Raw genomic sequence first — 57,671 nt, forward strand, 5'->3', positions numbered from 1 at the left:
GGCGCCCGTCGGTTCGTCGGCGAGCAGCACCTCGGGCTCCTTCACGAGCGCGCGGGCGATCGCGACGCGCTGCTGCTGACCGCCCGACAGTTCGCCCGGCAGGTGACCCGCCCGGTCGGCGAGGCCGACCGAGGCGAGCGCCGCCGCCGCGCGCTGCGAACGCTCGGCGCCCGGCACGCCGAGCGGTTCGAGCGCCGTCTCGACGTTCTCCTGCGCGGTGAGCGTCGGGATGAGGTTGAAGTTCTGGAAGACGAAGCCGATCTCCTTCGCACGGATCCTCGCGAGCTTCGCGTCGGGCATCTTCGAGATCTCGTCGTCCCCGATGGAGAGCGTGCCCGAGGTGGGCCGGTCGAGCCCGCCGAGCATCTGCAGCAGCGTCGACTTGCCGCCGCCCGTCGGCCCCTGGATCGCGACGTGCTCGCCGGCGCGGATCGTGAGGTCGACGTTCTTCAGGGCGTGCACCGTGCGGTTGCCCTGCCGGTAGGTCTTCGTGAGTTTCGTGAGCGTGTACATGTGGTCCTCGTTCGTTCGCGGTTCGGATGCTTCGGTGCCGGTGCTGCTCAGCCGACGCTGCGCAGCGCCTCGGCGGGGCGGAGGCGCGCCGCACGCCAGCCGCCGATCGCACCGGCGAGGAGGCCGCCGAGCACGGCGATGCCGACGGCGATCGCGATCACCGAGACGGTGACGGGGGCGTTGAGGGCGACCTCGGTGGTGGCGGCCGCGGTCTGACCCATGGGGCCGAACGCGCGCCCGCCGGCCGCGGCGCCGGTCGCGCCGCTCGCGTCGCCGCCCGCCGCGCCGCCGGGGCCGCCGGCCATCTCGAACCCGCCGCCCGAGGCGCTGCCCGAGAGCGTCGGCGCGATGAGGTTGATGACGAAGATGCCGATGAGGCCGATCGCGATGCCCGCGGCGCCGCCGATGAGGCCCTGCACGAGCGACTCGCCGGCGACCTGCCCGACGACGCGTCGGTTCGACCAGCCGATCGCCTTCAGCGTGCCGAACTCGCGGGTGCGTCGGGTGACGCCCGAGATCGTGAAGAGGATCGCGATGAGGAACGCCGCGACGAGCACCGCGAGGGAGAGCCACAGGCCGAGGTTCGACACGAGGCTCGACGCCGTCGCGAGCGAACCCGAGACGCTCGAGGCGAGGTCCTCCTGGGTCGAAACGGTCGCGTCGGGCAGGGCGGCTTCGAGGTCGGCCTGGATCTGCGCGATGTCGGTCGACGACGCGGCCTGCACGTACACGTTCGAGAGCATGCCCTCCTCGCCCGAGAGGGCCTGGGCGACGTCGAGGGGGATGTAGACGTTCGCCGCGCTCGCCGAGTCGGCGGCGTTCGAGGTGACGGTGCCGACGATCTCGAACACGGTGCCGCCGATGTCGAGCGTGCCGCCGACGGCGAGTTCGGCGCTCGTGGCGTAGTCGGCGTCGAGCACGGCGACGTTCCGACCGGTGTCGTCCTCGTCGAGCGCGCGGCCGTCGGCGAGCGACACGGCCGAGAGCGGGCCGATCGCGTCGGCGGCGGGGTCGAGGCCGAGCACGCTGAACGAGTCGACATCGAAGGCGCTGCCCCCCGCGCCGTCCGGCCCGCCCTGCGGGGGAGCGGCCTGGGCGTCGGTGCCGGTACCCGCGTCGGTGCCGGGCGCGGTGGCCCCGTCGCCCCGCATCTGGCTGAAGTCGGGCATCTCGCCGTTGAAGGTCGTGTTCGTGAGCGAGAGGGTGCCCGAGGCGGCGGCCACGTTCTCGACGCCGAGGACGGTGTCGAGGGTCGACTCGTCGAAGGTGCTCGAGCCGAATCCGGCCGAGAGCCGCGACTGGCTGATCTCGGTGGTGCCGTCGGCCGTGGTGCCGGCGTCCGCCCCGAACTCGAAGCGGGGTCCGCCGCCCTCGCCCTCGCCGGGTGGAGCGGGCGACTGGGCGACGGTGATGTCGGTGCCGACGCCGTACACCGATTCGAGCACGGAGGCCTGCGCGGCCTTCACGCCCGAGGCGACGGAGTTGACGATGATGACGAGGGCGATCGCGAGCGCCATGCCGATGGCGATGATCGCCGTCTGCCTGCGGCGGCCGGCGAGTTCGCGCCGGAGGTACGTGAAGAACATGGGAGTCCTCGGGGTCGAAGGAGTCGGGTGGGCGGCGCCCTGCGGCGTCGACCGCGACGTTAGGCACGCGGGCTGTGGCCGGCCCATGGCGGGGCTATGACGCGGCTATGCCCGGTGCGGCGGAGGCGCGTGGCATCCGCACATGAAAGCCATAGGAAACCCATAGCGCGGTGCGGATACTGGAATCATGACCACGACTCCCGCCGCAGCGCCGAACCGTGCCCCCGCGATCGCCAAGGGCGACGGCTCGATGGTGCGGGTGCTCGTCGTCGATGACGAGCACTCGCTCACGGAACTGCTGAAGATGGCCCTGAAGTACGAGGGCTGGGACGTCCGCACGGCCGCCGACGGCATGTCGGCCGTGAAGATCGCCCGCGAGTTCCGCCCCGACGCGATCGTGCTCGACATCATGCTCCCCGACTTCGACGGACTCGAGGTGCTGCAGCGCGTGCGCGCCGAAGGCACCGAGACGCCCGTGCTCTTCCTCACCGCGAAGGACTCGCTCGACGACCGCATCGCGGGGCTCACTGCCGGCGGCGACGACTACGTCACGAAGCCGTTCAGCCTCGAGGAGGTCGTGGCGCGGCTCCGCGGGCTCATCCGCCGGTCGACGCTCACCCTCGCGCAGTCGAAGGACCCGGTGCTCGCCGTCGGCGACCTCACCCTCGACGAGGACAGCTACGAGGTCGCCCGCGGCGGCGAGCTCATCGAGCTGACCGCGACCGAGTTCGAGTTGCTGCGCTTCCTCATGCGCAACCCCCGCAGGGTGCTCTCGAAGGCGCAGATCCTCGACCGGGTGTGGTCGTACGACTTCGGCGGCAAGGAGTCGGTCGTCGAGCTCTACATCTCGTACCTCCGCAAGAAGATCGATGCCGGTCGCGAGCCGATGATCCACACGGTGCGCGGCGCCGGCTACATGATCAAGGCCGCCGGATGACGAAGCCGGGCGACCCGGGGCACGCCGCCGCGTCGCGCGAGGCGCGCACGGCGACGGGCGCGGTCGCGACGGGTTCGCTCGCGACGACCGGGCACGATGCGGGCGGTGCGGATGCCACGCGCCGCGGCCGCCCGTGGACCCTCCGCCGCCGGCTCCTCGTCATCGTCGCGTCGCTGCTCGTCGCCGTGAGCGCCGTCGTCGGTGTGGTGAGCGTCGCGGTGTTCCACAGCTCCTCGGTCGCGCGACTCGACGCGAACCTCGATTCGACGATCTCGCGCGCGAACCTCGCGATCTCGGGCCAGCCGCCCGGGTTCCCCGGCGACCCCTCTGCGGCGCCCTCGCTCGTGCTCAACATCCCCGGCCAGGAGGCGGGCACCCTCGCCGCCCTGGTCCCCGCCGACGGCGAGACACGGGCCGGCTACATCACCGAGGGCGGCCGGGTGCTCGACCTGCCCGCCGAGCTCGCCGACGTGCTCGCCCACGTGCCGACCGACGGCGAACCCCACTCGATCCGGGTCGGCGAGCTCGGCGACTACCGCGCGCTCGCCCTCGAGCAGACCGAGTGGAACGGCGTGCGGATCGTGCTGGCGCTGCCGCTCGCCGAAGTGAACGCCGACAGCTCGCAACTCGCGCTGACCATCACGATCGTCGCGCTCGCGGGTCTCGTCATCGCCCTCGGGCTCGGCACGATCATCGTCGCCCGCGCTCTCAGCCCGCTCGAACGCGTGACCGAGACCGCGCAGCGCGTCTCCGAGCTGCCGCTCGACCGGGGCGACGTCGCGCTCGCCGAACGGGTCGACGTCGCCGACGACGGCACCGAGGTCGGCCGGCTCGGCTCGGCGTTCAACCGCATGCTCGGGCACGTGGCATCCGCCCTCACCGCCCGCGAGGAGAGCGAGCAGAAGGTGCGCCGCTTCGTGGCCGACGCCTCGCACGAACTGCGCACCCCGCTCGCCTCGATCCGCGGCTACGCCGAGCTCACGCGCCTGCACGGCGGGCAGCTGCCCGACGACGTCGTGCACGCACTCGGCCGCATCGAGTCCGAGTCGGTGCGCATGACCGAGCTCGTGGAGGACCTGCTGCTCCTCGCCCGCCTCGACGAGGGGCGCGAACTCGTGCACTCCCGCGTCGATCTGCGCACGATCGTGGTCGACGCGGTCGGCGACGCGCAGGCCGCCGGCCCCGACCACGAGTGGTCGGTCGACGCGCCCGACGGCGCCGTCGAGGTGCTCGGCGACGACGCCAGGCTGCGCCAGGTGCTCACGAACCTGCTCGGGAACGCGCGCGTGCACACGCCCGCCGGCACCGAGGTCACCGCGAAGCTGCGGGTGCGCGGCGACCGGGCACGGCTCGAGGTCGTCGACGACGGCCCCGGCATCGACGAGACCGTGCGCGCGACGATGTTCGAACGATTCGCACGCGGGGATGCCTCGCGCTCGCGCCGCGCCGGATCGACCGGTCTCGGCCTCGCCATCGTGCGCGCCGTCGTCGAGGCCCACCACGGCACGGTCGAGGTCGAGAGCCGCCCCGGCCGCACGGTCTTCACCGTCGAGCTGCCGCTCGCCGCGGCCGCAGCGCCCGCACCGGCGCCGACGTCGGCCGCCGCGGGCGCCGAGTAGGCAGCGGCGCGGGCGCCTGCCCGCGGTTCGACACCGGTTCGCCCGCCCGCGGTTCGACACCGGTTCGCCCGCCCACGCCTCACACTTCTCAGGATGAGCGGGTCGATGCCCTCGAATGGGGCGCCATCGGGGCGCTCGTCCTGAATACGGCGGTGCAGGTTCGGCGCCTCGGGCACGCGCTCGGAGAGTGGGCGACTCCGCGGGCGTCTGGCGTGTCGCGCTCGCGCGCCCGTAGCGTGTGGAGCAGTCACGGGGCGGTGGCTCCGCGTCGACGCGCGGGTGGTGGCCTCCGCCTCGGCTGGAGCGAAGGAGCATCCGCATGATCAGAGCGGTACCTACCACCGCAGGACGGCGACGCGAACGACGCGTCGCCGTCGCTTTCGCCGCCGCACTCGCCTGCGCGGGCGTCGCCGTCGCGGGCCCGGCGTACGCGAGCCCCGACCCCGCCGAGCCGGTCTTCGTCGACGGTCTCTCGCAGGCCGTCTTCACGAAGAACTCGGCCGAGTGGGTCAACGAGGAGGCGTGGGTCGAGAGCGAGGTCGACTCCGACCGCGACGGAATGCCCGATCTCGTGCACATCGACGTGAGCCGGGTGCCCGAGACCGAGACGACGGGCCTCCAGGTGCCGGTGCTCATGGAGCTGAGCCCCTACTACGCCGGTGGTTCGCAGGTCACGAACTGGTCGGTCGACCACGAGATCGGCGACCCGCCGAGCGAGAAGGAGCCGTGGCCCGCCTACGTGCCGGGCAACCGCACGAGCCCGACGATCTCGCGTTCGCTCGAGAACACGTGGGTGCCGCGGGGCTACGCGGTCGTGCACGCCGAGGGCTTCGGCAGCGGCTGGTCGGAGGGCTGCCCGACCTCGGGCGGTGCGAACGAGTCGCTCGCGGGCAAGGCCGTCGTCGACTGGCTCAACGGCCGGGCGACCGCGTACACGAGCCCCGAGCGCACCACCGAGGTCACCGCCGACTGGACGACCGGGCGCGTCGGCATGATCGGCACCTCGTACAACGGCACCCTGCCGATCGGGGTCGCCTCGACGGGGGTCGAGGGCCTCGAGGCGATCGTGCCGGTGTCGGCGATCTCGAACTGGTACGACTACTACCGGGCGAACGGCGCCGTGCGCGCGCCGGGCGGCTACCAGGGCGAAGACCTCGACGTCCTCGCCGACTACGTCTACACCCGGTTCGACCAGGAGATCTGCCAGCCGATCATCGACGAGCTGCGGGCGAACCAGGACCGCGTCACCGGTGACGAGAGCGCCTTCTGGGCGGAGCGCGACTACCTCGCGAACGCCGACCGCATCGAGGCCGCGACGCTCGTCGCACACGGCCTCAACGACTGGAACGTCATGACGAAGAACGCCGCCGACCTCTACGAGGCGCTCAAGGCGAACGACGTGCCGCACCAGATCTACCTGCACCAGGGCGGCCACGGCGGCAACCCGAACGACACCCTGCTGAACCGTTGGTTCACGCGCTACCTCTACGACGTCGAGAACGGGGTCGAGGCGCTGCCGAAGGCGTACGTCGTGCGCGAGGACCGCACCCTCACCGAGTACGCCGAGTGGCCCGACCCCGCGATGTCGGAGGTCAAGCTGAAGCTCGGCGGCGCAGGCCAGGCCGACGGGGTGGGCACGCTCGCGGTCTCGCGCTCGGGCATCAAGGCGAACGAAGACCTGGTGGATGACGCGAGCCTCCTCGCCGCGGACCTCGCCGCCGCGGCGTCGTCGCCGAACCGGCTCGCCTACCGCACCGAGGTGCTCGGCGAATCGATGCGCCTCTCGGGCACGCCGTCGGTGTCGCTGCGCCTCTCGGTCGACCGGCCGAAGGCGAACCTCACGGCACTCCTCGTCGAGTACCCGACGACCGGGGCGCCGAAGATCATCACCCGCGGGTGGATGGACGTCGAGAACCGGAACTCCGCTGCGGTGACCGACCCGATCACGCCCGGCCGCGCGTACGACTTCGCGTTCGAGCTCGAGCCCAAGGACTACGTGTTCGCTGCGGGCTCGCAGATCGGCCTCGTGGTGCTCTCGAGCGACCACGAGTACACGGTGCGACCGGCGCCCGGCACGACGCTGACGCTCGACCCGTCGAAGTCGACGGTGCACCTGCCGCTCGTCGGCGGCATGGGGGCGCTGCAGCAGTCGCTGCACGCCGGCTGACCCCGGCGACCACTCCGCTGGTCGAGGAGCGCCGGCGCGCAGCGACGACGCGTCTCGAGACCCGTCGCCAGGTCTCGAGACGCGTCCGACTGCGTCGGGCGTTCCTCGACCACCGGTGGGCGCTGCTCGACCGCCGCTCGGCGGGCTACGCCTCCGCGAGCCCGCCGAGCATCTCGGCGAAGAGTTCGAGCTCGCCGACCGAGCGTTCGCGGAGCACCGCGTGCAGGCGCGACTGGTTGCGCGCCCGCACCGCGGTGATGCGTTCGACGGCGAGGGGCGTCGGCAGGATCACGCGCACCCGCCCGTCGCGCTCGTCGGGGCGGCTCTCGACGAGCCCGACCTCCTCGAGCATGCGGATCTGCCGGCTCACGACGCTCTTGTCCATGTCGAAGAGCTCGGTGAGGACGTGCGCGTTCGTCGAGCCGAGCCGCACCACTGTCGCGAGCAGCTTGTACCCGGCAGGGTTCAGCTCGGGGTGGATCTGCTGCGCCGCCTCCTTCCACACCGTGCGGGCGCGGCCGAACACGAAGGAGAGCTGCTCCTCCACGTGGGCGATCGCCTCGTCGACAGTGGGTTCGACGGCGGGGGCGGTGGGCTCGGTCACGACGCTCATGCTACTTGCGGGCTCCTGAGGCCTCGGCCCCTGCCTCGAGGTCGGATGCCTCGTCGCGGCGGCCGCTCGTGGCATCCGACCCGTCGACGAGCTGGATCGAGGAGGTGACCGGCGCAGCGATCTCGGCCTCGGCGAGGTCGATCGCGACCTGCTCGGCCTCTTCGGCCAGGCTCTGCGCGGCGTTCTTCGTCGACAGCGGCTTGTTCGGCAGGAACGCGATCGCGATCAGGCTGACGACCGCGAGCGGCACGGCGATCCAGAAGACGTCGGCGATGCCCTGGCCGTACGAGCCCTCGACGATGACGCGGATCGTGTCGGGCAGCTCGGAGACCTTCGGCAGGCTGCCGCTCGCGAGCGACTGCAGCGCCTCGCCCTCCTCGGGCGAGGTGGGGGTGAACTTCGAGAGCCCGTCGGTGATGTGCGCCGTCACCTGGGTGGCGAGCACCGAGCCCATGATCGTCACGCCGATGGTGCCGGCGATCGAGCGGAAGAAGTTCACGTTCGAGCTCGCCGCACCGAGCTGCGAGGCGGGGGTGTCGTTCTGCACGATGAGGGTGAGGTTCTGCATGACCATGCCGAGACCGGCGCCGAGCACGAACATGTAGACCGACACGAGGGTGAAGTCGGTGTCGTAGTGGAGCGTCGTCATGAGGCTCACGCCGGCGAGCGCCAGCGCGGAGCCGAGGAGCATCCACCCCTTCCACTTGCCGAAGCGGCTAACGAGCGCGCCGACGCCGATCGAGGCGCCCATCTGGCCGACGATCATCGGGATCGTCATGAGGCCCGACTCGGTCGGGGTCGCGCCGCGCGCGAGCTGGAAGTACTGCGCGAGGAACACGCTCGTCGCGAACATCGCCACGCCGATCGAGATCGAGGCGATGACCGAGAGGGTGAAGGTGCGGTTCGTGAAGAGGCTCATCGGCACGATCGGCTCCTCGACGAGGAACTCGGTGACGATGAAGCCGATGATCGCGGCGGCCGAGACGCCGATGATCGCGAAGCTCTCGAGCGAGTTCCACTCGAACTGGTTGCCGCCCATCGACACCCAGATGAGGAGGAGCGAGACGCCGACGGTGAGGAGGATCGCGCCGAGGTAGTCGATCTTCACGCGCTCGCGGTTCGGCTTCGGGAGGTGGAGCGTCCGCTGGATGAGGATGATCGCGAGGACGGCGAAGGGCACGCCGATGAAGAAGTTCGCGCGCCAGCCGAAGGCGTCGGTGATGACGCCGCCGAGCAGCGGCCCGCCGATCGTGGCGAGCGCCATGATGCCGCCGACGACGCCCATGTACTTACCGCGCTCGCGCGGCGAGATGATGAGGGCGACGGCGATCATCACGAGCGACATGAGGCCGCCGGCGCCGAGGCCCTGCACGACGCGCACGGCGATGAGCATGCCGGTCGACTGCGAGAAGCCGGCGACGACGGTGCCGACGACGAAGAGGCCGAGCGCGATCTGCAGCAGCATCTTGCGGTCGAGGAGGTCGGCGAGCTTGCCCCAGATCGGGGTGGAGACCGCGGTCGCGAGGAGGCTCGCGGTGATGACCCAGGTGTAGGCGGACTGGTCGCCGCCGAGGTCGGCGATGATGACGGGCATCGAGGTCGACACGACCGTGCCCGAGAGCACGGCGACGAACATGCCCATGATGAGGCCCGAGAGGGCGGTGAAGACCTGGCGAGGCGTACGTGTCGTCTCGAGGTCGTTCGGAAGCGTGGAGGTCACAGAGGTTCCTTGCATAAGTAGTTGATCGACGTCAACTATAGAGAAAGTCGTTGCATTCGTCAACTGTCGACGTCTGTCAACTATTCCCTCGATGCGCGCCGGAGTTCGGACGCGGCGCGGATTTGGCGGAGCGCGTGGCATCCGTTACTCTTGACGGAGCCGAAGACCGCTGGTTGTCGTGCGCGCCTCGTGAAAGCGAAGCGAATGCGACCGAAGTCTTGCGAAAGCAAGGGCCCGCGCAGGTGTGACGAAGACTTTCCGGGTGATCCGGGCCGAGCTCCGCGCAACTGCGCCGGAGCTTTTTTCTTTCTCCCCATTGCTTCCAGCGCTCCAGGCCGTGCATCGCCTCCGCGATGCACGTTGAATTCACAAGGAGTGGCCATGGCGAACAAGGAAGCCTCGGTTGCCGAACTCACGAACCTGTTCGAGAGCTCCGCTGCCGTTCTGCTGACCGAATACCGCGGCCTGACGGTTGCCCAGCTCAAGCAGCTGCGCAACAGCATCCGTCAGGACGCGAGCTACGCCGTGGTGAAGAACACGCTGACCAAGATCGCCGCGAACAACGCGGGGATCACGACGCTGGACGCCGACCTCAACGGTCCGTCCGCCGTCGCCTTCGTGCATGGTGACTTCGTCGCCACCGCCAAGGCCGTGCGTGACTTCGCCAAGGCGAACCCGAATCTTGTGATCAAGGGCGGCGTCTTCGAGGGCAAGACCCTCGACGCCGACGAGGTCAACAAGTACGCCTCGCTCGAGAGCCGTGAGGTTCTGCTTGCGAAGGCAGCGGGCATGATGAAGGCGACGATGGGCAAGGCTGCCGCCACCATCGACGCGCTTCGCGAAAAGCTGGAGACCGCCGAGGCCGCGTAAGCGCCCGACGGACTCGTTCTACAAACCCCACCTATTAGGAGAAACATCATGGCGAAGCTCACCACCGAAGAGCTGCTCGAGCAGTTCGCTGGTCTCACGCTTGTCGAGCTCAGCGAGTTCGTGAAGGCGTTCGAGGAGAAGTTCGAAGTCACCGCGGCCGCCCCGGTCGCCGTTGCCGGCGCTGCCGGTGGCGCGGGTGCCGAAGAGGTCGAGGAGAAGGACTCCTTCGACGTCATCCTCGAGGCTGCCGGCGACAAGAAGATCCAGGTCATCAAGGTCGTCCGCGAGCTCACCTCGCTCGGCCTCGGCGAGGCCAAGGCCGTCGTCGACGGTGCTCCCAAGGCCGTCCTCGAGGGCGCCAACAAGGAGACCGCGGACAAGGCGAAGGAGGCCCTCGAGGCCGCCGGCGCCACCGTCACCCTCAAGTAATCCCGTGCGCCGGTTCCCGGCGCTCGCGGCTTGAGGTGACCTGCGTCACCAAGCACACGGATGCCCCGTGGTCGTTCATCGGCCACGGGGCATCCGTCGTCTCGGGGCATCCCTCGTCCTCTCGGGCGGACCCTGCTTGCATAGCCATGCTATATAGTTGGGCTATGCAAACCTCCGAACTGATCGGCGACCTCGTCGCGGTCAACCATCGGCTCACGCGCCTCGCCGCCTCCGCGACCGACAACACCGAGTCGCCCGCCGTCTGGCGCACCCTCAGCGTGCTGCGCGACCTCGGCCCCATGCGCCTCGGCGAGCTCGCCCGCGTCAGCCGGGTCAGCCAGCCCACCATGACGAAGCTCGTGCACGCCCTCGACGAGCGCGGCTGGGTGCGCCGCATCGCCGACGAGCACGACGCCCGCGCCTGGCTCATCTCCGCCGACCCCCGCGGTCTCGCCGCGCTCACCGCCTGGCGCGACGAGCTCGCGGGCGCCATGGCGCCCTACTTCGACGACCTCACGGGCGACGAGCGCGAGACGCTCGCCCGCGCCGTCGCGATCGTGCGCTCCCGCATGGAGCGCGCCGACGACGCCGCCCGCACGGGAGCGATCGCGTGAGCGCGAAGGCCGGCCACGCGGCATCCGCTTCGATCCTGCGACAGCCGAAAGCCGTCTGGGCCGTCGCGTTCGCCTGCGTGATCGCATTCATGGGCATCGGGCTCGTCGACCCGATCCTGCCCGCGATCGCCGAGAGCCTCGAGGCGACGCCCACCGAGACCGAGATGCTCTTCACGAGCTACCTGCTCATCACCGGGCTCGCGATGCTCGTCACGAGCTGGTTGTCCAGCCGCATCGGGGCGAAGAAGACGCTGCTCATCGGGCTCGCCCTCATCGTCGTGTTCGCGGCGGCCGCGGGGCTCTCGCAGAACGTCGAGTCGATCATCGGGTTCCGCGCGGGTTGGGGGCTCGGCAACGCGCTCTTCATCTCGACGGCACTCGCGACGATCGTCGGCGCCGCGTCGGGCGGCACGGCGTCGGCGATCATCCTCTACGAGGCGGCCCTCGGGCTCGGCATCGCGATCGGGCCGCTGCTCGGCGGGCTGCTCGGTCACGTCAGCTGGCGCGGGCCGTTCTTCGGAACCGCGGTGCTCATGGCGATCGGGTTCATCGCGATCGTCGTCTTCCTGCGAGACGATGTGGATGCCTCGGGCGGCATGCGTCCCGAACCCACGCGGCTGTCGGCGCCGCTGCGCGCACTGCGACAGCCCGCGCTCGCGGTGCTCGCGGCCGCCGCGCTGTTCTACAACATCGGCTTCTTCGTGCTGCTCGCGTACTCGCCGTTCCCGCTCGGCTTCGACGCGCTCGGCCTCGGGTTCACCTTCTTCGGCTGGGGTCTCGCGCTCGCGATCACCTCGGTGTTCGTCGCGCCGCTGCTGACGGCGCGGATGCCGCGCACCCGTGTTCTGCAGATCGCACTGCCCCTGCTCTCGCTTGACCTGGTCGCTGCGGGGCTCTTCATCGACACCCCCGCGGCGCTCGTCGCGTGCATCGTGGTCGGCGGGCTCGTGCTCGGCGTGCTCAACACGGTGCTCACCGAGTGCGTGATGGAGGCCACCGACCTGCAGCGCTCGGTCGCGTCGAGCGCCTACTCGGCCGTGCGGTTCCTCGGCGGGGCGATCGCCCCGCCCGCCGCGGCCGAACTCGCGCACCTCATCTCGCCCGACGCCCCGTACTACGCCGCGGCGATCTCGGTCGCGCTCGCGCTCGTGATCGTCGTCGCGGGGCACCGTGCGCTGCGCCGGGTCGATCGGGTCGAGGAGGAGCCCGAGGCATCCCTCACGGAGGCGGAGGCGATCACCGTGGGCGACGCCGCCTGAGGCCGCGCCGCGTCATGCCTCGCCGTCGACGGCGATCCGCCGGCGCCGGATCGAGTGGGCGGAGATGAACCTTCGCGGCGACAAATGGGTGCATATCCGCCCACTCGATCTGCGGTGGGCGGTCGGCGTCAGGCGCGGGGCGGCGCCGTGGTGCTCGAGCGGACGACCAGGCGAGTCGGCAGCGGAGCGCCCGAATCGGGCAGCGGGTCGGCGACCTCGCCCGCGTCGAGCAGGCGCAGAACGGCCTCGACGGCGAGGCGGCCCTGCTCGCCGGGCGACTGCTCGACCGTCGTGAGGCCGAACATCTCGGCGTACTCGTGCCCGTCGACGCCGATGACCGAGAGGTCGCCCGGCACCGCGATGCCGAGCCGCTCGGCGGCGATCATCGCGCCGAACGCCATCTCGTCGGACGCCGCGAACAGTGCCGTCGGCCGGGGGCCGGGTCGTCCGAGGAGCTGCAACGCACCGGTGCATCCGGCGGGCATCGTCGTGTCGGCCTCGACGACGTGCCCATCGCCGGGGGCGAGCCCGTTGGACGCGAGGGCGTCGAGGTAGCCGCGGAGCCGCTCGCCCTGCACGCTGCCGGGGCTCGTCGCGGCGTCGGGGCCGGCGAGATGGGCGATGCGCGTGTGGCCGAGCGCGAGCAGGTGCTCGGTGGCGAGCGTGCCGACGGCGTGATCGTCGATCGCGAGCCGGGCGTCGACCGCGCCGCGCCCGCCGAGGCAGACGAGCGGCTTGCCGCTGCCGGCGAGCCCTGCGGCCTCGTGCTCGGCGAGGTCGACGCCGACCGCGATGACCGCGTCGACGCGCTTGCGCGCGAGGAAGAACCCGAAGACGCGCTCGCGTTCGGGGCCGTCGTCGCCGACGTTGTAGAGGGTGAGGTCGTACCCCGCCGCGAGCAGGGCGCGTTCGATGCCCTCGAGCACCTCGCCGAAGAACCACCGGTTCACGATCGGGATGACGACGCCGACGTTCTTGGTGCGGCCGGTCACGAGGCTCGCGGCCGCGGGCGAGGCGATGTAGCCGATCTCGGATGCCGCGGCCTCGACCCGCCTGCGGGTCTCGTCGGCGACGTGGCCGGCCCCCGAGAGCGCGCGCGACGCGGTCGCCTTCGACACGCCCGCGAGGCGTGCGACGTCACCGATCGCCGGCATCCGCAACCCCCTCCGTCGGGCAGTACCGGTGATGAGCATATAGCGTCGGAGCGCACCGCGCTGGAACCGTTTCCGGAGCAGATCCGGGCAGCGGCGGCCACGTGGCATCCGACCTAGATGGGAGCGCTCTCAGCCCGAATTCGCAGCACCCGCCATCGCGTCGCCGACGGAGACGCATTCGTGACCATGGCCCCCTTGCCGACGCTGGCACGGCTGGCCTAGCGTGGTGACTGGAACCGGTCTCGGCTCCGCCCTGCACCACACTCAATGAGGAGAAGACATGAGATTCACACGGCATCGCCGTCTGATGGTCCCCGTCGTGGTGGCCGCAGCGGTCGGGCTCACGCTCACGGCTTGCACGGGCGACGTCGCGAACGACGAAGCGGCCGACGTCGACTGCGGGCCCTACGAGAGCTACGGCACCTTCGACGACGGCACCGAGGTCGACGTCTACGGCACCATCCTCGATCCCGAGGCCGAACTGCTGAACCAGTCGTGGGCCGACTTCGAGAGCTGCACCGGCATCGACATCGTCTACGAGGGCAGCGACCAGTACGAGGAGCAGCTCAACGTGCGCATCGAGGGCGGCAACCCGCCCGACCTCGGCATCACGCCGCAGCCCGGTCTCATCGCCCGCCTCGCCGAACAGGGCGACCTCCTCCCGGCTCCGCAGTCGGTCGCCGACAACGTGGCCGAGTACTGGTCGGAGGACTGGGCGGCGTACGGCACCGTCGACGGCACGCTCTACGGCGCACCCCTCATGGCGAACATCAAGGGCTGGATCTGGTATTCGCCGACGCTGTTCGAGGAGAACGGCTGGGCGGTCCCCGAGACGCTCGACGAGCTCGAGACGCTGACCGCTGACATCGCCGCTTCGGGCGCGGTCGACAAGCCCTGGTGCGTCGGTTTCGCCTCGGGCGCGGCGACCGGTTGGCCCGGCACCGACTGGGTGGAGGACTTCGTGCTCCGCCAGCAGGGCGCCGACGTCTACGACCAGTGGACCACGCACGAGATCCCGTTCAACGACCCCAAGATCGCTGAGGCGTTCGACTCGGTCGGTGTGTACCTCCGTGACGACGCCAACGTGAACGGCGGCCTCGGCGACGTGCGCTCGATCGCGACGACCGACTTCGGCGACGCGGGCCTGCCCATCATGGACAACGCGTGCGCGATGCACCACCAGGCCTCGTTCTACGAGGGCTTCTGGCCCGAGGGCACCACGGTCGCCGAAGACGGCGACGTGTGGGCGTTCATGCTCCCGGGCACCGAGGCCGGCGCCAACGCGGTCACGGGCGGTGGCGAGATCGTCGCGGCGTTCGCCGACACCGACGAGGTCGTCGCCGTGCAGACCTTCCTGTCGAGCCCCGAGTGGGCGAACTCGCGGGTCAGCCTCGGCGGCGTGATCAGCGCGAACACGGGGCTCGACCCCGAGAACGCGGGCAGCGAGATCCTGAAGGCCTCGGTCGAACTCCTCCAGGACCCGAACACCACCTTCCGCTTCGACGGCTCCGACGTGATGCCGGCCGCGGTGGGCTCGGGCTCCTTCTGGACGGGCATGGTCGACTGGGTCGGCGGTAAGAGCACTGCCGACACGCTCGACTTCATCGAGGCCAGCTGGCCGCAGTGACGGAAGCCTCGGGGCCGCGCCGCGCGCGGCCCCGAGGTCTCCCGACCCCACCCTGCCGCGCGGTGCGCCCGCTCGTCTGATTCTCCCTGCGATCGGAGGCCCCCGACGTGACCACAGCCGACCTCATCGGCAAGATCTTCCAGATCCTTCTCGGGCTCGCGATCTTCGCGGCCGTCATCGGACTGATCCTGTTCCTCATCGACCGGGCGCCCAAGCGCGGTCGCGACTGGTACCAGCTCGTCCTGTTCCTCGCCCCCGCGTGCCTGCTGCTCGCGGTCGGCCTGCTCTATCCGGCGGTGCGCACGGCGTTCACCTCGTTCACGAACCGCGCCGGCGAGTTCATCGGCTTCGACAACTACGTGTGGATGTTCACGCAGCCCGAGGCGTTGCTGACGCTCGGCAACACCGTGCTCTGGGTGGTGCTCGTGCCGACGCTCGCGACCGGCATCGGCCTCGCCTACGCCGTGTTCATCGACCGCTCGCGCGGCGAACGCGTCTACAAGTCGCTCGTGTTCATGCCCGTCGCGATCTCCTTCGTCGGCGCCGGCATCATCTGGAAGTTCATCTACGAGTACCGGCCGTCGAGCCGCCCGCAGATCGGACTGCTCAACCAGGTCGTGATCTGGTTCGGCGGCGAGCCGGTGCTGTGGCTCCAGGAGCCGTTCGTCAACACCCTGCTGCTCATCGTCGTGATGATCTGGGTGCAGACCGGCTTCGCGGTGGTGGTGCTCTCGGCGTCGATCAAGGGCATTCCGGCCGAGCAGCTCGAGGCGGCCGAGCTCGACGGTGCGACGAACTGGCAGCGGTTCCGCAATGTGACGCTGCCCGGCATCCGCGGCGGACTCGTCGTCGTGGTCACGACGATCACGATCGCGACGCTCAAGGTCTTCGACATCGTGCGCGTCATGACGGGCGGCAATTTCAACACGAGCGTGATCGCCAACGAGATGTACACGCAGGCGTTCCGGGCGGCCGAGCCGGGCCGCGGCGCCGCGCTCGCGCTCGTGCTGTTCCTCCTCGTGGTGCCGGTCGTCGTCTACAACATCCGCGTGTACCGCAAGCAGAAGGAGATCCGATGAGCCAGACCACCGGATCGACCGACAAGGCGACCGCGAAGGAGCTCGCGGCCGCCGCCCGCCGCGGCTACAACCTCGACGGCACGAAGGCGACGCGGGTGAAGCGCCGGCTGACCTCGCGCCCCGCGACGGTGTTCGCCATTCTCATCACCGTGCTGTGGACGCTGCCCACCTTCGGCCTGCTCGTCTCCTCGTTCCGCCCGGCGGAGCTCATCAACACGACCGGCTGGTGGACGGTCTTCGAGAACTGGGGCTGGACGCTCGACAACTACAGCGAGGTGCTGCTGTCGGCGTCGTCGAGCGCGCCGCAGCTCGGCTCGTACTTCGTGAACTCGCTCGCGATCACGATCCCCGTCGTGGTGTTCGCGACGGTGCTGGCCGCGATGGCGGCGTACGCGCTCGCGTGGATCAAGTTCCCGTTCGCGGAGTGGGTGTTCATCATCATCTTCGCGCTCCAGATCGTGCCGCTGCAGATGGCCCTCATCCCGCTGCTGCAGATCTTCACCTCGACGCTGAAGCCCGCGCAGGAGTGGATCCACGACCTCGTCCCGATCATCCCCGATGAGACCTACGTGCAGGTGTGGATCGCGCACACCATCTTCGGCCTGCCGCTCGCGATCTTCCTGCTGCACAACTTCATCTCCGAGATCCCGCGCGAGCTCATGGAGGCGGCCCGCGTCGACGGCGCCACGCACGGGCAGATCTTCCTCCGCATCGTCGTGCCGCTCTCGGTGCCGATCCTCGCCTCCTTCGCGATCTTCCAGTTCCTCTGGGTGTGGAACGACCTGCTCGTCGCGCTCGTGTTCTCCGGCGGCACGGCCGACGTCGCCCCGCTCACGCAGCGGCTCGCCGAGCTCGCGGGGCAGCGCGGGCAGACCTGGCAGCGCCTCACGGCCGCGGCCTTCATCTCGCTCATCGTGCCGCTCATCGTCTTCTTCAGCCTGCAGCGCTACTTCGTACGCGGCCTGCTCGCCGGTTCGTCGAAGGGCTGAGCGCCGAACGCGAACCGGGCGGATGCCACAGGGCCGGCCCCGTGGCATCCGCCCAGGCCGTGCGCCCGCGGCGAACCGCGGCGGCACCGGGGGAGGGCGGCCGTAGGGTTGGCGCATGAGCATGCATTCGACCGCACCCGGAGGCCAGTCGGGGCGCATGGGCAAGCCGCGCACGCGGATCGCCTCGTCGGATGAGGCGGCGCAGCGCGCGGCGAACGCCGAGGCGCCGAAGATCCCGCACCTGCTGAGCCGCATCGCAGAGCTCTTCGCCCCGCACAGGGCGGCGCTCATCACGACGGTCGTGCTCGTGCTCGTCGGGGCGGCGCTCAGCGTCATCCCGCCGCTCCTCACGCAGCGCGCGTTCGACGACGGGCTGTTCCCGAGCGGCGCGGGCGGCGAGGCATCCCCGCCGAACCTGCCGGTGCTCACCTCGCTCGTGGTCGCGATGATCGCCGTGTTCGTCGTGTCGGCGCTGCTCGGCGTCTGGCAGACGTGGCTGACCTCGACGATCGGCAACAAGGTGATGGGTGCGCTCAGGGTGCGCCTGTTCAGCCACCTGCAGGCGATGGAGCTCAGCTTCTTCACCCGCACGAAGACGGGCGTGATCCAGTCGCGCCTGCAGAACGACGTCGGCGGCGTCGCCGGGGTCCTCACGAACACGGTGTCGAGCGTGCTCGGCAACACGGTGACGGTGATCTCGGCGTTCATCGCGATGCTGCTGCTGAACTGGCAGCTCACGATCATCGCGCTCGTGCTCATGCCGTTCATGGTGATCGCGCAGCGCCGGGTCGGGCAGGTGCGGGCGCGCATCGCGGGCAAGACGCAGGAGTCGCTGTCGGAGATGACGGCGATCACGCAGGAGACGCTGAGCGTGTCGGGCATCCTGCTGTCGAAGAGCTTCACCCGGCAGCAGAGCGAGATCGAACGGTACGCCGACGAGAACCAGAACCAGATCGCGCTGCAGGTGAAGCAGCAGATGACGGGACAGTGGTTCTTCGCGATGGTGAACATCTTCATGTCGTCGATCCCGGCGATCGTCTACCTGGTGGCGGGCTGGCTCATCGCGGGCGGCACGGCGGGGCTCACCGCCGGCACCATCGTCGCGTTCACGACCGTGCAGGCACGGCTGCTCTTTCCGCTCATGGGGCTCATGCGGGTCGCGCTCGACCTGCAGACCTCGAGCGCGCTGTTCGCGCGCATCTTCGAGTACCTCGACCTGCGCCCGACGATCACGGATGCGCCGGACGCGCGCGAGGTGCCGGGCGGGCAGAGCGGGTCGCGGGGTCTCGAGACGAGTCCGACGTCGTCGGGCGCTCCTCGACCGGCGGGAGCGGAGGCGGGCGGGGCGCTCGGCCGCGTCGAGTTCGACGAGGTGTCGTTCCGCTACCCCGACGCCGACGGCGAGGCGCGACCCACGCTCGACGGGGTGAGCTTCACGATCGAGCCCGGCCAGTTCGCGGCGTTCGTCGGGCCGAGCGGCGCCGGCAAGACGACCGTGTCGTACCTCGTGCCGCGCCTCTACGAGGCGTCGTCGGGTGCGGTGCGCTTCGCCGGGGTCGACGTGCGCGAGCTGCGGCAGGAGTCGCTCATGTCGCACATCGGCATCGTGAGCCAGGAGACCTACCTGTTCCACGCGACGATCGCCGAGAACCTGCGGTACGCCAGGCCGGATGCCACGGACGCCGAGCTCGAGGCCGCGGCCAGGGCCGCGAACATCCACGACACGATCGCGTCGTTCCCCGAGGGGTACGACACCGTCGTCGGCGAACGCGGGTATCGGCTCTCGGGCGGCGAGAAGCAGCGCATCGCGATCGCGCGCGTGCTCCTGAAAGACCCGGCCGTGCTCGTGCTCGACGAGGCGACGAGCGCGCTCGACACGATCAGCGAGCGGGTCGTGCAGCAGGCGCTCGACGATGCGGCGCGCGGGCGCACGACGATCGCGATCGCGCACCGGCTCTCGACGGTGGTCGCGGCCGACGTCATCTTCGTCGTGGTCGCGGGGCGCATCGTCGAGCGGGGCACGCACGCCGAACTCGTCGGCGCCGGAGGCGTGTACGCCTCGCTGTACCGGCAGCAGGAGGAACGGCCGGTGCAGGGCGCCGGCGCGCTCGAAGCCTGATCCCGTTCGAATTCACCCTTGCGCCGAACGGGGGACGCCCCAATAGAGTGTGGAGCGTTATCTGCCGGGGGGCCAGAGGGGGCACACGTGTCGACGATCGAGACCGACATGCCCGCGACGGGGGACACAGCGGGTCCGCCGACACCCCCGCGGTCGGCACCGCCGGCGTCGACGGAGTCCCGATCGCGACGCGCACGCCAACGCCGCGTCGGCCTCAGCATCCAGTCGGAGCTGCTCATCATGCTGCTCGGCGTCAGCCTCGTCTCCTCGATCATCGTCGGCGTCATCGGCTTCGTGAGCGGCCGTGAGTCGCTCAAGGCGGCGGCGATCGACCAGCTGACCACGATCCGCGAGCTCAGGACGGGCGAACTCGAGCGGGTGATGACGGGCGTCCAGACCGGAGCCGCGCTCGACTCGCGCAACCTCAGCGCGCAGACCGCGTCGAAGGCGTTCAACGCGGGATGGGACGAACTGCAGGACGTCGCACTCAGCGCTGCCGAGGAGACCGAGCTCGAACAGTTCTACGACGAGGGGTTCATCCCACGGCTCGAGGAGGCGACGGGCGAGGACTTCGCGAGCGGCGGCTTCATCCCGGACTCGCCGGCCGGCCGGTACCTCCAGCTGCACTACACGGCGCCCTTCGACGGCGACTACGACGCCGCCTTCGAGCAGATGGACGCCGGCGACGGCAGCGCCTGGAGCGCGGCGCGCGCCCGGTTCCACGACTACTTCCAGCGGATCATCGCCGCCTCGGACTACGAGGACGTGCTGCTGCTCGACACCGCAGGCGACATCGTCTACTCGGCGTACGGCGGCGTCGACCTCGGCACGAACGTGCTCGACGGACCGTACGAGAACAGCCTGCTCGCCGGCGCCTACCGCGACGCGATGGCGTCGAACTCGGTGAACACCGTGGTCACGACGGACTACGAGCGCTATCAGCCCTCGCTCGGCGTGCCCTCGCTGTGGATCGTGTCGCCCGTCGGCAACGACGCGACCATCACCGGGGCGCTCGCGTACCAGATCCCGATGGACATCGTGAACGACGCGCTCACGGGTGACGAGCGCTGGAAGGAGCAGGGCCTCGGCGACACCGGCGAGATCTACGTGGTCGGCCGCGACCGGCTCATGCGCAGCATCTCGCGCACGCTCGTGGAGCACCCCGACGACTACGTCGCGGCCGTGACCTCGAACGGCACCCCGCCGAGTGTCGCCGAGCGCATCGTGGAGGTCGGCGGCACGGTGCTGCTGCAACCGATCGACTCGCCCGCGGTGGAGCGTGCGCTCGAGGGCGCGTCGGGAACGGACGAATCGATCGGCTACGCCGGGGCCGACGGCATCACGGCGTACACCCCGGTCGAGATCGACGGAGTGGACTGGGTCGCGGTCGCGCGGATCGACACCTCGGAGGCCTTCGCGCCGGTCGACGTGTTCACCCGGAACCTCGTCATCTCCACCCTCGCGATCCTGCTCGCGGTGAGCCTCCTGTCGATGCTGCTCGCCCAGGTGTTCACCCGGCCGGTGCGACGGCTCTCCGACGCGGTGCGCCGGGTCGCGGGCGGCGACCTCACGGTGCAGGTGCCCGCCGGCACCCGCGACGAGTTCGGCGACCTCGGCAACGCCTTCAACGACATGAGTTCGAGCCTGCGCATCAAGCAGGAGCTCATCGAGGAGCAGCGCGACGAGAATGAGCGGCTGCTGCACACGCTCATGCCCGAGACCGTCGCGAAGCGGTATCGCGACGGCGAGGAGACCATCGCCGAGGTGCATCAGGACGTCGCGGTCATCTTCGCCGAGCTCGTCGGATTCGACGACTACGCCTCGACGCTCGACGACGACGAGGAGCTCGGCCAGCTCAATGCGCTGATGCGGAGCTTCGACGAGGCGGCCGAGCGGGCCGGGGTCGAGAAGGTGCGCACGCTCCGCAACGGCTACCTCGCGAGCTCGGGGCTCATCGTGCCGCGCGTCGACAACGTGCGCCGGGCGGTCGACTTCGCGGTCGAGCTGCGCAGCGTGATCTCGCGCTTCAACGCGCAGCACGAGGCATCCGTCGAACTGCGCGCGGGCGTCTCGAGCGGTAGCGTCACGAGCGGTCTCGTCGGCCGGACCAGCCTCGCCTACGACCTGTGGGGCGACGCGGTGAACCTCGCCTACCGGGTGCGCGGGGTCACCGGCAGCCCGGGCATCTACGTCAGCCAGGCGGTGAAGGACCGGATGCTCGAGGGCGCGCGGATCGTGTCGGCCGGCACCATCGAGACGGCGAGCGGCGCCGAGACCGTCTGGCGGGTGGAGTAGCCGTGGAGGAGCTGTTCGGCTCGGGCTGGCTCGTCTGGGCGATCGTGCTCGCCCTCGGCGTGCCGCTCGTGCTCGTCGTCCTCACCGAGGTGCTCGGCTGGCTGACCCGGCGCGGCAGCGCGGCGGCGAAGCCCGTGCGGCTGCTGCGCAACTGGGTGGTGCCCGTCGCGGCCCTGTTCGGGCTCCTGATCTTCGCCGTGCAGTCGCCGGCCGACCAGGTCTGGGCGCGGGTGGTGGCGACCGTGCTCGGCTTCCTCGTCATCCTGCTCGTGCTCAGCGCACTCAACGTCGCCCTGTTCGCGAACGCGAAGCCGGGCAGCTGGCGCGAGCGGATCCCGTCGATCTTCGTCGACCTCGGCCGGCTCGTGCTCATCGTGGTCGGGCTCGCGATCCTCTTCTCCTGGGTGTGGAACGCCGACGTCGGCGGCCTGATCGCGGCCCTCGGCGTCACCTCGATCGTGATCGGACTTGCGCTGCAGAACGCGGTCGGCGGCATCATCTCGGGGCTCCTGCTGCTCTTCGAGCAGCCGTTCAAGCTCGGCGACTGGCTCGACGCGGCGGGGGTGCGCGGCCGGGTCGTCGAGGTGAACTGGCGGGCGGTGCACATCGACACCGGCGCGGGCGTGCAGATCGTGCCGAACTCCTCGCTCGCGGGAGCCTCGTTCACGAACCTCAGCCTGCCCACCGAGCTGCATCGGGCTGGCACCACCGTGGTGTTCTCGACCGACGACCCGCCGCACGAGGTCATCGAGCTGCTCGTCGAGGTCGCCGGCACGCTGCCGATGCGGATGCCCGGCGAGGCGCCGTCCGCACGGTACCTCGGCGCGGCGAAGTACGAGGTCGACGTGCCCGTGCAGGGCCCGGCCACGGCCGACGCCGCCGTCTCGCTGCTGCTCGCCTGGCTCTGGTACGCCGCCCGGCGGCGCGGGCTCTCGCTCGACGGCGACGCGAGCGACCCGATCGCCGAGCCCGAACGGCTCGACGAGGCCCTCGCACTGGTCGCCCCCGCGTTCCGGCTGAGCGCCGACGACCGGGCGCGACTCGCCCCGAGCTGCCGCCTCGAGCGGTACGGCGCCGGCGAGGTCGTGCAGCAGCCAGACCGCGTGCCCGATGTGATGCGGGTCGTCGTCGACGGCCGCCTCCGGCTGGCGGTCGTGACCGATCGCGGGGCCATCGAGTCGGGCGTCGCCGACGTCGGCGACTCGGTCGGCCAGACGGTGCTGACGCGCGAGCCGTCCTTCGTGCGCGCCACCGCCGCCGAGACCACGACGGTGCTCGTCATGCCGCTCGCGGTGATCGACGAGATCGTGCACTCGAACCCCGCGGTCGCCCGCGACATCGGCCAGGCGATCGAGACGCGTCGTCGCGCGGCGGCCGATGCGCTGGCCTCGGCGGGGATCGTGCGGGGGGCGCTCGACCGGCGCTGAATCACGACTTTCGCCGTGCCGCCACCGGGCACGGCAGCCGGGTCGCAGTAGCGTGGTCGACACGATGCCGAGGGGGAGAGACATGGCGGAACGGCTCGGCGGGGGCGGCGCACCGAGGAGTGCGCCGACGGACGCGAAGGCGCTCAACCGACGGGTCGTCGGGCTCGCGGCGGCGGGCGCCGTCGGCGGGTTCCTGTTCGGCTTCGACTCCTCGGTCGTGAACGGCGCGGTCGACGCGATCGAGCAGCAGTTCGGGCTCTCGGCGGCGGCCACGGGCTTCGCGATCGCGAGCGCGCTGCTCGGCTGCGCGATCGGTGCCGAGCTCGCGGGCCGGCTGGCCGACCGGTGGGGCCGCATCCCGGTGATGCTGCTCGGTTCGGTGCTGTTCCTCGTGTCGTCGATCGGGTCGGGGCTCGCCTTCGCCGGCTGGGACCTGACGATCTGGCGCATCATCGGCGGTGTCGGCATCGGCATCGCCTCGGTCGTTGCGCCCGCGTACATCGCCGAGATCTCACCGCGCAAGCAGCGCGGCAGGCTCGCGTCGCTGCAGCAGCTCGCGATCGTGTTCGGCATCTTCGCGGCGCTCCTCTCGGATGCGCTCTTCGCGACGGCGGCGGGCGGCGCGAGCGAGCCGTTCTGGTTCGGGCTCGAGGCCTGGCGGTGGATGTTCCTCGCCTGCATCGTGCCATCGGTGGTCTACGGCGTGCTCGCGCTGCGGCTTCCCGAGTCGCCGCGGTTCCTGATCAAGCAGGGCAAGGAGGACATCGCGCGCGGGGTGCTGGCGCAGATCCAGCCGGCCGACGAGATCGACCGTTCCGTGCGCGAGATCCACGACTCGATCGCGAACGACCAGCTCGCGAACCGCAAGGGCGCGCTCCGCGGCCCCGTGCTCGGGCTGCGGCCGATCGTGTGGATCGGCATCCTGCTGTCCGTGTTCCAGCAGTTCGTCGGCATCAACGTGATCTTCTACTACTCCACGACGCTGTGGAGCGCGGTCGGCTTCGACGAGTCGAACTCGCTGCTCATCAGCGTGCTCACCTCGGTGACGAACATCGCCGTGACCTTCGTCGCGATCGCGCTCGTCGACCGGGTCGGCCGGCGCCCGCTGCTGCTCGTCGGCTCGGTGGGCATGACCCTGTCGCTCGCGACGATGGCGGTCGCGTTCGGCAACTCGGTGACGGTCGACGGCGAACTCAGCCTGCCGGGGGCGTGGGGGCCGGTCGCGCTCGTCGCGGCGAACCTCTTCGTCGTCGCGTTCGGCTTCTCGTGGGGCCCGCTCGTGTGGGTGCTGCTCGGCGAGATCTTCCCGAACAGCATCCGGGCGCGGGCGCTCGGGCTCGCGGCGGCCGCGCAGTGGATCGCGAACTTCCTCGTCACGGTGAGCTTCCCGGTGATGAGCGACTTCTCGCTCGTGTTCACCTACGGCATGTACGCGACATTCGCGGCGCTGTCGTTCTTCTTCGTGCTCACGAAGGTGCCCGAGACGAACGGCATGTCGCTCGAGCAGTCGGAGACGCTGTTCCCGCCGAAGGGTTCGGCGAAACGGCAGCAGCCCGCGGTCGAGTGATTCCGGTGGTCGAGGAGCGCCCGACGCAGTCGGACGCGTCTCGAGACCAGGTGCGGTGGTCTCGAGACGCGTGCTCCTTCGTCGCTCGCTCCTCGACCGGCGGGGTGGGGCTCGCTACTCGACCGACGAGGGGGCGCCGCGCTCGGCGAGCATCGACTCCATGAGTTCGATCTCGCTCGTCTGACTGTCGACGATCGACTGCGCGAGCGCGACGACGACCTCCGTCGAGGAGCGGTCGAGGACGGCCTCGGCCATGTCGACCGCGCCCTGATGGTGGGCGATCATGAGCTCGAGGAAGCGGACCTCGGCGTCGACGCCGTCGAGCGTACGGAGTTCGGCGACCTGGGCCGGCGTCGCGAGGCCCGGCATCGGGGCGCCGGGCTCGTGCAGCGGCGCCTCGGCACCGTCGGTCGCGCCGTGCGAGCCATGGCCCGTGCCGTCGGCGGCCGGGCGGGTCATCCACGTCATCGACGGCTCCGAGCCCGCCTGCGGGAGCCCCCAGCTCGCGAGCCAGCCGTACATCTGCCCGGCCTGCTGCGCCTGCGTCGTCGCGATGTCGTAGGCGAGGAGGCGCACCTCCTCGTCGGTGGTCAGATCGCGCACGATCATCGCGAGCTCGACGCCCTGCTGGTGGTGCACCTGCATGTCGCGTGCGAAACCGGCCTCGGCGCTCGTGGTCGTCGGGGTGGGTTCGGCGAGGGTCGAGAGCCGGCCGATCGAGTACGCCGCGATCGCGACGATGACGACGGCGAGGGATGCCACGACCGCGACCGCGATGCGCCCGCCCCGCCGCGCGCGGTGGGTCGCGGTCGCGTCGCCTGCGGTCGCGTCGCCTTCGGCCAAGTCGCTCTCGATCACGTCGCCCGAGGTCACGACACCTTGCCGGGCGCGTCGTACGCGCCGGTGCAGAGTGCGCCGGGCTCGGGCACGTTCTGGCTCTGCCAGTACTCCTCGAGGAACTCGGCGATGCGGGGGTCGTCGGCGTCGTCGACCTGGAGCTGCGCGTTCCAGCCGCTCAGCACGATGGGGGAGGGCAGGCCCTCGAAGGGCGACAGCACGACGTAGCTCGACGGGAGCTTGGCCTTGAGGGCCTCGAGCTCGTCGCCGGAGACCTCGGGCGCGTCGTAGGTGACCCAGACCGCACCGTGCTCGAGGGAGTGCACCGCGTTCTCGTTCGGCACGGGCTCCTCGTAGACGCCGCAGTTGAGCCAGACCTGATTGTGCTCGCCCCCGGCGGGCGGGGTCTGCTCGTAGTCGACGATGCCCTCGACGTGACCTGCGCCGTTGTCGAAGGTCTCGACGCCCTCGATCTTCGTGCCGTCGCCGCCCGCGCCGTAGCTCGCAGGCTGCGGGGTGAGCACGATCGTGGTGATGAGCAGGCCCACGACCGCGACGCCCGCGGTGACGCTCGACCAGAGCACGATCTTGCGGTTGCGCTTGGCCCTGGCCTCCTTCTTGCGGAACTCCTCGAGCTTGCGCTGACGCTCGGCGGCGCGCTGCTGCTTGATGCTCTCCTGCTTGGCCTGCTGCTTCGCCTTCGGGGGGATGGGCGGGGTCGCGCTCACGCGGGGCCTCTCTCGGGGTCGTGGACGCCGCGGCGCGGGGAACGCCGACGGCGGGAGGAACGTCGGAACCTATACGAACGCATGCGGCTGGGAGAACGCCGCATCGAACGGACGGCCCGCGGCACGTGGCATCCGGCCTGTGCCATCGACATCGTGGCACCCCGCGGCGCACCCGGCTAGAGTTGACGACGTGATCCTCTCGCTGTGTTGTCGCTGACGCCGACGTCGCCCGACCCCGCACGCACACGCACGCTTTCCCGCCCGACCGTTCGCCGCCCGTCATACCGCCGGCTCGAGCAGCCGTGGCCGATTCGCAAGGACACCCCATGAAGTACGCAGAAACCATCGTCGATCTCGTCGGCGACACCCCGCTCGTCAAGCTCCAGCACGTCACGAAGGGCATCACGGATGCCACGGTGCTCGTCAAGCTCGAGTACCTGAACCCGGGGGGCTCCTCGAAGGACCGGATCGCGGGTCGCATCATCGACGCCGCCGAGCGCGACGGCCTCCTGAAGCCGGGCGGCACGATCGTCGAGCCGACGAGCGGCAACACCGGGGTGGGGCTCGCGCTCGTCGCGCAGCAGCGCGGCTACCGCTGCGTGTTCGTCTGCCCCGACAAGGTGGGTGAAGACAAGCGCAACGTGCTCACCGCCTACGGCGCCGAGGTCGTCGTGACGCCGACGGCGGTCGCGCCCGACAGCCCCGAGTCGTACTACGGCGTCTCCGACCGGCTCGCCCGCGAGATCCCGGGGGCGTTCAAGCCCGACCAGTACTCGAACCCGAACGGTCCGCGTTCGCACTACGAGACGACGGGCCCCGAGATCTGGCGCGACACCGACGGCAAGGTCACGCACTTCGTCGCGGGCGTCGGCACGGGCGGCACGATCACGGGCACCGGCCGCTACCTGCGCGAGGTGTCGAACGACGGCGTGCGCATCATCGGCGCCGACCCCGAGGGCTCGGTGTACTCGGGCGGCACGGGCCGGCCCTACTTCGTCGAGGGCGTCGGCGAGGACTTCTGGCCGACGGCCTACGACCCGAGCGTTCCGCACGAGATCATCGCCGTGAGCGACGCCGACTCGTTCGCGATGACCCGGCGGCTCGCCCGCGAGGAGGGCATCCTCGTCGGCGGCTCGAGCGGCATGGCCGTCGTGGCGGCGCTCGAGGCGGCGGCCGCGCCGGGCGTCACGGTCGACGACGTGTTCGTGGTGCTGCTGCCCGACGGCGGCCGCGGCTACCTCGGCAAGATCTTCAACGACAAGTGGATGCGCGCGTACGGCTTCGGCAACGCCCCGGCCGGCCACACGATCGCCGAGCTGCTCGCGGCGAAGGCCGACCGCACCGCGCCCCTCGTCTACGTGCACCCGAGCGACACGGTGAAGGAGGCGATCGACCGCATGAGCGAGACGGGCGTCTCGCAGCTCGTCGTGCTCTCGGCCGAGCCGCCCGTCGTGCTCGGCGAGGTGCTCGGCGCGCTCCACGAGGCCGAGCTCCTCGACCAGGTGTTCTCGGGGCGGGTGAAGCTCACCGACGAGGTGAGCACCGTCGTCGGCGAACCGCTTCCGCTCATCGGAGTGACCGAGCCCGTGGCATCCGCCCGCCAGGCCTTCACCGACGCGCCCGCGATGCTCGTCACCGACGGGGGCAAGGCGCTCGGCGTGATCACCCGCACCGACCTCCTCGGCTACCTCTCCCACTGACCCTTCTTCACCGGCCCCTCTTCACGAAAGCCCACTGATCATGAACCACGACGACGCACGCTTCGACACCCGCGCGATCCACGCCGGCCAGGCCTTCGACCCGACGACGGGCGCGGTCATCCCGCCGATCTACCAGACCTCGACCTACGTCCAGGACGGCATCGGCGGGCTCCGCAGCGGTTACGAGTACTCGCGCGGCGGCAACCCGACCCGCACCGCGCTCGAGACCCAGGTCGCCGCGCTCGAGGGCGGCGCGCACGGACTCTCCTTCGCCTCCGGTCTCGCCGCCGAAGACGCGCTGCTGCGAACGGTCGTGAAGCCGGGCGACCACATCCTCATCGGTAACGACGTGTACGGCGGCACCCACCGTCTCATCCGCCGGGTCTTCGGCGACTGGGGCGTTCGGCACACGACGGTCGACACGAGCGACGTCGACGCGGTGCGCGCCGCGATCGAACCGTCGACGAAGGTGCTCTGGGTCGAGACCCCGTCGAACCCCCTCATGAAGATCTCGGATGTCACGGCGCTCGCCGAGCTCGGACACGAGGCGGGCCTCATCGTGGTCGTCGACAACACCTTCGCGTCGCCGGCGCTGCAGCAGCCGCTCGCGCTCGGCGCCGACGTCGTCGTGCACTCGACGACGAAGTACCTCGGCGGGCACTCCGACGTGGTCGGCGGCGCGCTCGTCTTCGCGGGCGGCGAGCGCCTCGACGAGGTGCACGAGCGGGTGAAGTTCACCCAGTTCGCGGCGGGCGCGGTGTCGGGTCCGTTCGACGCGTTCCTCACCTCGCGCGGCATCAAGACCCTCGGGGTGCGGATGCAGCGCCACAGCCAGAACGCGCTCGCGATCGCACGTCGACTCGACGAGCACGCGGGCGTCGAGCGGGTGTACTACCCGGGGCTCGAGTCGCACCCGGGCCACGAGCTCGCGGGCCGGCAGATGTCGGGCTTCGGCGGCATGCTCTCGATCGCGCTCGCGGGCGGCGGGGAGGCGGCGCGCCGTTTCGCGGAGTCGACCGAGCTGTTCCAGCTGGCCGAGTCGCTCGGCGGCGTCGAGTCGCTCGTGAACTACCCGTCGGAGATGACGCACGCCTCGGTGAAGGGCACCGAGGCCGAGGTGCCCGAGTCGGTGGTGCGCCTCTCGGTGGGCATCGAGGACGTCGACGACCTGCTCGCCGACATCGACCAGACGCTCGCGCGCCTGTAGCGGTCGCGGGGGCGCCGGGAATCGGCGCCCCGCACCGCCGCCGGTGCGACAATGGAGGTGACGGCGCGCGGCACGTCACCGGCGCCGCTGGGAGATGAGTCTCATGGTCTGGCTCTGGATCACCGTGATCGTCGTCGTCATCCTCGCGATCATCCTCTTCTTCATGTCCGTGAGGATCGTGAAGCAGTACGAGCGCGGCGTCGTGCTGCGGTTCGGCCGCCTGCACAACGTGCGCGATCCGGGCATCCGGTTCATCATCCCCATCGTCGACGTGATGACGAAGGTCTCGCTGCGGGTGGTGACGCTGCCGATCCAGTCGCAGGGCATCATCACGCGCGACAACGTGAGCGTCGGGGTCTCGGCGGTCGCGTACTACCGGGTGACCGACGCCGTGAAGTCGGTCATCGTGATCGAGAACGTGCTGTCCGCCATCGACCAGATCGCGCAGACCACCCTGCGCAAGGTCATCGGTCAGCACTACCTCGACGAGGCGCTCTCCGACACGGCCGTCCTGAACGTGAACATCCGCGAGATCCTCGACGTGACGACCGCCGAGTGGGGCGTGCAGGTGACGCTCGTCGAGCTGAAGGACATCCTGCTGCCCGACGCCATGAAGCGGGCGATGGCCCGCCAGGCCGAGGCCGAACGCGAGAAGCGCGCGAAGATCATCGCGGCCGAGGGCGAGGCGCTCGCCGCCACGCAGCTCGGCGTCGCGAGCGACACGATGATGTCGCATCCGCTCGCCCTGCAGCTGCGCACCCTGCAGACGCTCGTGGAGGTCGGCGTCGACAAGAACACCCTCGTGGTGGTTCCGGCGCCGCTGCTCGGCTCGATCGGCGAGCTGACCTCGTTCATCGACCGGGAGACGGCGGTCGCGCAGCTGCGCGCGCACTGACCGACGGTGCGCCCCGTGCGCGGCCGGGGTGTCGCGCCCAGTGGCAGGATATCGATGAAAGGTGTCGATCCAGCCATCGCGGCGCATCGTCGGGATGCCCCAGAATGAGCGGGTGACTTCGAACGACACCGCCGCACGTGCGGCCGAGCCCGCCGTGAGCGGCGAGCACCACGGCGGCACCCTCGGCCTCGGGCAGGGCACCGCGCTGTACATCGCGAGCGTGCTCGGCACGGGCATCCTCGTGCTGCCCGGGCTCGCCGCCGAAGCCGCCGGTCCGGCGTCGATCGTCGCGGTCGCGGCGGTGCTCGTGCTCTCAATCCCGCTCGCCGGCACCTTCGCGGCGCTCGCCGCGCGGTACCCCGACGCGGGCGGCGTCGCGAGCTACGTGCGCCGCGCGCTCGGCGACACCGCCGCGCGCATGGCCGGCTACTGGTTCTACTTCGGGGTGTGCATCGGCGCGCCCGTGCTCGCGGTGCTCGGCGGCGAGTACGTCGTCGCGGTGCTCGGGCTCGACCGCTCGGCGGTGCCGGTCATCGGTCTCGCGGTGTTCCTGCCGCCGTTCGTCGCGAACTGGTTCGGCGTGCGCGTCGCGGGCTGGGTGCAGTTCGTGCTCTCTGGGCTCCTCGTGACGGTCGTCGTCGGGGTCGTCGCGGTCACCTTCCCCGCGGCCGACGCGGCGAACTTCCAGCCGTTCCTGCCGAACGGCTGGGCGGGCGTCGGCACCGCCATCAGCCTCTTCGTGTGGGCGTTCGCCGGGTGGGAGGTCGGCACCCACATCGCCGGCGAGTTCAAGAACCCGCGCCGCACCATCCCGATCGCGACGGCGATCGCCGTCGCCGTGGTCGGGGTCGGCTACCTCGCGCTGCAGTTCGTGACGGTCGCGGTGCTCGGCGACCGGGCGGGCGACGGGCAGGTGCCCCTGCTCGACCTCGTCGAGACCACCGCACCCGGCATCGGCCCCGTGCTCGTCGCGATCATCGCCGCCATCGTCACCGTCGGGGTGATGAACGCCTACCTGCCCGCATTCGGCAAGCTCGGCGCCGCCCTCGGCCGGGACGGCGATCTGCCCCGGTTCCTCGCGAAGGGCGCCGCCGACGGCGAGGTGCCCCGCCGCGCGCTCGCCGTGACGGGCGTGCTCATCCTCGTCTACTACGGGCTGATGCTCGCGAACGACCTCGACCTCACCGGGTTCATCCTCATCCACACGAGCAACATGGTCGCGATCTACGCCGCGGGCATGCTCGCCGCGACCCTGCTGCTGCGACGCTGGTCGTTCGGCTGGTGGCTCGCGGTCGTCGCCACGGTGATGACGGCGGGGCTCCTCGTGCTCGCCTGGCAGAACCTGCTCGTGCCGGCCCTGCTCGCGCTCGCCGCGGTCGCGGTGACGGTCGTGCGGCGGTGGCGCTCGCGACGGGTGGCACCGAGCGAAACTCCCGTCGAACGAACCGCAGACCCCGACCGCCAGCCAGAGGAGCAGCCCGCGTGACCGAGTACCGCGCCCATTTCGACGCCGAGATCGACTTCGTCAACGGGGGAGGGTTGCGTGCGGAGGGGTTCCGCCTCGACCTGCCCTCGCCCGAACTCGGCGAGGCCGAGATCGGCGAACTGCTCGTGCGGCACCTCGGGCTCGCGCTCGTCGGTCGCGTCGCGCTCGCGAATCTCGAGATCGTCGCCGAACCGCACCGCGGATCGCGCGGCGTCGGCACCGTGGCATCCGCCCAGGCGAACGATGACCACCGCACCCTCGTCGATCTCAGCCACCCGATCTCGGCGGGGCTCGTCACCTACCCCGGACTGCCCGCGCCGACGATCACGCCGCACCTCACCCGCGAGGCCTCGCGCGCGCACTACGCGCCCGGCACCGAGTTCGCGCTCGACGTGATCACGATGATCGGCAACACGGGCACCTACCTCGACAGCCCGTACCACCGCTACGCGGGCGGCGGCGACCTCGCGAGCCTGTCGCTCGAGACGCTCGTCGGCCTCCCGGCCGAGGTGTTCAGACTGACGGATGCCACGGAGCGGGGCATTCCGGCGGAGGTGTTCTTCGACCGCGAGTTGGCCGGCACGGCCGTGCTGCTGCACACGGGGTGGAGCCGCCACTTCGGGCGGCCCGAGTACGCGACGGGGGCGCCGTTCCTCACCGAGGCCGGGGCGCGGCACCTCGTCTCGGTCGGCGTCGCGGCGGTGGGCATCGACTCGCTCAACATCGACGACGCCGAGTCGGCCGGCGAGCGCCCCGCGCACTCCGTCCTGCTCGCGGCCGGCGTGCACGTGATCGAGCACCTGACGGCGCTCGAGCGGGTGCCGGTGCGCGGGGCGCGGTTCACGGCGGTGCCGCCGCGGGTCGAGGGCTTCGGCACGTTCCCGGTGCGGGCCTTCGCGGAGGTGCCGGGACCTCAGGCGGTCGGGTAGCGACGAAGGATCGTTTCGAGAGCGGGTGACCGGGTCTCGAGACGCGTCCGACTGCGTCGGGCGCTCCTCGACCACCGGGGACTCGACCACCGGGGACTCGACCGGCGAGGACTCGACCGGCGGGCGGTGCGGCGCGTACGGCACAATTGAGGGATGAGCGTTCCGGCCTATTCCCTGCGCGACGGCAACACCATCCCCGCGATCGGGCTGGGCACCTACGGGCTCAACGACCAACTCGGCATCGAGGCGATCACCTCGGCGATCGACGGCGGGTACCGCCTCATCGACACCGCCTACAACTACGGCAACGAAGAGGCCGTGGGCGAGGCGATCGAGCGCACCGAGGTCGACCGCAGCGATCTCGTCATCACGACGAAGCTGCCGGGCCGGCACCACGGTTTCGACGAGACCATCGCGAGCTTCGAGGAGTCGCGCGGGCGACTCGGCCTCGAGTGGGTCGACCTGTACCTCATCCACTGGCCGCTGCCGCGCGTCGACAAGTTCGTCGAGAGCTGGCGGGCGATGATCTCGCTGCGCGAGAAGGGGCTCGTCCGGGCGCTCGGCGTCTCGAACTTCACGCAGCCGATGCTGGAGCGACTCATCGACGAGACGGGCGTGGTGCCCGTGGTCAACCAGGTCGAGCTGCACCCGTACTTCCCGCAGGGCGAGCTGCGCGCGTTCCACGACGAGCACGACATCCGCACCGAGAGCTGGAGCCCGCTCGCGCGTCGCACCGACCTCCTGCAGGAGCCCGTCATCGTCGAGCTCGCCGCCGCGCACGGCGTCAGCCCTGCGCAGCTCGTGCTGCGCTGGCACGTCGAGCTCGGGGCGGTGCCGATCCCGAAGTCGTCCGACGCCGCACGGCGCCGCGAGAACCTCGACGTGTTCGGCTTCTCGCTCAGCGCCGAGGAGGTCGACGCGATCTCGTCGCTGTCGCGCGGCCGGATCTGGGGCGCCGACCCCGAGACGCACGAAGAGTTCTGAGCGGCGCCCGCCGCGAGGCATCCCGACTGGACTTCAAGGGCACTCGAAGTCGTAGGCTCGGTCGGGTGAGTGAATCGACCGCCGAGACCGACGCGACTTCGTCCGACGCACCCGAGCAGCGCGAGGCGAAGGGGCCGCTCTCGAAGCCGTACCGGTGGCTCTCGATCGGCATGTTCTCGCTCATCTTCCTCGCGGCGTTCGAGGCGATGGCCGTGACGACCGTCATGCCGATCGTCGCGAGCGACCTCGACGGGGTGGCGCTGTTCGCGCTCGCGTTCGCGGTGCCGCTCGCGGCGGGCATCATCGGCATGGTCATCGCCGGCAACTGGACCGACCGGTCTGGGCCGCTGCCCTCGCTCGTCACCGCGGCCGTGCTGTTCGTCGTCGGCCTCCTCATCGCCGGCACCGCCACCGACATGGTGACGCTCATCGTCGGCCGGTTCGTGCACGGACTCTCGGGCGCCGCCGTCATCGTGCCGCTCTACGTGATCGTCGCCCGCGTCTACCCCGAGGCGCTGCGCGCCCGCGTGTTCGCGGGGTTCGCCGCGGCGTGGGTGATCCCGTCGATCGTCGGGCCCGCCGTCGCCGGGCTCGTCGCCGAGACGTTCAGCTGGCACTGGGTGTTCCTCGGGGTCATCGTGCTCGTCGCCCCGGCTGCGGCGATGGTCGTGCCGCCGATCGTGCGGGTGCGCGAGAAGATCCAGGGCGACCCGGATGTCCCGTGGAGCGTCGCGCGGGTCGGCTGGGCGGTGCTCACCGCGGTCGCCGCCCTCGGGCTCTCGCTCGCGAAGGAGTTCGGCGACCCGTGGCGCTGGGTGGTGGCCGCTGTGGCGGTCGCGCTCATCATCGTCGCAGCGCGGCCGCTGCTGCCCGCCGGAACCCTGCGCGCCGCGCGCGGGCTGCCCGCGACCGTGCTGCTCAGGCTGATCGTCGCGGGGGCGTTCTTCGGCAGCGAGATCTACCTGCCGTACCTCTTCATGGAGCGCTACGAGTTCTCGGCGAGCCTCGCCGGCGCCGTGCTCACCGGGGCCGGGGTCAGCTGGGCGGTGGCGTCGTGGCTGCAGGGCCGGCTCGGCGATCGGGTGTCGAACGTGCAGGCCGTGCTGATCGGATCGGTGCTGCTCGCCGTCTCGCTCGCGGTCGTGCTCGCGGTCGCCGCGTTCACACTGAGCCCTGTGATCGCGTTCGTCGCGTGGACGCTCGCGGGCGGCGCGATGGGGTTCATGTACCCGCGGCACTCGGTGGCGGTGCTCGGCCTCTCGCCCGTTTCGGCGCAGGGGTTCAACAGTGCGGCGCTCTCGATCGGCGAGTCGCTCGGCGCCTCGTCGGCGCTCGCCATCACGGCGCTCGTGTCGAGCGCGGTGGCGGCGTCGGCGTTCACGGCCGACTTCACGGTGACGCTCGCGATCGCGCTCGTCGCCGTGGTGCTCGCGCCGCGCGTGCGGCCGCTGCCCGTGGCATCCGCCGCCTGACTCGCGCGAGGTTCGCTCGGCCGCGAAACCCGGTCGAGCGAAGTCGGGTTTCCGGGCAGATCGGGTCGAATCGAATCGATCCCGCCATGTGACTGTCACATGCCGACGTTGTGCGATCGACGTCGGCGTGCATAATGGAAGCACTCTCGATGTGAACGTGCACATCGACGTCGATCGGTCTGGCAGTGAATCCTGAGTCTCCCAAGGGGCGGGCGCCCAGCATCCGCGATGTCGCGCGCCTCGCCGAGGTCTCGCACCAGACGGTCTCGCGGGTGCTCAACGACCATCCGAGTATCCGCCCCGAGACCCGCGACCGGGTCGTCGCCGCGATGGAGGCGCTGCAGTACCGGCCCAACCGCGCCGCCCGCGCCCTCGTCACGAGCCGGTCGCACACGATCGGCGTGCTCGCCTCGACGAGCACCGAGTACGGCCCCGCGACGAGCATCGCCGCCATCGAGGACGCAGCGCGCGAGCACGGCTACTACGTCAACACCGCGAACATCGCCGACCCTTCGCCCGCGGGCATCGCCGACGCCCTCGAGCACCTGATGCTGCAGGCGATCGAGGGGCTCGTCGTCATCGCCCCGCAGGTGCGCGTCTTCGACGTGCTCGCCACCGCGCCCATCGGGGTGCCGTTCGTGAGCCTCCAGTCGACGGGGCGCAGCGACCACCTCGCGCTCTCGGTCGACCAGGTGACCGGCGCACGCCGCGCGACCCAGCACCTGATCAACCTCGGCCACCGGGACATCGTGCACCTCGCCGGCCCGCAGGACTGGATCGAGGCCGAGGCCCGCATGCGCGGGTTCCTCGACGCGATCGGCGACGCCGACCTCAACCTGCGCCCGCCGATCCTCGGCGACTGGAGCGCCGACTTCGGCTACTTCGCGGGCCGGGAGCTGCTGCGCCACCGCGACTTCACCGCCGTGTTCGCGGCGAACGACCAGATGGCGATCGGGCTCATGCACGCCGTGCGCGATGCGGGCCTCGACGTGCCGGGCGACATCAGCGTCGTCGGCTTCGACGACATCCCGGTGGCGCAGCACGTGTGGCCGCCGCTCACCACGGTCTACCAGGACTACCGCGAGACCGGTCGCCGCGCCGTGGCTGTGCTGCTCAACCAGCTGCACGGCGAGCAGGTGCTCGAGGTCGAGCAGGTCGTGCCCCGCCTCGTGGTGCGGGGCTCGACGGGCGAGGCGCCCGCGCCGCGCACCGGCCAGCGGCCGTAGCTGCGGCGCCCCGCGGGGGTCGCACGGCGATCCCGCGGGCGGTGCGCGGCGGCCGCGCGGTGGACGCGCGGCCGGTCGCGCACAGGGCCTCGCCGAAACCGCACATTTCGTCGCGCTTGACAGCGGGCGGCGTCGGATGCACCATTGGTCTCGATGTGAACGGTCACACGTGTCACATCAAGTCCTGGCTCCCTGACACCGAGGTCGCGAATGTTCCCGTCGATGATGACCGCAGCGCTGCGAGGCCGCCCATGAGCGTGCCCCCGATCCTCGAGATGCGTTCGATCACCAAGGAGTTCCCCGGGGTGAAGGCCCTGGCGAACGTGTCGCTCACCGTCATGCCCGCCGAGGTGCACGCCATCTGCGGCGAGAACGGCGCCGGCAAGTCCACGCTCATGAAGGTGCTCTCGGGCGTCTACCCGCACGGCACCTACACGGGCGAGATCATCTTCCGCGGCGAAGAGGTGCAGTTCCGCGACATCCGCGCCAGCGAGCAGGCGGGCATCGCGATCATCCACCAGGAGCTCGCCCTCATCCCCGAGCTGTCCATCACCGAGAACATCTTCCTCGGCAACGAGATCAACCGCGGCGGGCGCATCGACTGGGTCGCCGCGAAGATGCGCGCACTCGACCTGCTCGCCCGCGTCGGCCTCGCCGAAGACCCCGACACGCAGATCAAGCACCTCGGCGTCGGCAAGCAGCAGCTCGTCGAGATCGCGAAGGCCCTCGCGAAGGACGTCAAGCTGCTCATCCTCGACGAGCCGACGGCGGCGCTCAACGAAGACGACTCGCAGCACCTGCTCGACCTGATCCGCGGCCTCAAGGGCAAGGGGATCACGTCGATCATCATCTCCCACAAGCTCAACGAGATCGAGGAGATCGCCGACGAGATCACGATCATCCGCGACGGCCACACGATCGAGACGCTCGACGTCAGTGCGGGCGGCGTCGACGAGGACCGCATCATCCGCGGCATGGTCGGCCGCTCGCTCGAGAGCCGGTTCCCCGACCGCACCCCGAACATCGGCGACGTGTTCTTCGAGGTGCGCGACTGGACGATCCAGCACCCGCAGGTGCCCGAGCGGCTCGTCGCGAAGGGCTCGAGCTTCAACGTGCGTCGCGGCGAGATCGTCGGGCTCGCGGGCCTCATGGGCGCCGGCCGCACCGAACTCGCGATGAGCGTCTTCGGCCGCTCGTACGGCACGTACCTCGCCGGCACGATCGTGAAGGACGGCAAGGAGATCGTCATGAAGGACGTCGAGTCCGCGATCGACCACGGCCTCGCCTACGTCAGCGAAGACCGCAAGCAGCTCGGCCTGAACCTGCTCGACTCGATCAAGCGCTCGATCGTCGCCGCGAAGCTCTCGAAGATCGCCAAGCGCGGCGTCATCGACGACTCGTTGGAGTTCGGCATCGCCGACGACTACCGCAAGCAGCTGCGCATCAAGACGCCGAGCGTCGAGGCGGGCGTCTCGAAGCTCTCGGGCGGCAACCAGCAGAAGGTCGTCCTGGCGAAGTGGATGTTCACCGACCCCGACCTGCTCATCCTCGACGAGCCGACCCGCGGCATCGACGTGGGCGCGAAGTACGAGATCTACACGATCATCCAGGCCCTCGCAGCCCAGGGCAAGGGCGTCATCCTCATCTCGAGCGAGCTGCCCGAACTTCTCGGCATCGCCGACCGCATCTACACGGTCTTCGAGGGCCAGATCACCGACAACATCCCCGCAGCAGAGGCGAACCCCGAGGCGCTCATGCGCAGCATGACCTCGGCGAAGAAGAAGGCGAACGCATGAGCACGGCGAGCACCACCGCGAGCACCCCCACCCCGCCGAAGAAGGGCGGGCTCTCCGACATCCGCAAGGTCTTCGGCGGCGGGCAGTCGAGCCTGCGCCAGTTCGGCATCCTCGGCAGCCTCCTCGTCATCATCGTGATCTTCCAGATCTGGACGGGCGGCCTCACCCTGTCGCCGACGAACCTCATCAACGTCGTCAACCAGTACTCCTACATCCTGATCCTCGCGATCGGCATGGTGATGGTCATCATCATGGGCCACATCGACCTCTCGGTCGGCTCGGTGGCCGCGTTCACGGGCATCATCGTGGCGAAGTCGATGGCCGAGTGGAACCTGCCCTGGCCGCTCGCGATCGTGCTCGGCATCGCCGTCGGCGCGGCGATCGGCGCATGGCAGGGCTTCTGGGTCGCCTTCGTCGGGGTGCCGGCGTTCATCGTGACCCTGGCGGGCATGCTCATCTTCCGCGGCGGCAACCAGTTCATCGGCCAGTCGACGACGACGCCCGTGCCGCAGGAGTTCGGCGTCATCGGCGCCGGCTACCTGCCCGAGCTCGCGGTGCCGCTGAACTTCAACGTGCTCACGATGCTCCTCGGCCTCGCCGGGGCCGGTTGGATCGTGTGGAACGAGTTCCACCTCCGCCGCGTGCAGAAGAAGATGGGCTCCGAGCAGGCGCCCGTCTGGGTGAGCGTCGTCAAGGTGATCGTGCTCGCCGGCGTGATCCTCTGGGCCGCGTGGCTGTTCGCGACCGGCCGCCCCGGCACGAGCTTCCCGATCTCGGGCATCATCCTCGTCGTCCTCGTGATCGTCTACTCGTTCATCACGAACAACACGATCTTCGGCCGGCACATCTACGCGGTCGGCGGCAACCGCCTCGCCGCGACGCTCTCGGGCGTGAAGGACCGCCGGGTCGACTTCTTCGTCATGATGAACATGTCGGTGCTGGCCGCACTCGCGGGCATGATCTTCGTCGCCCGCTCGACGGCCTCCGGCCCGCAGGACGGCAACGGCTGGGAGCTCGACGCCATCGCGGCCGTCTTCATCGGCGGCGCCGCCGTCTCGGGCGGCATCGGCACCGTGATCGGCTCGATCGTCGGTGGCCTCGTGATGGCGTTCCTCAACAACGGCCTGCAGCTCATCGGCGCCGGCGCCGACGTCGTGCAGATCATCAAGGGCCTCGTGCTCCTCCTCGCCGTCGCCGTCGACGTCTGGTCGAAGCGGTCGGGCGGCGCGTCGATCATCGGCCTCTGGTCGAACCGTCGCAAGGCGCGCCTCGAGTCGGAGGGGCCGACGGCGCCCCCGACGGTCGCGCCCGTGGCAGCGTCGAACGAGTCGTCGCAGCCGAGCGACCTCCAGCCCCGGTAGACGAGACGGATGCCACGGGCGCGCCCCGTGGCATCCACCCCAACACTTCCCTCCCAAGAGAAGACCGACAATCCCACCCACAGAAAGTGATTGATCAATGAAGAAGCTCACTCTCGCCGCCACCGCGGTGGCCGCAGTCGCAGCGCTCGCGCTCGCCGGCTGCTCGTCGGACCGCGGCGGCTCGACCGGCGGTGAAGAAACCGCCGCAGCCGGTTTCGCAGCGGACGCCACGATCGGCATCGCCCTCCCCGACAAGACCAGTGAGAACTGGGTGCTCGCGGGCGGCCTCTTCGAGGACGGCCTCGCCGACGCCGGGTTCAAGGGCGACGTGCAGTACGCCCCCGCCTCGAACACCGTCGCCGAGCAGCAGAACCAGATCTCGTCGATGGTCACCAACGGCGCGAAGGTCATCGTCATCGGCGCGAAGGACGGCAAGCAGCTCGGCACGCAGCTGCAGCAGGCGGCCGACGCGGGCGTCAAGATCATCGCCTACGACCGCCTGATCGAGAACACGCCGAACGTCGACTACTACGTCGCGTTCGACAACTTCGAGGTCGGCAAGCTGCAGGGCCAGGCCCTGCTCGACGGTCTGGCGGAGCGCTCGGGCCACGAGGCGCCGTGGAACATCGAGCTGTTCAGCGGCTCGCCCGACGACGCCAACTCGGCCGTGTTCTTCAACGGCGCCATGGAGGTCCTCCAGCCGAAGATCGACGACGGCACCCTCGTCGTCGTCTCGGGCCAGACCGACATCGCACAGACGGCGACCCAGGGCTGGGAGGCCGAGAACGCGCAGAGCCGCATGGACTCGCTGCTCGCCGCGAACTACGCGTCGGCGAACATCGACGGCGTGCTCTCGCCGAACGACAACCTCGCTCGTGCGATCATCACGTCGACGAAGCAGGCCGGCAAGGACATCTCGAAGGTGACCGTCACCGGTCAGGACTCCGAAGTCGAGTCGGTCAAGTCGATCATGGCCGGTGAGCAGTACTCGACGATCAACAAGGACACCAACCTCCTCGTCGAGCAGACCATCAAGATGATCCAGCAGCTCCAGAAGGGCGAAGAGGTCGACGTCAACGACACCGAGCAGTACGACAACGGCGTGAAGGTCGTGCCGTCCTACCTGCTCGCTCCGGTCATCGTGACGAAGGCGAACGCGGCCGAGGCGTACGCCAACAACCCGAACCTCCTCGACATCGTGAACGCGGCGGGCTAGTCCCACCCGTCAGTTCGAACGACGACGGCCCCCGTTCTTCGGAGCGGGGGCCGTCGTCGTCGCTGTGCGGCGGTCGGGACGGGTCGTTTCTCTTGGGCCACCGGATGTCACGGGTCCCGTGCGACAGAAGGGGTCCGTCGCTCGTTCCTCCACAGGGGCAGTCGGCCGGGCGGTGCCCACGGGCAGCGCGACGTGCGGCGCCGGCACGTCACGGGTGGTGGAGCATCGCGGGATGGACGAACGACTCGTGACCGCCGCGGCGATCGGCGACGGTCTCATCCGTGCGAGCGATGCGCGCGAGCTCGGGGTTCACCCGTCGGCGATACAGCGGTACGAGCAAGACGGATCGCTGGTCCGCGTGCGCACCGGCGTCTACGCGATGCGCGACGAGTGGCAGAAGCTCCGTGCGGATGAGCGCCACCGTCGCCTCATCGTCGCGACCGTCGGGGCGGCGAGGCATCCGCTCGTCGTCTCGCATCGGTCCGCGGCGGCGCTGCACCGCCTGCCGCTGCTCGGCGCGGTGCCCGCGGTCGTCGACATCACGCAGGCCGGTCGTGGCGGCGGCCGGCGCACCGCGCACGTCTCACTGCACAGATCCGGTCCCGAGCCGGCGGTCGAGACGATCGACGGGGTCGTGTGCACGTCGCTCCCACGCACGCTCGTCGACATCGCGATCAGTCGGCCGCTCGTGCAGTCGGTGCCGATGCTCGACGCCGCGCTCGCGCGCCCCGGCATCACACGGCCGCTCCTCGACGCCGAACTCGACCACGTCGATCCGACGAGGGGGCGAGCGATGGCGGCACGTGCGATCGCCTTCGCCGACAAGCGATCGGACAGCCCCGGTGAGTCGGTCAGCCGCGTCCGCATCCGCGAACTCGGCTTCGCCGCTCCCGAGCTGCAGGTGCGATTCGACGGGATCCGCGGCTCGTTCGCACTCGTCGACTTCTACTGGCGCGGGATCCGATTGATCGGCGAGTTCGACGGCCGCCTGAAGTATCTGCGAAGCCGCGACGTGAGCGGGCTCGACCCCGCGCAGGTCTTGTACGAAGAGAAGCTCCGGGAGGACGCGCTGCGTCGCCTCGGCGAGCGCTTGGTGCGCTGGGACTGGTCGACGGCGTGGGCCCCGCGCGAGCTGCATCGCCTGCTGAGCGAGTTCGGCGTGCCACGGCAGCGCTGAGCGGGAGCGAGGTGCGACGGCGGACCACGCCCGTCGCACGGGACCGGGATTGTCGTCGGTCCCGTACGAAACGAGTGGTCCTGAACCGCGGCGGCTACGCCTGCTGCGACCAGTCGGGCAGCTGCTGCAGGGTCCACCGGTTGCCGTCGGGATCGGCGAAGGTGACGAAACGGCCCCACGCCTGCTCGTCGACGCCCTGCGCGTCGACCCCGGAGGCCCGGAGCTGCGCGAGCGCCGCGTCGGCGTCGGGGATGACGGCCTGGATCACGTCGAGCGCGCCCGGCTCGACCGTGCCGCCGAGGCCGTGGCCGAACGCGATCGAGCAGGCCGACCCCGGCGGGGTGACCTGCACGAACCGCAGGGTGTCGCTGACACGCTGGTCGTGGTCGGCGTTGAAGCCGCACTGATCGACGTAGAACGCCTTCGCGCGGTCGACGTCGGTGACGGGTACGTGGATGAGTTCGATCTTGACGTCCATCTCGAGCGCCATGGTGCTCCTCCGTTGTTCGACGAATATCGGATTGTTCGATCTCGGGTGAGGGTGCGGTGCGAGGCGGGCCTGCGTGCGCGGCCGACGGGCTCGAGGCCATTCCAGCACCGACCGCCGAGATCCGCACCCCCCGGTGGGAGGATGGAACGCATGGCACTGCACATCACCGGAGAACCGGCCGCCGACGAACTGCTCTCGACCGACGCGTTCGCGCTGCTGACCGGCATGCTGCTCGATCAGCAGGTCGCGATGGAGACCGCGTTCGCCGGCCCCGAGAAGATCCGCGAGCGGCTCGGCACGATCGACCCGGCCGAGCTCGCCGCGACCGACCCCGATCGGTTCGTCGAGGTGTTCAAGCAGACCCCGGCCGTGCACCGCTACCCGGGCTCGATGGCGGGGCGGGTGCAGTCGCTCGCCGCCTCGGTGCGCGACGACTGGGGCGGCGACGCCTCGGCCATCTGGACGCAGGGCGACCCGAGCGGCGCCGAGGTGCTCAAGCGGCTGAAGGCGCTGCCGGGATTCGGCGAGCAGAAGGCGAAGATCTTCCTCGCGCTGCTGGGCAAGCAGTGCGGGCTCGCGGCGCCCGGCTGGCGCGAGGCCGCCGGGCACTACGGCGAGGAGGGCTCGTTCGCCTCGGTCGCCGACATCGTGAGCCCCGAGTCGCTCGCGAAGGTGCGGGCGACGAAGCAGGCCGCGAAGGCGGCGGCGAAGGCCGCGAAGGCCTGATCGATCCACACCGGCGGATGCCACGGGGCCGGCCCCGTGGCATCCGCCGTTCTGCTGCGGTGGCCGCGCCTGCGCGCGACACGCTCCCGCGGGCGCCGGCAATGTCGGTGGGTGGTGGCAGGCTGGAGCCACAACACCATATGTAGGGGTGACGGTCGTTCTCGGCCCCCAAGTGTGGGGCGGGCGACACGCCGGGGCGTTCATCCACAATCGTGCGATCTCGAAATCGCCCGTCTGTGGATAACCGCGCGACTTCCCAGCAAACAGGCCGATCACCGCGTCGCGAGTTGTTCACAACCGGTGGAAAACCCCGTGGATAACTACACGAATGTAACTACATCATGTTGTGGCGGTTCAGTTCGGCGAACACTAGATGTAGTATTGAAGGCGTCAATCAGTAACACGGGGGATGGGTCCTCCAGGGCCCGGAAAATCGAGGGGAAACCATGACGGTCACGGTCTACACGAAGCCTTCCTGCGTCCAGTGCAACGCGACGTATCGCGCCCTCGACAGCAAGGGAATCGAGTACGAGGTGCTCGACCTCTCGGTCGACGAGAACGCCCTCGCACAGGTCAAGGAGCTCGGCTACCTGCAGGCACCCGTCGTCATCACCGACGAAGACCACTGGTCGGGCTTCCGCCCCGACAAGATCGACGAGCTCGCTTCGCGCCTCGCCTGACCGCCTCCGGTGAGCTCGGGGGAGTGAACCGAAGCGCGCAGGAGACGATCATGACGCAACTGGTCTACTTCTCGAGCGTTTCGGGCAACACGAAGCGCTTCATCGAGAAGCTCGGCCGCCCGGCTGCGCGCATCCCGCTGCACGCCCGCGAGCCGGCTCTCGAAGCCGACGAGCCCTACGTGCTCGTCGTACCGACCTACGGCGGAGGCGACGGCAAAGGCGCCGTTCCCAAGCAGGTCATCAGATTTCTCAACGACGAGCGCAATCGCGCACTCATCCGAGGCGTGATCAGCGCAGGCAACACCAACTTCGGGTCGGCCTTCGGTCTGGCCGGCGACATCATCGCCGCGAAGACCGGGGTGCCGCACCTCTACCGCTTCGAAGTATTCGGAACCCCAGACGACGTTCGCGCCGTCGACGATGGATTGGACGCATTTTGGCGAAGTCAACAGCAGCAACGGACGGCGTAGCCCTCATGGAGGCCCCGCGCACGGGCATGGACTACCACTCGCTCAACGCGATGCTGAACCTCTACGGCGATGACGGCAAGATCCAGTTCGACAAGGACCGCGAGGCGGCTCGCGAGTACTTCCTGCAGCACGTCAACCAGAACACCGTCTTCTTCCACTCGCTCAAGGAGCGTCTCGACTACCTCGTCGAGAAGGAGTACTACGAGCCCGAGGTCATCGAGCAGTACGACTTCGCGTTCATCCAGAAGCTCAACGACCTGGCGTACTCGAAGAAGTTCCGTTTCGAGACCTTCCTCGGCGCGTTCAAGTACTACACGAGCTACACGCTGAAGACCTTCGACGGCAAGCGCTACCTCGAGCGTTTCGAAGACCGCGTCGTGATGACCGCCCTCGGTCTCGCGCAGGGCGACGAGAAGCTCGCCGTCAACCTCGTCGAAGAGATCATCGGCGGCCGTTTCCAGCCGGCCACCCCGACCTTCCTCAACACGGGCAAGGCCCAGCGCGGCGAGCTCGTCTCCTGCTTCCTGCTTCGCATCGAAGACAACATGGAGTCGATCGCCCGCGGCATCAACTCGGCACTGCAGCTCTCGAAGCGCGGCGGCGGCGTCGCGCTCTCGCTCTCGAACATCCGCGAGGCCGGCGCACCGATCAAGCAGATCGAGAATCAGTCGAGCGGCATCATCCCCGTGATGAAGCTCCTCGAGGACAGCTTCAGCTACGCCAACCAGCTCGGTGCCCGCCAGGGCGCCGGCGCGGTGTACCTGAACGCGCACCACCCCGACATCATGCGGTTCCTCGACACCAAGCGCGAGAACGCCGACGAGAAGATCCGCATCAAGACGCTGTCGCTCGGCGTCGTCGTGCCCGACATCACGTTCGAGCTCGCCAAGAACGGCGAGGACATGTACCTCTTCTCGCCGTACGACGTCGAGAAGGTCTACGGCAAGCCGTTCGGCGACATCTCGGTCACCGAGAAGTACCGCGAGATGGTCGACAACCCGCGGATCAAGAAGACCAAGATCAACGCGCGCGAGTTCTTCCAGACGATCGCAGAGATCCAGTTCGAGTCGGGCTACCCGTACATCGTGTTCGAAGACACGGTGAACAAGGCGAACCCCATCAAGGGCCGCATCAACATGTCGAACCTGTGCAGCGAGATCCTGCAGGTGAACACGCCGACGACGTACAACGAAGACCTGTCGTACAACGAGATCGGCAAGGACATCTCGTGCAACCTCGGCTCGCTGAACATCGCCCTCACGATGGACTCGCCCGACTTCGGCAAGACCGTCGACACCGCGATCCGCGGCCTCACCGCCGTGTCGAACATGAGCCACATCAGTTCGGTGCGTTCGATCGAAGACGGCAACGACAAGTCGCACGCCATCGGCCTCGGCCAGATGAACCTGCACGGCTACCTCGCCCGTGAGCGCATCTTCTACGGCAGCGAAGAGGGCATCGACTTCACGAACATCTACTTCTACACGGTGCTGTTCCACGCGCTGCGCGCGTCGAACGCCATCGCCAAGGAGCGCGGCGAGACCTTCGTCGGTTTCGAGGACTCGAAGTACGCGTCGGGTGAATTCTTCGACAAGTACACGGATGCCGCGTGGGTGCCCGCGACCGCCAAGGTCACGCAGCTCTTCGCCGACTCCAACGTGCACATCCCGACGCAGGAGGACTGGAAGGCGCTGAAGGTCGCGATCCAGGAGCACGGCATCTACAACCAGAACCTCCAGGCCGTGCCGCCGACCGGTTCGATCTCGTACATCAACAACTCGACGGCCTCGATCCACCCGATCGCCTCGAAGATCGAGATCCGCAAGGAGGGCAAGCTCGGGCGCGTGTACTACCCGGCTGCGTTCATGACGAACGACAACCTCGAGTACTACCAGGACGCGTACGAGATCGGCTACGAGAAGGTCATCGACACCTACGCTGCGGCGACGCAGCACGTCGACCAGGGCCTCTCGCTGACCCTGTTCTTCAAGGACACGGCGACGACGCGCGACATCAACAAGGCGCAGATCTACGCATGGAAGAAGGGGATCAAGACGATCTACTACATCCGCCTGCGTCAGATGGCGCTCGAGGGCACGGACATGACCGAGTGCGTCAGCTGCATGCTCTGAGCAGCCTCAGTCTTCCAAACTGATTACACCGAGACATCCGTCAGAAGGATTTTGGACATGACCCTCACCGACCCGGTCAATTCGGCCAGCAACGACCCGGCGCACGTCGGCGGCAAGCTGAAGCTGGTCAGCCACGTCAACGCGATCAACTGGAACCGCATCCAGGACGACAAGGACCTCGAGGTCTGGAACCGTCTGGTCAACAACTTCTGGCTGCCCGAGAAGATCCCGCTGTCCAACGACATCCAGTCGTGGAACACGCTGACGCCCGAGGAGCAGACGCTCACGATGCGCGTGTTCACCGGCCTCACCCTGCTCGACACGATCCAGGGCACGGTGGGCGCGGTGTCGCTCATCCCCGACGCGATCACCCCGCACGAAGAGGCCGTCTACACGAACATCGCCTTCATGGAGTCGGTGCACGCGAAGAGCTACTCGTCGATCTTCTCGACGCTCTGCTCGACGAAGGACATCGATGAGGCGTTCCGCTGGTCGGTCGAGAACGAGAACCTTCAGAAGAAGGCCGCGATCGTCATGGAGTACTACCAGGGCGACTCCCCGCTGAAGCGCAAGGTCGCCTCGACGCTGCTCGAGAGCTTCCTGTTCTACTCGGGCTTCTACCTGCCGATGTACTGGTCGTCGCGGGCGAAGCTCACCAACACGGCCGACCTGATCCGCCTCATCATCCGTGACGAGGCCGTGCACGGGTACTACATCGGCTACAAGTTCCAGAAGGGGCTCGAGAAGCTCACGCAGGCTGAGCGCGACGAGCTGAAGGACTACACCTTCTCGCTGCTCTACGAGCTCTACGACAACGAGGTGCAGTACACGCAGGACCTCTACGACGGCGTCGGACTGACGGAGGACGTCAAGAAGTTCCTGCACTACAACGCGAACAAGGCCCTCATGAACCTCGGCTACGAGCCGATGTTCCCGAAGACCGTCACCGACGTGAACCCGGCGATCCTGTCGGCGCTCTCGCCGAACGCCGACGAGAACCACGACTTCTTCTCGGGGTCGGGCTCGTCGTACGTCATCGGCAAGGCCGTCGTGACCGAAGACGAGGACTGGGACTTCTAGGGTCTTGTGAGACACCACTGAAGTTGATCCAGCGTGGGTTCCAAGTCGATCCGGTTCACACTCCTTGATCCTGTAGGGGTAGTTGATCCATGATGCGAATAGGATCCACGCTGGATTGCTCCAGGAGGCTCTGAAGGATGGGCCTGCATCACGCGAGAAGCCACGTGAGCTGACCGCATCGTGGCCCGACCTTCCATCGGGCGACGCTACCGGTGAAGCAGCGCGGAGTTTCGTCCTGAACCTGAATGCGGCACTAGAACCTGAATGCGGCACTAGGCGTGCGGAGCCTTCGCGGCGTCGCCTCAGATCCCGAGCTCGACGAAGCGACTCTTCGCCGGCTCATTGCGGGGGAGTCATGGCCAGAATTGCCGGCGATGAACTCCGAGATGGAACCTCGACATGGCCCTGACTGAGTTCCACCTCTGAAGGTCGCCGGCGCCTCGTCTGGCCTCAGACGATGCTCAACGCGCGCGCGATGGTCGCAACGTGGTGCGAGATCTGGTTCGCCTTGCTGTCGGCGCCGCACCCCGGCTCAGCGCCTGTTCACCGCAATGTCCTGTACCAGTCAAGCGCGGCCCTCGGCAGCTCGAACGGATCGTCGAGCGGCAGACCAGTGACGCTGAATACAGCCCCGCTGTCGAACGTGTGGTCGGTTGCGAGCAGGTCGAGTGCGTGCCCAAGCTGCGCGGACTCGGTGACTGTTCGAGCCGCGTCCGACGCGGACACGCTCGCGAGCAGCGGGGCATCGGGCCAAATGGTCTCGTACAACTGGCGGGCGGTGAGCGGCGCCAGATTGGCTGCGTGGTACACGCCCGACGCCACAGCCTCGTGCGTGGCGAGCGCTACGAGGAGCCGGCCGAGCGTCCCGACTTCAATCACGGAGTGGCGGGCGGCGCCGTTCTCGATGAGCCCGCCGACGGCATTGGTGAGCGCGAGGACGCCTGAGCCCACCCATCGATCGCCCGCGCCGACGACCAGGTGGGGGCGGACGACCACACCACCGTGATCGAGCACGATCCGTTCGGCTTCGGCGCGGCTCGCGCTTCTCGGTGACGCCGGCCGGATCGGCGCCTCGCCCTCGACGACCCTCTTGTGCGGGCCGCGACCGTACACGGCCGCGGTACTGAGGTAGACCAGCCGGGCACCCTCGGCGGTTGCCCGATGGGCGGCATTCAACGTGCCTTGCACGTTCACGGCTGCGCAGAGGGCGGCGTCGTTGCCGATGTAACTCGCGGCGTGGATGACCACATCCGCCCCGGCGAGTGCGGTCTTCAGTGCACGAGTGTCACGGACGTCGGCGACCGCGTGGCTGCCGGAGCCGCTGCGGGTGACGGGTCGTGCAACCCAGCCTTGAGCTTCCACCGCCGCGCGGACTGCGGAGCCGCCGACGAAGCCGCTGGCGCCGAGCACGGCCAGGGTGCGTTCGTTGTGAGACATGGATTCCTCTGCGGAGGGTTGTTGGGATCTTCGATACGATTGGACGTCGAGCTTGAAACGTCAAACACCGGAGGCCGATGGTTCAGCAGGAGCGAGCACGAGTCACGCGTGAAAGGATCATGATCGGCGCAGCCGACGTCATCCGACGCTCCGGGTACGCGAACGCCACGCTCGGTGAAATCGGCGATGCGGCTGGTGTCACCAAGGGTGCGCTGTATTTCCACTTCCAATCCAAGGAAGACATCGCACGAGCGCTTGTCGAGGAGCAGCACCGGATCACGCGTGAGGCTGCGGCTGAGATTCTGGCTTCGGGCGGCACCCCGGTCGAGATGATGATGCGGCTGTGTATGGACCTCGCGTCACGCCTGGTCGATGACCCGATCGTTCGGGCCGGTATCCGTCTTACCACTGACACGTCGACGTTCGAGACCCCGCTCCAGGACCCGTACCGCGACTGGATGGCGACATTCGCGGAACTCGCGCAGCGGGCGGCTGAGCAAGGCGAGACGACCGGCCGCATCCCAGCCGACAAGCTTGCACAATTCATCATTCCAGCGTTCACCGGCGTCCAATTGGTGTCCGAGACATTCACCAGCCGGAAGGATCTGCCGGCACGGGTCCTCGAGATGTGGCAGATCCTCCTCACTGCGATCATTCCCGCGGAACATCTCGAAGCCTCCCTTGCCTCGGCTGAGGCGATCTTCACGGCAAGACCGCGACTTCGCCGGAGACGCTGACTCCAGCCGACGCATCCATCGCCACTGTCCCGCCCTGGAGCACCGCGAACCGGACCCCGACCGCATCTGACGCGACAGTGATGGTGGCAGGAGTGTTGAACTCGATCACCCGGTGAAAGCGCGCCTCGAATCGCTGAAGGTCGGCCGACGGGTTGCCGAGGAAAAGGCACGCGACCTGCTTGCACGCCTCGATCAACGCGACTCCCGGGACATGATCGAGCGAATGTTCGAAGAACACGGGATGCGAGTGGTCGATCTGGATTTCGAGACCGGCGATCGTCTCCACGACGGTGACATCGCTCGCCCTCGACCGGCCGACCCGTTCGGGCTCGACCGGCTCCGCGGTGCGCCGTGGGGGAGTGGCGTTGGCGTTCGGTCCGCGCATTCTCCGATATGCGACGCTACCAGCCAGGAGTGCGTCACCGTGCCCGACCGCGATAACTCGGCCGTCCGGCCCGCTAATCTCGATGTTCATCCGAGCGCTTCGCAACTCGCCACGGGCGGTGCGTCGAATGTCCGATGCCTCCACGAGCGCGGTGACCTCAAGTGCGTTCCATTCCCCTCGGCAGCCCTCGTCCGAGCGCAACTCGAAGCCGAGTCCGGTCATCAGGAACCTACTGTCCAGAGGGACGCTATGTCCGAGATGACACGTGAGGATCGTCACCTGCCGGATGGTCTCGGCAAGCACTGCCGAATCGGGCGGCGTCGTGGTGTAAAAGGCATGACTTCGCGGCCACTGCAGCGACACTTGATACCTGCCCTGACCAAGAGCTTCAAAGTCTGTCGGCCAGACCTCACTCGTCGATTGACGGTGGACTAGTGCGCGCTCGACGGGGCGCTCAAACGATGGCACGGGTAACTCCATTTTGTTCGGGTTTGGGAACCCGCCCCCGGCTCCGCCGCGAAGATTAGCATGCCGTGCGACCGGTTTTATAATGCTGCTGAGGGGTAGCTGAGACGCAGCTGTGCGGCGACCACAGGCGCACCGCATGGCCGCCCGACAAAACCGGGCAAGGCATGTCTTGGCCGGGCCGCGCCGTTCGTCGGAACACATGCCGGGGCCGGGCCCGGCAAAGTTCGCGAGTTCACCAGATCGAACGCTCGTCATCGGTCATGATGGCGACCCCTATCCCAGAGGCCGCTGCCTCGAACACCGCCACTCGTGCCGCTCGGTCAGGCGGCCAGCTTGGTCGACACATCGCCCTCGCTGAAGCGCGCCTTCGACCTCATCTCGGTCGACCCCGTGTTTGCGGTGGATGCAGCTCTCGTCGATTCCTCGACGTCGGCTGGCCAGGGGGCTCGAGCTCTCCCCGGCCGGTCTGGCTTGAGCTGTCGTCAGCGGCGGCTCGCTTTCATCGAGTAGGCACGAGCATCGTAACGTATAAAACCGGTGCGCCGGTATGTTTACTCATCAATGATCACCAAGACAGGCTTGCCCGGGTATGTGCCGAAAGGGGTATCGACCAGAGCGGGTCGGGCACGTAGGTTCAACTCATTCGAGAACTCAGCAACCGCGAGCAGGAAGCGAAGATGAGGCCTCTGGGATCTCACGGTCCTCACCGTCGACTTCGGCTGAGGCAGCGGATCTCGATTGCAGCCCGCGCAACGGCAGGCATCAGTGCTGGCCGTCCTCGCCGCCGAGCGCGTGAGCTCATTTCACGATACGGGGAAGGCAGATCATGACAGCACTCAAGCGTGTGGTCGTTTCACGACGAGCGCTTCTCCAGGGCGCCGCCGTCGCATCCGGCTACTTGCTCACTCTCGACGCCCAGACCTCCGCGTTCGCGACGGCTGGTGGAACAGTGCCAGTTGCTCCAGTGAGCGCCGATCGGCTGACGTTGGCCACCACGAAGATCTTCAACGCGGAGTGGAATCAGGCGATGCTCGCTTCCTTTCCAGCCCGATACAGGTTCTCACCGAGGAGCGATATCTCAACCGTTGGAATCGAGTGGGACGAGCGATTGTTCTCGCTCCACGGACCGGCCCTCGGACTCGTCGGTGAATCCGCGCACGAACTCGAGATCACCCGCCCCAGCCCTCACGCCGCGCTCGTCTCCGTTCCGGCTGAAACGACCGATCTGGTCCTTCGAGTCGAAGCTCTCAACACCTACCCTGCAGAGAACCACACCGGCGTGAGACCTGTCTCGCTCTGGCTGGAAGATCAGAGCGGTCAGAGGTTGGAAGAATGGACAGACTCGCCGATCCCTGCCGACTGCGCAGCATGGAGTATTGAAGCGACCGTCAACTGGATCAGCCACGAAGGCGACATCGTTCCCGCTCGCGCATCGATCCGCAGTATCGGACCCTTCGACGCTCCAGCAGGCACGGCAGTCCGACTCAGCTACCCCGACATCTTCGACACCCCACCAACGGTGGTCGACCCAGCGATCATCGAAGGCGATGACACCCCCCTCCCTGCCACGGTCGACTCGCGCACAAGCGAGGGCATCTGCGAGCTTGTCTTGACCACAACCGAACCACTCCGCCCCGGGGGCCAGCTCGAGCTGCACTTCGAGGCCGGCGCTTCCAACTCCACACCCAGGCCGTTCGCAAATCACGTTCCTCGACTTGTCCTTGTGCCCCCAACTGACCAGAACGGCATGCGTCTGTCCGGCAGGCACTCGTCCTTCCCGGTTTCCCCGTCCGGATCTCAGTTGAGTTCGTACATTCCCGCCCCAATTGCATGACCAGGCCATCGAACGGCTCGATCGACGACAGAAGTGTGGAGTATTGATGTCAGACCCATGGGTGGAGAACACACAGAACTGGTACAACGTCACCTACGGCAACAGCCCAGGCTTCGCGCCGATCTTCACCGACGGCTTGACCGGATGGGAAGTCATGTATGCGCTCACGCGAGCGCTTCAGTTCGAATTGGGCATTGCCCCACTCTCCGACACTTTCGGCGACGGAACACTCGCCGCCCTGACCTCTTTCGGGTCGATCACCTCTACGAACCCGGACACGAGCAACACGCCCTCGAACATCGTCAAGATCGCCCAAGGCGCCCTCTACTGCAAGGGTTACAACGCCGGTAACGGTGCCCTGACCGGGATCTGGGACGCCACAACACAATCGGCGATGAGCGACCTGCGCAACGACCTCGGGCTGGGGCCCTCCTCCAACGTGCTCACGCCCAAGCTCTTCAAGTTCCTTCTCACCATGGGGGCCGCGACCCTCCTCGACGGCGGAGACCCAGTCGTCCGCGACGGGCAGCGGGCGATGAATGCTCGCTACCTCTCACGGGCAGATTTCCATGTCGTGCCGGCGGACGGGTACTTTCTGCGCGACACGCACAGGGCACTCATGTTCGCGCTGCAGTACGAGATCGGGATGGTTGACGGGCAGGCCAACGGCAATTTCGGTCCTGGCACCAAGTCGGGGCTTCAGGCCCAAGCCAACCTCAGCGTCGGGTCGACCGACTCCTCTCAGTACTTTGTGCGCTTCTTTCACTTCATTCTGCGTGTGAACGGCTACTCAACAACCTTTACCGGGACATACACCAACACGACAGCCGCGCACGTCACCAGCTTCCAGAACTTCGTCGGCCTGAGCCCGACGGGTACTGCAAACCTCGCGACATGGGCGGGCCTGCTCGTGAGCACGGGAGATCCCGATCGACCTGGCAGCGGAGCTGACTGCGTCACCACGCTGACTCCGGCTCGCCTCACGACGCTCCGCAACGCCGGCTATCAATACTTCGGGCGCTACCTCACGAACACGCCCGACCACGACCCGAACAAGGACCTCAAGTTCGGCGAGGCGGCGGCGGTCCTCGCAGCCGGCGGCAAGATCTTTCCCATCTTCCAAACAGGAGGAGGCACGCCATCTCATTTCACATATGTGCGTGGCACCGAGGTCGCAGAGGAAGCAGCTGTGGCGGCCTGGGCGTACCGGATCCCGTCGAATGCGGTGATCTACTTCGGCGTCGATTACGACGCATACGACTGGGAGGTGACTGAGAGCATCATCCCCTACTTCCAGGGCGTCAACGACAAGATCAACCTGTACGGTCGCTCCTTCAGGGTCGGCATCTACGGGCCACGCAACGTGTGCAAGCGAGTGAGCGCGGCGGGGCTGGCGGTCTACAGCTTCGTCTCCGACATGTCCACTGGCTACAGCGGCAACTTGGGACAAACGCTCCCTGCAAACTGGGCGTTCGACCAGATCCAAACTCTCACCCTAGGAAGCGGGATCGGCGAGATCGAAATCGACAAGAATGTCGTCTCGGGTCGCGACACGGCGGTGGCTGCGCTCGCCTCGCCGACGAACGTCGGCAACGACCCACTCATCCCGGCCTCCCAACTCAACGCCTTCAACGACGCTTGGTTCGCCCATTGCCAAAGCCACACGGACTACGTGGGTCACGAGATCATCCAATCGGGGAACAGCACTCTCGTTCGCAACTGGGTCACCACACACGACGCCCTCATCACGGGCCTCGCGTCGCAGTACCAGGTGTACAAGGCCCTCATCCTCACCCCGCTCATCTGGGAAGGATTGTCGCTCCACGCGGGCGATGTGCTGAAGGACCAGTGGGTGCGCAACTACTACATATGGAAGATGAACGGATCCGTCGGAGTTCCGCCAGACCTGATCGCAGAAGACTCCTCGGCCGGCCCCTGCCAGATCTTTGCCGCGACGGCGATCCTGGCCCGGAACTGGGCGGTGCGCCAAGGGTTGCTCTCCGACCGGATCTACGACGCCAGCGTCTGGGAGGACATGTGGGAGATGTGGCAGAACCTCGCAGACGACGAGGCATTCAACATCCGGACGGGGATGTTCGTCATGATGTACTACGCCGCGACCCGCACAGGTGTTCCTGCAACGCAACTTCGGAACCTCACGCCCAGCCAAGTCATGGACACGCTCACCGGGTACAACGGTGAGGAAGTGTATGGAAGGAAGCGAATGATGCTCTACTACCTGGTCCAACGCTGGCACGACGACTTCCGTTGATGGTCACAACTCAGACGCGGCACGTCCGCGGGGGGAAGGGGCTCGGGTTAGCCGCGGCGGGAGCCCTTGTTTCCGCTGCAGCGCTCTGTCTCTTGTGGGGCGTCATCTTCGTGAGCATGCTCTCCTCGGACGTCCCCACAGACGACGACGCACTCGCCGGCGTCATCGGGACGACGGCGATCCTCGTTGGGCTCGCGTTGTCATGCTGGGCATCATGGACGCTCAGCGTCTACCGGGTGGTCGGAACAACATGGGCGATCTTGCTTCCCCTCGCGACGAGCATCGGATGGGCCGCGGCCACGTTGGTTCTGGCGCAGAATGCAAACTATCTCGCCGCTCTCGGTCGCCTTCCCGGACCTCTCGCGATCTTCGCAGCCAGCGGGATGACTGTACCCGTCGGACTTGGTCTTGGGTGCACTTACCTCGTACTCGCACTCAGACGGGGTTCACACACTTCCTAGGTCGCCCACCCAAAGTCATGTGTCCGAGCGCGCGGAGCCGTTCCATTCGGACGTCTAATCGTCGCGCTCGCATCCTAGGTCTGCGCGCCGACCTTCCTCGATCAGAAGCCGTGGAGACTCAGGGTCTCGGTTCGGTCGAACGCAGACGAAGGGGTGGATGCCACGTGGCATCCACCCATTCGTCGTGTGCTGACGTGGCTCCGCGACTTAGGCTGTCGTCGTGAGCGCGGCACTCGACGACGGTCCCTTCTTCCACGGCACCAAGGCCGATCTGCAGGTCGGTGATCTGCTGACCGCCGGATTCAGGTCGAACTACCGGCCCGAGGTCGTGATGAACCACATTTACTTCACGGCGCTTCCCGACGGTGCCGGGCTCGCGGCGGAGCTCGCGGCCGGCGCCGCCGAGCCGCGCGTCTACGAGGTCGAGCCGACCGGGCCGTTCGAGAACGACCCGAATGTCACCGACAAGAAGTTCCCCGGCAATCCCACGCGCTCGTACCGCAGCAGCGAGCCGCTCCGGGTCGTGCGCGAGATCACCGACTGGACCCGGTTGACCCCCGAGGCGCTGCAGACGTGGCAGGAGCGCATCGCGGCGATCCGCGACGACGAGCGCGGCGAGATCATCAACTAGCGCTCCGGCGCGGCGGCACGGGCCGTGATCAGGGCATGAGCCCGTACGCCGTCACGACCGCGACGAGGTTCGCGGCCGCGTGCACGACGATCGACGGAGCCGTGCGTCGCGTCGCCATCGCGTGGACGCCGAACACGATGCCCGAGAAGAACGTCGCAGCGCCGAGTGCCACGCCGTTGACGCCGCCGACGATCTGCGGGAGGTGGAGCGAGCAGAACACGAGCGAGGTGAGGATCACCGCGCCGTTCGTCGCCCGGACGCGGCGGTCGGCGTCGGGCCACTCGCCGTCGAACCACCGCCTGAGGGACGGCTGCAGCATCCCTCGGAAGACCACCTCTTCGACGAAGGGGGCCAGCACGACCGCGAGAACGAGCTGGGGAACCCAGATCAGCGGTTCGGGCGAGACGACGACGTTCGTGTCGGAGCCGCCGGGGTCACCGAAGATCAGGAGAGCCACGACGACCACCATCGGCTGCACGAACCAGATCACGCCGAACGCGACGGGAATGCCCAGCAGATCGATCCAGCGGAACCGAAGGCCGTAGTCACGGATGAGATTGCCGGTGCCCCACCTGCGCGAGACCACGACGATCCAGACGATCACCGCCGCGGGCAACGCGAAGGCGCATGCCAGCGCGAGCGGCGGGCTCATCAACTCGGCCGGGATCAGCGCCGGGAGGAAGATCCCGGCGGCGAAGATCGCGACGCCGACGAAGGCATGGAGAAGACCCCATCGGGTGGCGGTCGGGGTCTCGGCGGTGCGGGCGGTTGCGGTGTCGATATCGATGAACCTAATGGATGCCCGTGCGAGTCGCGAAAGGGCGGATGCCACGTGGCATCCGCCCTTCGCGGAGGTGAGACTCAGACCGCCGCGATGACCGCGAACTCGACGCGGAAGTCGGGGGTCGCGAGCTTGGCCTCGACGGTGGCGCGTGCGGGAGGGTTCGCGCCGTCGACCCACTCGTCCCACACCGAGTTCATCGCGGCGAAGTCGGCGATGTCGGCGAGGTAGATGGTCGCGCTCAGCAGCTTCGACTTGTCGCTGCCAACGCTCGCGAGGAGCTCGTCGACGCGCTGCAGGGCGGCGCGGCTCTGCGCTTCGACGGTGTCGCCCTCGGCGACCTGGCCGGCGAGGTAGACGGTGTCGCCGTGCACGACGGCCTGGCTCATGCGGGGGCCGGGCTGGATGCGCTCGATGCTCATTGGTGCTCCTCGGTGGGGGTGTGGGTGGGGGTTCGAAGGCTCGGCGGCAGCGCCGCTGCTCAGGCGTCGACCTCGCGGGGTGGGTTAAACATGAACTCGAAGCGGATGCCGTTGTCGTCCTCGACGAAGGCCGCGTAGTAGCGCTCGTTGAACCGCGGGTACGCCTTGGGTGCGCGCACGTCCGTCCACCCGGCATCCATCGCGATCGCGTGCAGGCGGTCGACCTCGTCGCGCGAGGTGACCGGGAACGCGAGGTGCTGCCAGCCGACGTGACCGTGGCGGTGCGGGCCGTTGCCGGACTCGCGTGCGGGGAAGAGGATGAGCTCCTCCTCGCCGAGGTACCAGGACACCCCGTTCTCGGCGTCCTGCCGGGTGCAGCCGAGCGCCTGCATCACCGGGTCGAACTGGGCGATGGAGCGGGGGAGGTCGGTGACGGAGATGCCGATGTGGTCGAAGAGGGGCATTCGGTCATCCTATGGGGCGGGGTGATGGGTCTCGAGACGCGTGCTTCGCGCGCTCCTCGACCAGCGGGGGACGGGTCTCGAGACGCGTGCTTCGCCCGCTCCTCGACCAGCGCGGGCGCCCGCTCCTCGACCAGCGCGGGGCGCTACTCGTCGGCGGCGTCGAGGGTCGCGCGGTCGGCGGGGAGCAGCGCGTCGGCGCCCTCCTCGCCCTCGGCGATGACCTCGTCCTCCTCGAGCGACATGCGCAGCTTGCGGCTGAAGAACCGCGTCATCACGAGGAGTGCCACGACGCCGACCGCGAGCCAGATGAGGCCGTACGTCATCGCCTCTCCGCTGAGGTTCACCCAGAGCAGCACGGTGAGCACGACGCCGATGACCGGCAGCAGGATGTTGCGCACGATCTGCCCTGCGGTCTTCACCTCGCGACGGCGCACCGCGAAGTGCAGGATCACCGTGACGTTCACGACCGTGAACGCGATGAGCGCACCGAAGTTGATGAGCGAGAACACGAAGTCGAGGTCGGCGACCGCAGCGAAGAGCGAGACGACGCCGACGAAGACGATCGCGACCGCCGGAGTCTGGAACCGCGGGTGCACGTACGAC

General features: G+C 68.8%; 49 protein-coding genes (2 of these 49 running past the window's edge). 35 read left to right on the forward strand and 14 right to left on the reverse strand.

Annotation, left to right across the window (positions count from 1 at the left end):
- Nucleotides 1-513, reverse strand: the 5' portion of a protein-coding gene (locus ACFVTX_RS07135; protein ID WP_386898892.1) for an ABC transporter ATP-binding protein. 156 nt of this gene lie to the left of the window's left edge; 513 of the gene's 669 nt are visible here — the first part of the coding sequence; it begins with the start codon at nucleotides 511-513; its stop codon lies beyond the left edge, outside the window.
- A 47-nt stretch (nucleotides 514-560) separates the two neighbouring features.
- Nucleotides 561-2,099, reverse strand: a complete 1,539-nt coding sequence (locus ACFVTX_RS07140) for an ABC transporter permease (protein ID WP_386898893.1) — start codon at nucleotides 2,097-2,099, stop codon at nucleotides 561-563.
- Between the two features lie 187 nt (nucleotides 2,100-2,286).
- Here ACFVTX_RS07140 and ACFVTX_RS07145 point away from each other — a divergent pair, with 187 nt between their 5' ends.
- From ACFVTX_RS07145 to ACFVTX_RS07155, 3 genes are all read left to right on the forward strand, one after another.
- A complete protein-coding gene (locus ACFVTX_RS07145; RefSeq protein WP_386898894.1) occupies nucleotides 2,287-3,036 on the forward strand; it encodes a response regulator transcription factor in 750 nt (249 codons plus the stop codon).
- Nucleotides 3,033-4,655, forward strand: coding sequence for a sensor histidine kinase (locus tag ACFVTX_RS07150; protein WP_386898895.1), 1,623 nt, complete (start codon nucleotides 3,033-3,035; stop codon nucleotides 4,653-4,655). Before ACFVTX_RS07145 ends, ACFVTX_RS07150 begins: the two co-directional genes overlap by 4 nt.
- Before the next feature lie 319 nt (nucleotides 4,656-4,974).
- Complete coding sequence (locus ACFVTX_RS07155; protein ID WP_386898896.1) at nucleotides 4,975-6,822, forward strand: Xaa-Pro dipeptidyl-peptidase; 1,848 nt, start codon at nucleotides 4,975-4,977, stop codon at nucleotides 6,820-6,822.
- A 145-nt stretch (nucleotides 6,823-6,967) separates the two neighbouring features.
- On the opposite strand, the gene ACFVTX_RS07160 is transcribed toward ACFVTX_RS07155, so the two are convergent.
- On the reverse strand, nucleotides 6,968-7,426 hold the full coding sequence (locus ACFVTX_RS07160) for a MarR family winged helix-turn-helix transcriptional regulator (protein ID WP_386898897.1): 459 nt from the start codon (nucleotides 7,424-7,426) through the stop codon (nucleotides 6,968-6,970).
- Nucleotides 7,427-7,436: 10 nt separating this feature from the next.
- Nucleotides 7,437-9,170, reverse strand: coding sequence for an MDR family MFS transporter (locus ACFVTX_RS07165; RefSeq protein ID WP_386898898.1), 1,734 nt, complete (start codon nucleotides 9,168-9,170; stop codon nucleotides 7,437-7,439).
- Between the two features lie 366 nt (nucleotides 9,171-9,536).
- Between ACFVTX_RS07165 and rplJ the strand changes: the two genes are divergently transcribed.
- The 4 genes from rplJ (at nucleotide 9,537) to ACFVTX_RS07185 (ending at nucleotide 12,327) form a co-directional block, all read left to right on the forward strand.
- The gene (gene rplJ / locus ACFVTX_RS07170; protein ID WP_386898899.1) at nucleotides 9,537-10,025 is read left to right on the forward strand and encodes a 50S ribosomal protein L10; all 489 of its coding nucleotides are present in this window, start codon (nucleotides 9,537-9,539) and stop codon (nucleotides 10,023-10,025) included.
- 48 nt (nucleotides 10,026-10,073) lie between these two features.
- On the forward strand, nucleotides 10,074-10,454 hold the full coding sequence (rplL, locus tag ACFVTX_RS07175) for a 50S ribosomal protein L7/L12 (RefSeq protein WP_386898900.1): 381 nt from the start codon (nucleotides 10,074-10,076) through the stop codon (nucleotides 10,452-10,454).
- Nucleotides 10,455-10,618: 164 nt separating this feature from the next.
- Nucleotides 10,619-11,068 carry a MarR family winged helix-turn-helix transcriptional regulator gene (locus tag ACFVTX_RS07180; protein WP_386898901.1) on the forward strand — a complete coding sequence of 150 codons (450 nt, stop codon included), beginning with the start codon at nucleotides 10,619-10,621 and terminating at the stop codon, nucleotides 11,066-11,068.
- Nucleotides 11,065-12,327: an MFS transporter gene (locus ACFVTX_RS07185; RefSeq protein ID WP_386898902.1), complete on the forward strand. Its 1,263-nt coding sequence runs from the start codon at nucleotides 11,065-11,067 to the stop codon at nucleotides 12,325-12,327. Before ACFVTX_RS07180 ends, ACFVTX_RS07185 begins: the two co-directional genes overlap by 4 nt.
- A gap of 128 nt (nucleotides 12,328-12,455) precedes the next feature.
- Here the strand turns inward: ACFVTX_RS07185 and ACFVTX_RS07190 are convergent, their stop codons facing one another.
- On the reverse strand, nucleotides 12,456-13,481 hold the full coding sequence (locus ACFVTX_RS07190) for a LacI family DNA-binding transcriptional regulator (protein WP_386898903.1): 1,026 nt from the start codon (nucleotides 13,479-13,481) through the stop codon (nucleotides 12,456-12,458).
- Nucleotides 13,482-13,761: 280 nt separating this feature from the next.
- Here ACFVTX_RS07190 and ACFVTX_RS07195 point away from each other — a divergent pair, with 280 nt between their 5' ends.
- From ACFVTX_RS07195 to ACFVTX_RS07225, 7 genes are all read left to right on the forward strand, one after another.
- Entirely contained in the window at nucleotides 13,762-15,108 is a 1,347-nt protein-coding gene (locus ACFVTX_RS07195) for an ABC transporter substrate-binding protein (RefSeq protein WP_386898904.1), read from the forward strand.
- A gap of 107 nt (nucleotides 15,109-15,215) precedes the next feature.
- Nucleotides 15,216-16,187 (forward strand): carbohydrate ABC transporter permease, encoded by a 972-nt coding sequence (locus ACFVTX_RS07200; protein WP_386898905.1) that lies wholly within the window; start codon nucleotides 15,216-15,218, stop codon nucleotides 16,185-16,187.
- Nucleotides 16,184-17,176 carry a carbohydrate ABC transporter permease gene (locus ACFVTX_RS07205; protein ID WP_386898906.1) on the forward strand — a complete coding sequence of 331 codons (993 nt, stop codon included), beginning with the start codon at nucleotides 16,184-16,186 and terminating at the stop codon, nucleotides 17,174-17,176. The genes ACFVTX_RS07200 and ACFVTX_RS07205 overlap by 4 nt, the downstream gene beginning before the upstream one ends.
- A gap of 115 nt (nucleotides 17,177-17,291) precedes the next feature.
- On the forward strand, nucleotides 17,292-19,295 hold the full coding sequence (locus ACFVTX_RS07210) for an ABC transporter ATP-binding protein (protein WP_386898907.1): 2,004 nt from the start codon (nucleotides 17,292-17,294) through the stop codon (nucleotides 19,293-19,295).
- Between the two features lie 87 nt (nucleotides 19,296-19,382).
- On the forward strand, nucleotides 19,383-21,590 hold the full coding sequence (locus ACFVTX_RS07215) for an adenylate/guanylate cyclase domain-containing protein (protein WP_386898908.1): 2,208 nt from the start codon (nucleotides 19,383-19,385) through the stop codon (nucleotides 21,588-21,590).
- A 2-nt stretch (nucleotides 21,591-21,592) separates the two neighbouring features.
- Entirely contained in the window at nucleotides 21,593-23,017 is a 1,425-nt protein-coding gene (locus ACFVTX_RS07220; RefSeq protein ID WP_386898909.1) for a mechanosensitive ion channel domain-containing protein, read from the forward strand.
- 82 nt (nucleotides 23,018-23,099) lie between these two features.
- Nucleotides 23,100-24,584 (forward strand): sugar porter family MFS transporter, encoded by a 1,485-nt coding sequence (locus ACFVTX_RS07225; RefSeq protein WP_386898910.1) that lies wholly within the window; start codon nucleotides 23,100-23,102, stop codon nucleotides 24,582-24,584.
- 114 nt (nucleotides 24,585-24,698) lie between these two features.
- Here ACFVTX_RS07225 and ACFVTX_RS07230 read toward each other — a convergent pair whose 3' ends face one another.
- Together ACFVTX_RS07230 and ACFVTX_RS07235 are read right to left on the reverse strand one after the other, a co-directional pair.
- On the reverse strand, nucleotides 24,699-25,427 hold the full coding sequence (locus ACFVTX_RS07230) for a DUF305 domain-containing protein (RefSeq protein ID WP_386898911.1): 729 nt from the start codon (nucleotides 25,425-25,427) through the stop codon (nucleotides 24,699-24,701).
- 26 nt (nucleotides 25,428-25,453) lie between these two features.
- Nucleotides 25,454-26,149: a DUF3105 domain-containing protein gene (locus tag ACFVTX_RS07235; protein WP_386898912.1), complete on the reverse strand. Its 696-nt coding sequence runs from the start codon at nucleotides 26,147-26,149 to the stop codon at nucleotides 25,454-25,456.
- Nucleotides 26,150-26,475: 326 nt separating this feature from the next.
- On the opposite strand from ACFVTX_RS07235, the gene ACFVTX_RS07240 reads away from it, so the two are divergent.
- The 12 genes from ACFVTX_RS07240 (at nucleotide 26,476) to ACFVTX_RS07295 (ending at nucleotide 41,598) form a co-directional block, all read left to right on the forward strand.
- Nucleotides 26,476-27,849 (forward strand): cystathionine beta-synthase, encoded by a 1,374-nt coding sequence (locus tag ACFVTX_RS07240; protein ID WP_386898913.1) that lies wholly within the window; start codon nucleotides 26,476-26,478, stop codon nucleotides 27,847-27,849.
- Between the two features lie 40 nt (nucleotides 27,850-27,889).
- On the forward strand, nucleotides 27,890-29,056 hold the full coding sequence (locus ACFVTX_RS07245) for a cystathionine gamma-synthase (protein ID WP_386898914.1): 1,167 nt from the start codon (nucleotides 27,890-27,892) through the stop codon (nucleotides 29,054-29,056).
- Between the two features lie 103 nt (nucleotides 29,057-29,159).
- Nucleotides 29,160-29,951: a slipin family protein gene (locus tag ACFVTX_RS07250; protein WP_386898915.1), complete on the forward strand. Its 792-nt coding sequence runs from the start codon at nucleotides 29,160-29,162 to the stop codon at nucleotides 29,949-29,951.
- Between the two features lie 112 nt (nucleotides 29,952-30,063).
- Nucleotides 30,064-31,437 carry an APC family permease gene (locus ACFVTX_RS07255; protein ID WP_386898916.1) on the forward strand — a complete coding sequence of 458 codons (1,374 nt, stop codon included), beginning with the start codon at nucleotides 30,064-30,066 and terminating at the stop codon, nucleotides 31,435-31,437.
- The gene (locus ACFVTX_RS07260) at nucleotides 31,434-32,366 is read left to right on the forward strand and encodes a cyclase family protein (RefSeq protein ID WP_386898917.1); all 933 of its coding nucleotides are present in this window, start codon (nucleotides 31,434-31,436) and stop codon (nucleotides 32,364-32,366) included. The genes ACFVTX_RS07255 and ACFVTX_RS07260 overlap by 4 nt, the downstream gene beginning before the upstream one ends.
- Before the next feature lie 153 nt (nucleotides 32,367-32,519).
- A complete protein-coding gene (locus ACFVTX_RS07265) occupies nucleotides 32,520-33,350 on the forward strand; it encodes an aldo/keto reductase (protein ID WP_386898918.1) in 831 nt (276 codons plus the stop codon).
- Nucleotides 33,351-33,415: 65 nt separating this feature from the next.
- Complete coding sequence (locus ACFVTX_RS07270; RefSeq protein ID WP_386898919.1) at nucleotides 33,416-34,822, forward strand: MFS transporter; 1,407 nt, start codon at nucleotides 33,416-33,418, stop codon at nucleotides 34,820-34,822.
- A gap of 185 nt (nucleotides 34,823-35,007) precedes the next feature.
- Nucleotides 35,008-36,048, forward strand: a complete 1,041-nt coding sequence (locus tag ACFVTX_RS07275; protein ID WP_386898920.1) for a LacI family DNA-binding transcriptional regulator — start codon at nucleotides 35,008-35,010, stop codon at nucleotides 36,046-36,048.
- Between the two features lie 251 nt (nucleotides 36,049-36,299).
- Complete coding sequence (mmsA, locus tag ACFVTX_RS07280) at nucleotides 36,300-37,844, forward strand: multiple monosaccharide ABC transporter ATP-binding protein (RefSeq protein WP_386898921.1); 1,545 nt, start codon at nucleotides 36,300-36,302, stop codon at nucleotides 37,842-37,844.
- A complete protein-coding gene (mmsB, locus tag ACFVTX_RS07285; RefSeq protein WP_386898922.1) occupies nucleotides 37,841-39,205 on the forward strand; it encodes a multiple monosaccharide ABC transporter permease in 1,365 nt (454 codons plus the stop codon). The genes mmsA and mmsB overlap by 4 nt, the downstream gene beginning before the upstream one ends.
- Nucleotides 39,206-39,302: 97 nt before the next feature.
- A complete protein-coding gene (locus ACFVTX_RS07290; protein ID WP_386898923.1) occupies nucleotides 39,303-40,421 on the forward strand; it encodes a substrate-binding domain-containing protein in 1,119 nt (372 codons plus the stop codon).
- A 232-nt stretch (nucleotides 40,422-40,653) separates the two neighbouring features.
- Entirely contained in the window at nucleotides 40,654-41,598 is a 945-nt protein-coding gene (locus tag ACFVTX_RS07295; RefSeq protein ID WP_386898924.1) for a type IV toxin-antitoxin system AbiEi family antitoxin domain-containing protein, read from the forward strand.
- A 94-nt stretch (nucleotides 41,599-41,692) separates the two neighbouring features.
- Here the strand turns inward: ACFVTX_RS07295 and ACFVTX_RS07300 are convergent, their stop codons facing one another.
- Nucleotides 41,693-42,076 (reverse strand): glyoxalase superfamily protein, encoded by a 384-nt coding sequence (locus tag ACFVTX_RS07300; RefSeq protein ID WP_386899407.1) that lies wholly within the window; start codon nucleotides 42,074-42,076, stop codon nucleotides 41,693-41,695.
- A 153-nt stretch (nucleotides 42,077-42,229) separates the two neighbouring features.
- Between ACFVTX_RS07300 and ACFVTX_RS07305 the strand changes: the two genes are divergently transcribed.
- The 5 genes from ACFVTX_RS07305 (at nucleotide 42,230) to nrdF (ending at nucleotide 47,176) form a co-directional block, all read left to right on the forward strand.
- Nucleotides 42,230-42,814 carry an HhH-GPD-type base excision DNA repair protein gene (locus tag ACFVTX_RS07305; RefSeq protein WP_386898925.1) on the forward strand — a complete coding sequence of 195 codons (585 nt, stop codon included), beginning with the start codon at nucleotides 42,230-42,232 and terminating at the stop codon, nucleotides 42,812-42,814.
- Nucleotides 42,815-43,260: 446 nt separating this feature from the next.
- Nucleotides 43,261-43,494: a glutaredoxin-like protein NrdH gene (gene nrdH / locus ACFVTX_RS07310; protein ID WP_386898926.1), complete on the forward strand. Its 234-nt coding sequence runs from the start codon at nucleotides 43,261-43,263 to the stop codon at nucleotides 43,492-43,494.
- Nucleotides 43,495-43,544: 50 nt separating this feature from the next.
- Entirely contained in the window at nucleotides 43,545-43,964 is a 420-nt protein-coding gene (gene nrdI / locus ACFVTX_RS07315) for a class Ib ribonucleoside-diphosphate reductase assembly flavoprotein NrdI (protein WP_386898927.1), read from the forward strand.
- Between the two features lie 5 nt (nucleotides 43,965-43,969).
- Nucleotides 43,970-46,096: a class 1b ribonucleoside-diphosphate reductase subunit alpha gene (gene nrdE / locus ACFVTX_RS07320; protein ID WP_386898928.1), complete on the forward strand. Its 2,127-nt coding sequence runs from the start codon at nucleotides 43,970-43,972 to the stop codon at nucleotides 46,094-46,096.
- Between the two features lie 57 nt (nucleotides 46,097-46,153).
- The gene (gene nrdF, locus ACFVTX_RS07325) at nucleotides 46,154-47,176 is read left to right on the forward strand and encodes a class 1b ribonucleoside-diphosphate reductase subunit beta (RefSeq protein ID WP_386898929.1); all 1,023 of its coding nucleotides are present in this window, start codon (nucleotides 46,154-46,156) and stop codon (nucleotides 47,174-47,176) included.
- Between the two features lie 543 nt (nucleotides 47,177-47,719).
- On the opposite strand, the gene ACFVTX_RS07330 is transcribed toward nrdF, so the two are convergent.
- On the reverse strand, nucleotides 47,720-48,613 hold the full coding sequence (locus tag ACFVTX_RS07330; RefSeq protein WP_386898930.1) for an NAD-dependent epimerase/dehydratase family protein: 894 nt from the start codon (nucleotides 48,611-48,613) through the stop codon (nucleotides 47,720-47,722).
- A gap of 77 nt (nucleotides 48,614-48,690) precedes the next feature.
- Between ACFVTX_RS07330 and ACFVTX_RS07335 the strand changes: the two genes are divergently transcribed.
- On the forward strand, nucleotides 48,691-49,350 hold the full coding sequence (locus ACFVTX_RS07335; RefSeq protein WP_386898931.1) for a ScbR family autoregulator-binding transcription factor: 660 nt from the start codon (nucleotides 48,691-48,693) through the stop codon (nucleotides 49,348-49,350).
- On the opposite strand, the gene ACFVTX_RS07340 is transcribed toward ACFVTX_RS07335, so the two are convergent.
- Nucleotides 49,316-50,458: a ScbA/BarX family gamma-butyrolactone biosynthesis protein gene (locus ACFVTX_RS07340; RefSeq protein WP_386898932.1), complete on the reverse strand. Its 1,143-nt coding sequence runs from the start codon at nucleotides 50,456-50,458 to the stop codon at nucleotides 49,316-49,318. The two genes, ACFVTX_RS07335 and ACFVTX_RS07340, sit on opposite strands and share 35 nt — an antisense overlap.
- A 571-nt stretch (nucleotides 50,459-51,029) precedes the next feature.
- Between ACFVTX_RS07340 and ACFVTX_RS07345 the strand changes: the two genes are divergently transcribed.
- From ACFVTX_RS07345 to arr, 3 genes are all read left to right on the forward strand, one after another.
- Entirely contained in the window at nucleotides 51,030-52,037 is a 1,008-nt protein-coding gene (locus tag ACFVTX_RS07345) for a hypothetical protein (RefSeq protein ID WP_386898933.1), read from the forward strand.
- A gap of 61 nt (nucleotides 52,038-52,098) precedes the next feature.
- Entirely contained in the window at nucleotides 52,099-54,309 is a 2,211-nt protein-coding gene (locus ACFVTX_RS07350) for a glycoside hydrolase domain-containing protein (RefSeq protein WP_386898934.1), read from the forward strand.
- Between the two features lie 681 nt (nucleotides 54,310-54,990).
- Nucleotides 54,991-55,401, forward strand: coding sequence for an NAD(+)--rifampin ADP-ribosyltransferase (gene arr, locus ACFVTX_RS07355; RefSeq protein WP_386898935.1), 411 nt, complete (start codon nucleotides 54,991-54,993; stop codon nucleotides 55,399-55,401).
- Between the two features lie 28 nt (nucleotides 55,402-55,429).
- Here the strand turns inward: arr and ACFVTX_RS07360 are convergent, their stop codons facing one another.
- From ACFVTX_RS07360 to ACFVTX_RS07375, 4 genes are all read right to left on the reverse strand, one after another.
- Nucleotides 55,430-56,233, reverse strand: coding sequence for a CPBP family intramembrane glutamic endopeptidase (locus ACFVTX_RS07360; protein ID WP_386898936.1), 804 nt, complete (start codon nucleotides 56,231-56,233; stop codon nucleotides 55,430-55,432).
- A gap of 29 nt (nucleotides 56,234-56,262) precedes the next feature.
- A complete protein-coding gene (locus ACFVTX_RS07365; RefSeq protein ID WP_386898937.1) occupies nucleotides 56,263-56,604 on the reverse strand; it encodes a RidA family protein in 342 nt (113 codons plus the stop codon).
- A 59-nt stretch (nucleotides 56,605-56,663) separates the two neighbouring features.
- The gene (locus ACFVTX_RS07370; protein ID WP_386898938.1) at nucleotides 56,664-57,068 is read right to left on the reverse strand and encodes a VOC family protein; all 405 of its coding nucleotides are present in this window, start codon (nucleotides 57,066-57,068) and stop codon (nucleotides 56,664-56,666) included.
- A 143-nt stretch (nucleotides 57,069-57,211) separates the two neighbouring features.
- A protein-coding gene (locus tag ACFVTX_RS07375; RefSeq protein WP_386898939.1) for an APC family permease crosses the window boundary here: on the reverse strand, nucleotides 57,212-57,671 show its final stretch. Its footprint extends 971 nt past the window's final position; only the last 460 of its 1,431 coding nucleotides appear in the window; the start codon falls outside the window, past its right edge; its stop codon occupies nucleotides 57,212-57,214.

This window comes from Agromyces sp. NPDC058136 (genome assembly GCF_042884375.1).
Classification (GTDB): domain Bacteria; phylum Actinomycetota; class Actinomycetes; order Actinomycetales; family Microbacteriaceae; genus Agromyces.

What these genes read in the sequence shown, in the direction of transcription:
- ACFVTX_RS07305 (WP_386898925.1), top strand. Translation starts at nt 42,230, where the DNA reads ATGGAACGCATGGCACTGCACATCACCGGAGAACCGGCCGCCGACGAA.
- nrdF (WP_386898929.1), top strand. Translation starts at nt 46,154, where the DNA reads ATGACCCTCACCGACCCGGTCAATTCGGCCAGCAACGACCCGGCGCAC.
- ACFVTX_RS07190 (WP_386898903.1), bottom strand. Translation starts at nt 13,481, where the DNA reads ATGCCGGCGATCGGTGACGTCGCACGCCTCGCGGGCGTGTCGAAGGCG.
- rplL (WP_386898900.1), top strand. Translation starts at nt 10,074, where the DNA reads ATGGCGAAGCTCACCACCGAAGAGCTGCTCGAGCAGTTCGCTGGTCTC.
- nrdE (WP_386898928.1), top strand. Translation starts at nt 43,970, where the DNA reads ATGGAGGCCCCGCGCACGGGCATGGACTACCACTCGCTCAACGCGATG.
- mmsA (WP_386898921.1), top strand. Translation starts at nt 36,300, where the DNA reads ATGAGCGTGCCCCCGATCCTCGAGATGCGTTCGATCACCAAGGAGTTC.
- ACFVTX_RS07165 (WP_386898898.1), bottom strand. Translation starts at nt 9,170, where the DNA reads ATGCAAGGAACCTCTGTGACCTCCACGCTTCCGAACGACCTCGAGACG.
- mmsB (WP_386898922.1), top strand. Translation starts at nt 37,841, where the DNA reads ATGAGCACGGCGAGCACCACCGCGAGCACCCCCACCCCGCCGAAGAAG.
- rplJ (WP_386898899.1), top strand. Translation starts at nt 9,537, where the DNA reads ATGGCGAACAAGGAAGCCTCGGTTGCCGAACTCACGAACCTGTTCGAG.
- ACFVTX_RS07240 (WP_386898913.1), top strand. Translation starts at nt 26,476, where the DNA reads ATGAAGTACGCAGAAACCATCGTCGATCTCGTCGGCGACACCCCGCTC.
- ACFVTX_RS07265 (WP_386898918.1), top strand. Translation starts at nt 32,520, where the DNA reads ATGAGCGTTCCGGCCTATTCCCTGCGCGACGGCAACACCATCCCCGCG.
- ACFVTX_RS07340 (WP_386898932.1), bottom strand. Translation starts at nt 50,458, where the DNA reads ATGACGAGCGTTCGATCTGGTGAACTCGCGAACTTTGCCGGGCCCGGC.
- nrdI (WP_386898927.1), top strand. Translation starts at nt 43,545, where the DNA reads ATGACGCAACTGGTCTACTTCTCGAGCGTTTCGGGCAACACGAAGCGC.
- ACFVTX_RS07205 (WP_386898906.1), top strand. Translation starts at nt 16,184, where the DNA reads ATGAGCCAGACCACCGGATCGACCGACAAGGCGACCGCGAAGGAGCTC.
- ACFVTX_RS07250 (WP_386898915.1), top strand. Translation starts at nt 29,160, where the DNA reads ATGGTCTGGCTCTGGATCACCGTGATCGTCGTCGTCATCCTCGCGATC.
- nrdH (WP_386898926.1), top strand. Translation starts at nt 43,261, where the DNA reads ATGACGGTCACGGTCTACACGAAGCCTTCCTGCGTCCAGTGCAACGCG.
- ACFVTX_RS07245 (WP_386898914.1), top strand. Translation starts at nt 27,890, where the DNA reads ATGAACCACGACGACGCACGCTTCGACACCCGCGCGATCCACGCCGGC.
- ACFVTX_RS07180 (WP_386898901.1), top strand. Translation starts at nt 10,619, where the DNA reads ATGCAAACCTCCGAACTGATCGGCGACCTCGTCGCGGTCAACCATCGG.
- ACFVTX_RS07365 (WP_386898937.1), bottom strand. Translation starts at nt 56,604, where the DNA reads ATGAGCATCGAGCGCATCCAGCCCGGCCCCCGCATGAGCCAGGCCGTC.
- ACFVTX_RS07345 (WP_386898933.1), top strand. Translation starts at nt 51,030, where the DNA reads ATGACAGCACTCAAGCGTGTGGTCGTTTCACGACGAGCGCTTCTCCAG.
- ACFVTX_RS07225 (WP_386898910.1), top strand. Translation starts at nt 23,100, where the DNA reads ATGGCGGAACGGCTCGGCGGGGGCGGCGCACCGAGGAGTGCGCCGACG.
- ACFVTX_RS07330 (WP_386898930.1), bottom strand. Translation starts at nt 48,613, where the DNA reads ATGTCTCACAACGAACGCACCCTGGCCGTGCTCGGCGCCAGCGGCTTC.
- ACFVTX_RS07290 (WP_386898923.1), top strand. Translation starts at nt 39,303, where the DNA reads ATGAAGAAGCTCACTCTCGCCGCCACCGCGGTGGCCGCAGTCGCAGCG.
- ACFVTX_RS07155 (WP_386898896.1), top strand. Translation starts at nt 4,975, where the DNA reads ATGATCAGAGCGGTACCTACCACCGCAGGACGGCGACGCGAACGACGC.
- ACFVTX_RS07335 (WP_386898931.1), top strand. Translation starts at nt 48,691, where the DNA reads ATGGTTCAGCAGGAGCGAGCACGAGTCACGCGTGAAAGGATCATGATC.
- ACFVTX_RS07140 (WP_386898893.1), bottom strand. Translation starts at nt 2,099, where the DNA reads ATGTTCTTCACGTACCTCCGGCGCGAACTCGCCGGCCGCCGCAGGCAG.
- ACFVTX_RS07145 (WP_386898894.1), top strand. Translation starts at nt 2,287, where the DNA reads ATGACCACGACTCCCGCCGCAGCGCCGAACCGTGCCCCCGCGATCGCC.
- ACFVTX_RS07210 (WP_386898907.1), top strand. Translation starts at nt 17,292, where the DNA reads ATGAGCATGCATTCGACCGCACCCGGAGGCCAGTCGGGGCGCATGGGC.
- ACFVTX_RS07300 (WP_386899407.1), bottom strand. Translation starts at nt 42,076, where the DNA reads ATGGACGTCAAGATCGAACTCATCCACGTACCCGTCACCGACGTCGAC.
- ACFVTX_RS07195 (WP_386898904.1), top strand. Translation starts at nt 13,762, where the DNA reads ATGAGATTCACACGGCATCGCCGTCTGATGGTCCCCGTCGTGGTGGCC.
- ACFVTX_RS07295 (WP_386898924.1), top strand. Translation starts at nt 40,654, where the DNA reads ATGGACGAACGACTCGTGACCGCCGCGGCGATCGGCGACGGTCTCATC.
- ACFVTX_RS07150 (WP_386898895.1), top strand. Translation starts at nt 3,033, where the DNA reads ATGACGAAGCCGGGCGACCCGGGGCACGCCGCCGCGTCGCGCGAGGCG.
- ACFVTX_RS07370 (WP_386898938.1), bottom strand. Translation starts at nt 57,068, where the DNA reads ATGCCCCTCTTCGACCACATCGGCATCTCCGTCACCGACCTCCCCCGC.